We start from the raw sequence: 56531 nt of genomic DNA, 5'->3' as shown, positions 1-56531 counted from the left end.
TGACCACGAGCGGGCCGCCGGAGTCGCCGTTGCACGGGGAGACCGTACCGGCGTCCTGGCCGGAGGCCGCGTCGCCGGCGCAGGCCATCTGCCCGGGCACGAAGTCGGAGCCCCAGTACGAGGTGCAGGAGGCGTCCGAGCGCATCGGCACGGTCGCCTTCTTCAGCGTCGGCGAGATGTCCTGGCTGGTGGAGCTGGTGCGCCCCCAGCCGTAGACCGTCGCCGGGGTCCCGTTGGCGTAGGAGGCGGTGTCGCCGCTCGTCGTCGGCCGCAGCGTCTTGTACGGCAGCGCCTCGGTCAGCGTGAGCACCGCCAGGTCGCCGCCCGAGGTGGTGCTCGGCCGGTAGGTGGGGTTGACCCACTGGCGCCATACGCCGGCCACCCGGCCGCCGTGCAGGTCGTCGCCGTCGGGCAGCTGGGCGGTGCCCGCGAGGACGGCTCCGTTCGCCGACCAGTCCAGGCCGTACACGCAGTGGGCGGCGGTGAGGACCTTCGCCGGGGCGACCAGGGTTCCGCCGCAGAAGTAGCCCTCGTCGTCGGCGGGGTCGTCGGTGCCCTTGTCGTCGTAGTAGTGCAGCTGCACCATCCACGGCGCCTCGGAGATCGACGCGTCCTTGCCGCCGATGATCTTCGGGTCGATCCTGCCGGAGGGGGCCTCGGCGCTCTCGGTGGCCTTCGGCTGCGCGCCGGGAGCGGTGTCGCCGTCCTGGAGGGCGGCCCCGGAGTCCTCGACCCGCTGCGCCAGCTCGGCCGGGGACGCGGTGGCGGGCCGTTCCGTGACGGCCGGCCGGGGCGGGACGGGGGTCCCGCCGGACGCATGGGCGGGGGCGGCCGCGAGGACCGCGCCCGACAGGGCGAGTGCGGCGGTGGCCGCGGGAAGAGCCAGCCGGGCTCTGCGAGGGGTAGATGTCACTCAGGTCTCCTGTCGCTGTAGGCGCAGGCAGGAGAGAAGCGCCCGGCGGGCGGCAGGGTCCGTGAAGGCAGCACGGACCGCCGGTTGCCCCGTGGGCGTATCCGAAAATACGTTCCCCCCCACTGCGGTGTGCTGATCCTACAAGCCGAAGGTCCCGCCCCGTCACCGGTGTGACGAAGCGGGACCTCGGGCTGCGATCCGGAGGACCGGCGGTGGCTCAGTCGCCGTTGCCGGGCGTCGGGGTCGTCTTCTGGATCTGCATCAGGAACTCGGCGTTCGACTTGGTCTGCTTCATCTTGTCGAGGAGCAGTTCGATCGCCTGCTGCTGGTCGAGCGCGTGCAGCACGCGGCGCAGCTTCCAGGTGATGGCGAGCTCGTCGCTGCCGAGCAGGATCTCCTCCTTGCGGGTGCCGGACGCGTCGACGTCCACCGCAGGGAAGATGCGCTTGTCGGCGAGCTTCCGGTCGAGCTTGAGCTCGGCGTTGCCGGTGCCCTTGAACTCCTCGAAGATGACCTCGTCCATGCGGGAGCCGGTGTCCACCAGGGCGGTGGCGAGGATGGTCAGCGAGCCGCCGTCCTCGATGTTGCGGGCCGCACCGAAGAAGCGCTTCGGCGGGTACAGGGCGGTCGAGTCGACACCACCGGACAGGATGCGGCCGGAGGCCGGGGCGGCGAGGTTGTACGCACGGCCCAGACGCGTGATCGAGTCGAGCAGCACGACGACGTCGTGACCCAGCTCCACCAGACGCTTGGCGCGCTCGATGGCCAGCTCGGCGACCGTGGTGTGGTCCTCGGCCGGGCGGTCGAAGGTCGAGGAGATGACCTCGCCCTTCACCGACCGCTGCATGTCGGTGACCTCTTCCGGACGCTCGTCGACCAGGACGACCATCAGGTGGCACTCGGGGTTGTTGTGCGTGATCGCGTTGGCGATCGCCTGCATGATCATGGTCTTGCCGGTCTTCGGCGGGGCCACGATCAGACCGCGCTGGCCCTTACCGATCGGCGCGACGAGGTCGATGATGCGGGTGGTGAGGACGCCGGGGTCCGTCTCCAGACGGAGGCGGTCCTGCGGGTACAGGGGGGTGAGCTTGTTGAACTCCGGGCGGCCGCGGCCGTGTTCGGGGGCCATGCCGTTGACCGAGTCCAGGCGCACCAGCGCGTTGAACTTCTCGCGGCGCTCGCCCTCCTTGGGCTGGCGCACGGCACCGGTGAGGTGGTCGCCCTTGCGCAGGCCGTTCTTGCGGACCTGGGCGAGGGAGACGTACACGTCGTTGGGGCCGGGCAGGTAGCCGGAGGTCCGGATGAACGCGTAGTTGTCGAGGATGTCGAGGATGCCGGCGACCGGGATGAGGACGTCGTCCTCGTTGATCTGCGGCTCCTGGATCTCGTCGCGGCCGCGACGGCCCCGGCGGTCCCGGTAACGGCCCCGGCGCCCGCGGCGGCCGCCGCCGTCGTCGTCGTAGCCGTCGTCGTGCTGCTGACGGTCCTGGCGCCCGCCACCCTGCTGCTGGCGGTCCTGACGGCCGCCGCCCTGGTTCTGGTCATCGCCCTTGTTGCGCCGGTCGCGGCCGCCGCGGTCACCGCGGTCACCGCGGTCGCCCCGGTCACGGCGGTCGCGACGGCGGCCCTCGCCGCCCTCGCCGTCGGAACGGGCGTCGCCCTGGCCCTGCTGCTGCGACTGCTGCTGGCCCGAGGCGTCGGTCTTCTGCTCGGCGCGGGCCTCGACGGCCACCGTGTCGGTGCCGCCGGACGGGCTGCCCGCGTCGGCGGTGGCCCGGCGACGACGGCGCTCGGAGGGGGCGTCGTCGGCGGGGGCGGCCTGCTCGGCGGCGTTGACCTTGGGGGACGGCTGACCGGGGATCTCGATCTGCTGCTGGGCGGCGGCCTTGTCGGCGTCCGCCTTGTCAGCCTTCTTGTCGGCCTTGCCGGCCTTCTCCGCCCGCTCCGCCTTCTCGGCGGGGGCCGCGTCGCCCGTACGGGCCCGGGAGGTGCTGCGGCGCTTCGGCTTGGTCTCGCCGGCGGTGTCCGCGGCGGCGGGCGCGGCCTTGGCGGGGGCTCCCCCCGCGGCCTGCGCCTCCTTGATGACCTCGATCAGCTGGCTCTTGCGCATCCGCGCGGTGCCCCTGATGCCGAGGCCGGATGCGACCTGCTGCAGCTCGGCCAGCACCATGCCCTCGAGGCCGGTACCGCGGCGCCGCCGGGAGCCGGCACCGGTGGCAGGCGCGGAGGCGTCCGTGGCGGGCGCGGCAGCGGTCTCCTCGACACGTGCGCCCATCAGATCGGTGGTGTCGCTCACGAAGGGTCCTTCCCTGGAGCGGACGTCGGCCTGTCTGGCTCGGCGACCGGTTGTGCTGTCCGGCTTCGGTCCTTGCTGTGCGAACCGTGCCGGGGCGGTGGTCCGCCTGAACGGCGGAAGAGATATCTGGTGATGGCGCTTCCCCTAGCCGTGGCACCCGGTGTCTGTGTCCTGCGGCGTGGTCGCACCGGTTCCGAAACTCCCCCAGAGGGGGTGACCCCCACTGGTGGGCCGCTCAATGCCCGTGTCGGCCGTACTGATCACGTACGACATCCACTGCACGATGCGGCTTGGGGGGCTCCCGGAAGAATGTCTGTCCCGGACGGGGACACGAGGCACCTCGCCATGGTGGGGTCGGGTGCAGACTTGAGGTTAACACTACCGGATCCAACAAACATTCCCCCTCTCGAAATCCGGCAACCGCTTGCGCGTCTAAATGTCGCCGGATGTCGCCAGCGGCAGGACACTCGCGCCCTGCCCGTCCAGGCTGAGCCGGTTGGCCGCCCAGTCCGTTCCGGCCAGCGCCTCGACCTTGTCGGCCGTGTCGGCGTCGGCCAGGGCCATCACCGTGGGTCCCGCGCCCGAGATCACCGCGGGGATGCCGTCGCCGCGCAGCCGCTCCACCAGCGCCGCGCTCTCCGGCATGGCCGGTGCGCGGTACTCCTGGTGCAGGCGGTCCTCGGTGGCCGGCAGCAGCAGCTCGGGGCGCCTGGTGAGGGCCTCGACGAGCAGCGCGGCGCGGCCGGCGTTGGCGGCGGCGTCGACGTGCGGGACGCTGCGCGGGAGCAGTCCGCGCGCCGTCTGGGTCAGTACCGGCTTTCCGGGCACGAAAACCACCGGAACGATGGAATCGGCCGGCTCCATCCTGATCGCCCGGGCGGCGCCGGACTCCATCCAGGACAGGGTGAAACCGCCGAGCAGACAGGCCGCCACGTTGTCCGGGTGGCCCTCGATCTCGGTGGCGAGGTCGAGCAGCGCGGCGTCGTCGAGGCGGGCCTCGCCGCCTATGGTCACCGCGCGCGCGGCGACGATGCCGGCGCAGATGGCGGCGGAGGAGGAGCCGAGGCCGCGGCCGTGCGGGATGCGGTTGGCGCAGACGATCTCCAGGCCGCGCGGCTGTCCGCCGAGCAGGTCGAAGGCGGTGCGCAGGGAGCGGACGAGGAGGTGCTTCTCGTCGCGCGGGAGGGTCTCGCTGCCCTCACCCGCGATGTCGATGTGCAGCCCGGAGTCGGCCACCCGGACGACCACGTCGTCGTACAGACCCAGCGCGAGGCCCAGGGCGTCGAAGCCCGGACCGAGATTGGCGCTGGTGGCGGGGACGCGCACCCTGACGGCGGCGGCGCGGAACGCTGGACCGGCCATCGCTAGATGACTCTCCTTGAGCTGCGGGACTGTCGAATGACATTCGATGACGTACGGGACCCTGGGCTCGCCGCTCCTTGTCGAACGGCCGGCCCGTACCGACCGCGGAGACAGCGCGGCACCGCGGCATATGCGGCAGGCGGGTTAGGTACAGCCTATCGAAGGAAGGTTCTGTGGCGACATAGGGCGCACAGGAGGCGCACGATGCGTGTCGTAAGCCCCTTGTGCACCCCCCGTATGTGGCTTTCCCGGCTGAGCGTCGCTTACGCCCTCATACGCCGGTCGCGTGTCACACGAGGCCGAGCCGCTCGGCCGCCGTCGCCGCGTCGACCGGGACGGTGACCGGCTGCGGGGCGCCCGCGACGGCCCAGTCCGGGTCCTTGAGCCCGTTGCCGGTGACGGTGCACACGATGCGCTGCCCCGGGTCGACCTTGCCCTGCTCGGCGGCCTTCAGCAGACCGGCCACCGACGCGGCGGACGCGGGCTCCACGAAGACGCCCTCCTGGGAGGCCAACAGCCGGTAGGCGCGCAGGATCTCACGGTCCGTCACCTCGTCGATGGCGCCGCCCGACTCGTCCCGCGCGGCAAGCGCGAAGTCCCAGGAGGCGGGGTTGCCGATCCGGATGGCGGTGGCGATGGTCGAGGGGTCCTTGACGACCTCGCCGCGCACGATCGGGGCGGAGCCGGAGGCCTGGAACCCCCACATGCGGGGCCGCTTCGTGCTGACCCCGTCGGCGGCGTACTCCTGGTACCCCTTCCAGTACGCGGTGATGTTGCCCGCGTTGCCCACCGGGAGGACGTGGATGTCGGGCGCGTCGCCGAGCATGTCGACGATCTCGAAGGCGGCCGTCTTCTGCCCCTCGATACGCACCGGGTTGACCGAATTGACCAGGGCCACGGGGTAGTTGTCGCTGAGCGCGCGGGCCAGCGTGAGGCAGTCGTCGAAGTTGCCGTCGACCTGGAGGATCTTGGCGCCGTGTACGAGGGCCTGGCCCATCTTGCCGAGCGCGATCTTGCCCTGCGGCACGAGCACCGCGGAGACCATGCCGGCGCGCACACCGTAGGCGGCGGCGGAGGCGGAGGTGTTCCCGGTGGACGCGCAGATGACGGCCTGCGCGCCCTCCTCCTTCGCCCTGCTGATGGCCATGGTCATGCCGCGGTCCTTGAAGGACCCGGTGGGGTTCGCCCCTTCGACCTTGAGGTGGACCTCGCAGCCCGTGCGCTCGGAGAGCACCTGCGCGGGCACGAGCGGGGTGCCGCCCTCGCGGAGCGTCACGACGGGCGTGCTGTCGGAGACGGGCAGCCGGTCCCGGTACTCCTCGATGATTCCGCGCCACTGGTGGGTCATTGCTGGTTACTCTCCTTCAACCCGCATGATGCTGGCGACACCCCGCACGGTGTCGAGCTTGCGCAGCGCCTCGACCGTACCGCCGAGGGCGGCGTCGGACGCGCGGTGGGTGACGACGACGAGGGAGGCCTCGCCGTCCTTGCCGGACTGCCGCACGGTGTCGATGGAGACACCGTGCTCCGCGAACACGGTCGCCACCTGGGCGAGAACGCCCGGTTTGTCGGCCACGTCGAGGCTGATGTGGTAGCGCGTGACGACGTCGCCCATCGGGGAGACGGGCAGCGCGGCGTACGCGGACTCACCGGGTCCGGTGGCGCCGCCGATCCGGTTGCGGCACACGGCCACCAGGTCACCGAGGACGGCGGACGCGGTCGGTGAACCGCCGGCCCCGGGCCCGTAGAACATGAGCTGGCCGGCGGCCTCGGACTCCACGAACACGGCGTTGTACGCCTCGCGCACGTTGGCCAGCGGATGACTGAGCGGGATCATCGCGGGGTGCACGCGCGCTGTGACCGATCCCCCGTCCGCCGCCCGCTCGCAGATGGCGAGCAGCTTGATGGTGCAGCCCATCTCCTTGGCGGAGGCGAAGTCGGCGGCGGTGACCTCGGTCATGCCCTCGCGGTAGACGTCGTCGAGGCGCACGCGCGTGTGGAAGGCGATCCCGGCGAGGATGGCGGCCTTGGCGGCGGCGTCGAAGGCCTCCACGTCGGCGGTCGGGTCGGCCTCGGCGTACCCGAGGGCGGTGGCCTCGTCGAGCGCCTCCTGATAGCCGGCCCCGGTCGAGTCCATGGCATCGAGGATGAAGTTGGTCGTCCCGTTGACGATGCCGAGCACCCGGTTGACCTTGTCGCCGGCGAGGGACTCGCGCAGCGGCCGGATCAGCGGGATGGCACCGGCGACGGCGGCCTCGTAGTAGAGGTCCTTGCCGTGCTCGTCGGCGGCGGCGTGCAGGGCGGCGCCGTCCTGGGCGATGAGCGCCTTGTTGGCGGAGACGACGGAGGCGCCGTGCGCGAAGGCGGTGGTGATGAGCGTACGGGCGGGCTCGATCCCGCCGATCACCTCGACGACGACGTCGATGTCCCCGCGCTTGACGAGCGCGGTGGCGTCCGTGGTCACCAGGGCCGGGTCGATCCCTTCCCGCACCTTGTCAGGCCGCCGTACGGCCACGCCCGCGAGCTCCACGGGGGCCCCGATCCGGGCGGCGAGGTCGGCGGCGTGCGTCGTCATGATGCGCGCCACCTCTGAGCCGACCACTCCACAGCCCAGCAGCGCCACCTTCAGCGGACGCGTACGCATCATCCGACCTCGTTTCCTCTTACCGTCTACGGTTGGACCAGTCTCACGCACCGGACGGGATTTTCTGCCTTTCGTCCGGATCGTGAGACGTTTATTTCATTTTCGGACGGGGTACGGGCCGAAGGATCTTCACGAAGGATCTCCGCCCGCCCCCCTTCCTCCCCCGGGGTGCGTCACCCGACGTCGAGACGGAGCAGATCCTCCTCGGTCTCCCGCCGCACGATCACCCGCGCCTCGCCGTCCCGCACGGCGACGACCGGCGGACGCAGCACGTGGTTGTAGTTGCTGGCCATGGAACGGCAGTACGCCCCCGTCGCCGGTACGGCGATGAGGTCCCCGGGTGCCAGGTCCCCCGGCAGGAAGGCGTCCTTGACCACGATGTCCCCGCTCTCGCAGTGCTTGCCCACGACGCGCACGAGCATCGGCTCGGCGTCGGAGGTGCGGGAGGCGAGGGCGACGCTGTACTCGGCGTCGTACAGCGCGGTCCGGATGTTGTCCGACATCCCGCCGTCGACGGAGACGTAGGTCCGCAGCCCGTCGAGCGGCTTGACGGTGCCGACCTCGTACAGGGTGAAGGCGGTCGGCCCCACGATGGCCCGCCCGGGCTCGACGGAGATGCGCGGGGTGGCGAGGCGGGCGGCCTCGCACTCCCGCGTCACGATCTCGGTCAGCGCCTTGGCGATCTCGTGCGGCTCGCGGGGGTCGTCGTCACTGGTGTACGCGATTCCGAGCCCGCCGCCGAGGTCGATCTCGGGCAGCTCGACCCCGTGCTCGTCCCGGATGTCCTTGAGCAGCCCCACCACGCGGTGCGCGGCGACCTCGAAGCCCGACATGTCGAAGATCTGCGAGCCGATGTGGGAGTGGATCCCGATGACCTCGAGCCCGTCGAGCTGCAGCGCCCGCCGCACGGCCTCGGCGGCCTGCCCGCCGGCCAGCGGAATGCCGAACTTCTGGTCCTCGTGCGCGGTGGCGATGAACTCGTGCGTGTGGGCCTCGACGCCGACGGTGATCCGGATCTGCACCCGCTGCCGCTTGCCGAGGGTCTGGGCGATGTGGGCGACCCGCACGATCTCCTGGAAGGAGTCGAGCACGATCCGCCCCACCCCGGCCCGGACGGCGCGCTCGATCTCCTCCGGCGACTTGTTGTTCCCGTGGAAGGCGATCCGCTCGGCGGGCATCCCGGCGGAGAGCGCGGTGGCCAGCTCGCCCCCGGAACACACGTCGAGGTTGAGCCCCTCCTCGTGCAGCCACCGCACGACGGCGCGCGACAGGAAGGCCTTCCCGGCGTAGAACACGTCGGCGTCGTTGCCGAAGGCGGTGCGCCAGGCGCGCGCCCGGTCCCGGAAGTCGGCCTCGTCGAGGACGTAGGCGGGGGTGCCGTACTCCTCGGCGAGCTGCGTGACGGCGATCCCGCCGACGGTGACGACACCGTCCGCGTCCCGTCCGACGGTGTGGGCCCAGACCTTGGGGTCGAGGGCGTTCAGGTCCTCGGCCGGGGCGGCGTAGTGCCCCTCGGGCAGGACATCGGCGTGACGGGGCCCGGCGGGGTGTGCGGAACGGCTCATGGCGTCTTCTGCGCTCTCTCAGAGGTGGTCGGGTGCGTCGATGCCGAGGAGGTCCAGGCCGCCGGCCAGCACCGCCCCGACGGCTTCGGCAAGCGCCAGCCGGGCTCGGTGGGCGGCCGAGGGTTTCTCCCCACCGCGCGGCAGCACGGTGAGCAGGAAGGGCAGCGCGGCGTCGGCGACGGCCACGAGATGCCGGGCGAGCCGGTCGGGTGCGCGGTGCTCCGCGGCGGCGGCGAGGACGCGGGGGTGGTCGGCGAGGGCGGCGAGGAGTACCGGCGCGGCGTCTGCGAGGGGGGTGGTGCCGGTGGGGGTGCCGGGGGCGCTGCCGGTGAGGGGTCCGGTGACCGGGCCGGTCGGGGTGCCGGTGTCGCCGCCGGTGACGGGGCCGGTCTGGTTGCCTGAGCCGCCGCTGCCGGTGACAGAGCCGGCCAGGGTGCCGGAGCCGGCGCTACCGGCGACGGGGCCGGTGGGGGTGCCAGAGCCGCTGCCGGTGCCGGTCGGGATGCCGGAGCCGTCGCTACCAGTGCAGGTGACGGGGCCGGGGTCGGCGGTGAAGCCGAGGTCGGCGGCGTTGCGCGTGGCGGCGCGGGCGCGGGCGTGGGCGTACCGCACGCGGAAGAGGGGGTTGCTCTCCCGCTGGACGAGGTGCTCGTCGCCGGTACGGGGGCGGTCGTGGGCCGCGGGATGGAGGAGGGCCCAGCGTCCGGCGTCGCGGCCGAGGGACATCAGGTCGGCGGTCTCGGAGGCGGGGACGGGCACGGGCCGGACATCGACGGGCAGCTCGGCGGGGGCGCGCCCGACGGCGTCGACCGTCACCTCGAGGACGGAGGCCCAGACGTCCTCGAACCCCTCGGCGGTCACGCGGACGAGGGCGCCCTGGGAGCGGAGCAACCGCGCCGACACCTCGGCGACGACGACGGCACGCAGGTCGTGGGGGCAGTGAAGCTGCAGGACACGTCCGTCCGACTGGTCGGCATACCCGTACCGGACCCCACGGCGCAGGATCTCGCCGACGAGCCCGACGCCTGCGGCGGCCCGGTCGAGACTGATGTTGAGGAATCCCGGCCCGGTGAGGACGACGTCGGTGATCCCGTCCGTGCCGACCAGGTAGGGGCGCAGCACCTCGGCGACCCGGAACGGCGTCTGCCCGGCCGGCCGGGCCAGCTGGAGGGCGATGCTGGTGGCGTAGTCCCCGCACCCTCCGGGCCCCGGCGGCGCGACCACGGCCCGCGTCGGCACGGCCACGCTCAGCTCCCCCGCGTCAACGGCGCGACGCACGGCGTGCAGCACGGTGCGGGAGAGCTCGACGGGGGTCACGGGACAAGCGTATGGGAGGAGGGGGGTGGCCAGGCGAACCGTTTCCCGGGAGTCCCGGGATATGGACGGAACCGGGGAACGGCTGTGCACTCACGCCTGAGCGGGCGTCTCACTCTCCCCGGCGAGCCCACGCACCCGCGGCAAGGAGTCGGCGGCGGCCCCGGCCCCGGACGCACCACGAGTTTCCCGCTCGGCCAACTGCCGTACGAGCCCGATGAGCTCGGCAGGCTCGAACGGCTTGGACAGGAAGGCGTCGACCCCCACGGCGAACCCGGCGTCGACCTCGTACTGCGTCGAGGCACTGACGATCGCGATCGGAAGGTCCCGGGTACGCGGATCGGCACGCAGGCGAGCAGCGGTCCTCAGCCCGTCCAACCGAGGCATGACCACGTCCAGCGTGACGACGTCGGGCCGCACCTGATGGACGACTTCCAGACACTCGGCACCATCGCCCGCGGTCACGACCTCGAAGCCCTCCAGCTCGAGGTTGACCCTGATCAGCTGCCGGATGACCTTGTTGTCGTCCACAACAAGAATCCGGCCGGACGCCCTAGGCACAACTCGAGAGTAGGTCGCCCCCGGCCACCGCGTCCGGGTTTTCCCCACTTCCACCCCGCCCGAGGGGCAACGCCCCGCGGGAGCCGCCCCCACGGCCCGCCAAAACCCGTTCATGACCACCCCGGGCGAGCTGGTAGTGTTCTACCCGTCGCCGCGAGCAACACCGACCGCGACGGACACGCCCCCGTAGCTCAGGGGATAGAGCAACGGCCTCCGGAGCCGTGTGCGCAGGTTCGAATCCTGCCGGGGGCACCCTTTATGAGGTGCCCAAAGACCCCGTCACCAGCGGAAACGCTGAGGCCGGGGTCTTCGCGTATGTGCAGCCGTGTGCCGCTCGAAGCGGGCGTATGTCGACCTCTGTGGGCTGGTCGTGGACAGGATCTTGGACTGTCTCCCCGGGGCAGCCCCCAGAGTCTCCGGACGAGCCATCAGCCGGCGTCCGGCCACTGCTCATGGGGCGAAGGCGGCTCCGGATCGTTCTGCCGCTCCACTCGCCGCGCGTTCTCCCCTCGCAGGGACGTCAACCACGGCCACAGATCCGGCAGAGGTTGTGCCGAGCAGGCGAGGCGGTGCTCGACGCGGCACCGCTGGAACTGATCCGGCGGGCACACCCCGTAGACCGTCACCCGCCCGTCGGACAGTTCGATCCACCGGTGCTCCGCCGGCACCGCATGGGCCAGGGGATGCATGTCCGGCTCCAGCAGCACCCACTCTTGCTCAAGCGTCGGCACTCGGTCCTGCAACAGACCGCAGTCAGGACAAGGGGACTGCCCACCACTCAGCCGCCGCGGTTCCCTCTCCAAAAGCCCCATACCGTGAGGGTCGCCAGTCCGTCAGCCTCCGCGTAGAGCGCGAACCGGACGGGACCCCTGGGGCAGTAGTCCACCAGCGGAGCCAAAATCGACGCGGCAGGTGCAGCCGGCAACCAACGACCGACGGCTCACGGCCGAGAGACGGCGAAGCCTTCACTCCTCTCGATCGGAGCATGCGAGGTAGGATGAGTAGCATGAGTGAGCCTACCGGCAAGTACTCGATCACTATGCCGCGCGACATCGCTGAAGCCGCCAAGGCCCGCAGCGGGCCGTCCGGCCTGTCCGCCTACGTGGCCGCGGCCGTTGCCCGCCAGGTCGAACGAGACAACCTCAACGAAGTGATCCAGGTGGCCGAGGCCGAGCACGGTCCGATCTCGGACGAAGAGATCCAGGCGCTGCGGGACCAGCTTCACCAGGCGCGTGACCAGCAGGCACAGGGTGGGGCGAGCGCTGCGTGAACCGTTCCCCCGCCGTACCCGGCGGCACCCTGGTCCTTGACAGCGAGGGGCTGGCCAAGGCCGTCGCGCGGGACCGTACAGTGACCGCCTGGCTCGCCTTGGCCCGCGCCGACGATCTGCGTGTGGTCACCTCGGCAGCCGCCCTCGTGGAGGTGGTCCATCCCCGGATCAACCGTCCGGCGTTGGAGTGGACCCTCTCCCGCATCATCGTCGAACCGGTCACCGAGTCGATCGCCCGGCACGCCGCCGCTCTCCTCGCCGACGCCGGCCTTCACGGTCACAAGTACGCCATCGACGCCATGCTCAGCGCCACCGCCCTCGTCGCGCCCGGCCCGGTCACGATCCTCACCTCCGATCCCGAGGACCTCGCGGCTCTGAGCGGTGGGCGATTCACCGTTGTCAAGGTCTGACGGCGTGGGTCGAGCGCCCCAGGGCGTTGCGGGGTGCGTGCCGTCCGGAGGAACACACCGCAAGAGCGGGTAGCGGCCCGTCCAGTCGGCGGTGACGCCCCAGTAGCCGATCCGTGCGGGCTTGCCGTCGTGGTAGAGCACCGTGCGGTCGCCCTGGGCGTGGGCCGTCCCGTTGCTCGGAATGGAGAGCGGCGTCCCGCTTCTCGTGGGCGGGGCGGCCGTGAGGGCCCGGCGCTCCGGCCGGGGCCGGGTCAGCTCGGGGGCGGCACGGTCGTGCTTGCCTCCGTCAGGGGTTTCCGGGTCAGGTCCGGGACCTCGCAGTCGGGGGATGCGTAGCCGACGGGGAAGAGGATGTACGGGCGTTCGTTGGTGGGGCGTTCGCAGATTCTGGTGAGGAAGGCCATGGGATTCGGGGTGTGGGTGAGGGTGCTCAGGCCCATCGCGTGCAGGGCCGTGATGAAGAGGCCGCAGGCGATGCCGACGCTTTCGTTCACGTAGTAGTTCTTGCGCAGCGAGCCGTCCGGCATCGCGGTGCTCTTCTCGGCGAAGCAGACCACGATCCACGGCACGACGTCGAGGAAGCTCTTGTCGGAGTCGGTTTCCAGGCGGGCGAGTGCGGCACGCCACTCGGGCGGGATCCGGCCGCCCTCGTAGTTCACCCGTTCCTCCGCCTCCGCGGCGACCCGGATGCGGTGCTTGGTCTCGGCGTCGCCGATCACGGCGAACCTCCAGGGCTGGAAGTGGGCGCCGGAGGGTGCGGTGTTCGCCGCGGCGATCGCCAGGTCGACGCACTCGCGCGGGACCGGTTCGTCGCTGAAGAAACGCACGCTGCGTCGGCGGTCGACGAAGGAGACGAAGTCCCTGCCGCGGCGGAGCATCTCGGCTTCGTCGTAGCGCTTCGGCCGGTACGGGATGAACGGGTGCGTGTGCTGCCTCACGGGTCTCACCGATTTCATGGGTCTCACGGGTCTCCTCGTGGACTGGAGCACTTAGGGTGAGGCAGCGTGTGCCGGATAGGCAACAGGGGCCTCGGTCAGATGCTTATGTGGCAGGAGAAGACGCGTTCGAGTGCCTCTTGGGTGGCAGATCGGCAGGTTCTACGGTGGTGGCACGGCGCGGGCTCGACCTGCTCGACGGGCGGATGCTGCGGCTGCTGCGGGAGCGTCCGCGGGACGGGCTGCTGGAGATCGCGCGGCAACTCGGCGTCGCCCGCGGTACGTTGCAGGCGCGGCTCGATCGGCTGGCCGGTGCCGGTGTGGTGACCGGGTACGGGCCGGACGTGGACGTCGCCGCGCTCGGGCACGGGGTGCAGGCGTTCACGACGTTCGAGGTGGACCAGCCGGCCCGTGCGGCCATCACGGCGCGGCTGCGGGCGGTTCCGCAGATTCTCGAGGCCCATGTCGTGACGGGGCCCGGTGACATCTGGTGCCGTATCGCCGGGACCATCAACCAGCACGTCCAGCAAGTGATCGACCATGTGCTCGCGGTGCCTGGTGTGCGGCGCAGTACGACGGTCGTCGCGCTGAGTGCGGTCGTTCCGTATCGGGTGCAGCCTCTCGTCGACGAGGTGTCCGGTCTGTCGGAGTCCCAAGGATGACTCACGGCCCCGCTGTCGGTGGCCGGTGGCAGCATGCGGGTATGAGCGGTATTTCTTCCAACGGGTCCTTCGACTGGCGTGTTTTTCTCGGGCGTTGGCAGGAGGAGTGGATGCCCCGGCCCGACCAGGAGGATGACGGCGGGCCCGGGTCCGTCGTCTTGGGTCGGGAGACGGCCGGTGAGGCGGCGGTCGTCGCGGCGGAGAAGCGGCTGGGGCGGCGGTTGCCGCCGTCGTACCGGGAGTTCCTGGCCGTGAGCGACGGGTGGTACGTGGATCAGATGGCCGGCGTGTACCGGCTCGGCGGCGTCGCGGAGATCGACTGGTTCGGGGATCCGCACGACATGACGTCCGTGTACGAGGGGTTCCTCGACGACGACCCGTCGCGGGAGGCGGTCCTGCTGGCCGGGATGTGGCGGCGGGCGCTGCGGCTGGAGACGGACTCCGACGCGTCGTACGCGCTGCTCGACCCGGGGGACCGGGACGACGACGGTGAGTGGGCGCTCTCCGTGTACAAGGGATGGAGCGGTGAGTCCCCGGACCGGTACTCGTCGTTCCGGGCGTACATGGAGGCCATGTACCGCCACTTCCACGCCACCCGCGCCGAGCGGTCCGACTTCGTCAACGCGACCACGCGTGAGCAGGATGCCCGGGTGGAGCGGGCGCGGGTGCTGGCCCTGCGCGGGCGGTACGAGGAGGCCGTGCCGCTGCTGGAGGAGGCGGCCGAGTTCGGGCGGCCGCACGGTGCCGACCTGTTGAGCCAGATACGGCACTTCCTGGCTCCGGGCCACTCCCGGAGCTACGGCGGTCTGGTGGCCGACCGGCGCTACCTGCCGGAGGTGCTGCCCGTGGAGGCCATAGGACCGGCTCAGGAGCAGCGGCGGGTGGGCGGTGACGCCCACTGGCTGGGGACGATGGCCGCCCGTGGCGCCGGACGGGAGGCGTCCGAGGCGGTGCTGGGCGCGGTGCGGGACGGGACCTACCGCTACGCGCCCGCCGGTGCCTGGGGACGGGCCGTCGGCGAGGCTCGGGAGGCCGCCCGGTGGGGTGCGTGCGACGCGGCCTGGCGGGTACTGCGGGACGCGCTGCCGCGGTGGGAACAGCCCGGGCCGCTGCTGGTCGTGCCGCTCGGACTGCTCGCCGATCCGGTGCTGGGGCCGCTGGTCACTCCGGAGCGGGGGCGGGAGCTGCTGGCGACGCCTCGGGACGGGCAGCCGGGGCCGGCCCCGGAACCGGTGGCGGATCTCGATCCGCCGGGGCTCGCGTGGCTGGCGGAGCCCGGGGGGTTCCGTGGGTCGTTCGGCGGTGCGTATCGCTGTGTCTGGGTCGAGGGCGTCGGACCCGGGCGGCTGCCCGAGCTGATCGGGGAGGAGGGTGCGCTGCTGAGCGGTCCCGTACGGCCGTCCGACGTGGCCCGGTCGGCGCGCAGGCCGCACGAGCGGGAGGACGAGGGCGTCGAACTGTGGGAGGACCGGGCCGTGGTCGCCGTCGGGCGGGCCGACGGGGCGTGGTCCTTCGCCTTCGACGGATACAGCCCGCACCACATGAGTCAGCTGTTCCGGTCGCCGGTCGCGGACGCCTCCGCCGGCGGGCGCGCCGTGGTGGTGTGGTACGAGCCGGGGCAGGCGTCCGCCGGGGGCCGGCCGGACGCGTTTCATCTGTCGGTGGCCGACGGGGGCGAGGAGCTGTACGGGTTCACCCTGTGGGGCGCGAAGGTCGAGCGATCCGGGACGATACCCGAGGCCCTGGATCCGGACCGGCTGTTCCGCCCGGAGGACGCCGGGCAGGAGGGCCATCTGCGGGCGCTGAAGGCCCTGCACGGCGAACTCGGGCTCTCCCTGCCCCGCTTCGCGCTCGCCCACGGCCGACTCCCCACCTTCACCACCCGGTCCTGGACGCGGGCGCCCCGGGAGGGCGAGGGGTTCGCGTACCTCGCCTTCCACCGGACGCGGGGGTGACGGTGGGGGATGTCGTGGTCAGGCCGGCCGACTGAGGTGTCGGCCGGCCGAGGCGTCGCCCGATCCGCGACCGTGCGGACCTCAGGTGCGCGCCAGTACCGTCGCCACCACCTGGCGCAGCATCGCCTCCGGGTCGGGGGCGGGGCCCGGGGAGCGCCAGGCCACGAAGCCGTCGGGGCGGATCAGGACCGCGCCGCCCCGGGTCACTCCGTGGGCCCGGGCCCAGTCGGTCTCCTCGTCGTCCGGGACCAGGTCGGCTCCGGGGGTGCCGCCCACGCGGTACGGCTTCAGCGGGACGCGCAGCGCCGCGGCCACCTCGGTCGCCGCCTCGTGCCAGCCGGTGGGCTGGGCCGCGTCGCTGAGCAGGACGAGGGAGTCCTCGTACAGGTCCAGGGTGGACAGGCGCTCCTCGCCCCGGCGGAGCCAGAGGTGGGGTGCCCTGCTGCCGGGGGCGCCGGTGAGGTCGAGGCCCTCGGGGACCACCGGGGTCGCCGGGTCGGCGCCGACCACCGCGCCCTGGGGGTAGCGGTAGCCGAGGGCGACGTTGAGGATGCCGCGCTGCGGGCCGCCGGGAGGACCGGCCGGGGCGCCACCGGGGGCACCGCCGGGACCGCCACCCCCGGGTGCGCCACCAGGCATACCGGCGGCACCGCCACCCCCGGGAGCACCGCCCGGACCACCCCGAGAGGCACCGCCGGGACCGCCACCCCCGGGTGCGCCACCAGGCATACCGGCGCCGGGCGCGCCGCCGGGCCCGCCCGGCCCTCCGCCCCCCATCCCCGGCGGCGGTGCGAAGCCCGGGTGGCTGTGCTCGACCGAGCGGTGGGCGGCGCGGGCGCTGGTGGCCTCCGCGACCGGGCGGCGTTCCGTGTCGTAGGTGTCCAGGAGGGGTTCGCCCGCCCAGCCCTCCAGTACCGCCGCCAGCTTCCAGGCGAGGTTGTGGGCGTCCTGGATGCCGGTGTTGGAGCCGAAGGCGCCGGTGGGGGACATCTCGTGGGCCGAGTCGCCGGCGAGCAGGACGCGGCCGGATCGGTAGCTGCGGGCGACGCGCTGGGCGGCGTGCCAGGGGGCTTTGCCGGTGATCTCGACGTCGAGGTCGGGGTCGCCGATGGCGCGGCGGATGTGTGCGGCGCAGCGCTCGTCGGTGAAGTCCTCCACCGTTTCGCCCTGTTCGGGGTGCCAGGGGGCGTGGAAGACCCAGTTCTCGCGGTTGTCGACGGGCAGGAGGGCGCCGTCGGCGTTCTCGTCGGTCAGGTAGCAGACGATGAAGCGGCGGTCGCCCACGACGTCGGCGAGGCGGCGGGAGCGGAAGGTGATGCTGACGTTGTGGAAGAGGTCGCCGGGGCCGCTCTGGCCGATGCCGAGCTGTTCGCGGACCGGGCTGCGGGGGCCGTCGGCGGCGACCAGGTAGTCGGCGCGGATGGTGGTGTGCTCGCCGGTCTCCCGGCTCTTCACGATCGCCGTCACGCCGTCGGCGTCCGTCTCGAAGGAGAGCAGCTCCGTGCCGAAGCGGAGGTCGCCGCCCAGGTTGACGGCGTGGGTGAGGAGTTCGGGTTCCAGGTCGTTCTGACTGCACAGGCACCAGGAGCTGGGGCTGAAGCGGGCCAGTCCGTTGCCGGGGTCGATCTGCTTGAACAGCCACTCGCCCGCGTCGCCGACCAGGGTGGGCGTCTGCAGGATGCCGTGGTTGTCGGCCAGGGTGGCGGCGGCCCGACGGATGTCGGGCTCGGTGCCGGCCACCCGGAAGATCTCCATCGTGCGGACGTTGTTGCCGCGCCCCCGGGGGTGGATGGAGGTGCCGGCGTGACGTTCGACCAGGGTGTGCCGGACGCCCAGCCGCCCCAGGAACACCGACATCGACAGGCCCACCAGGGACCCGCCGACGACGAGGACCGGGACGCGGTGGGTTTGGCCGGCCCCGGGGGCGGCGGCTTCGGGAGCGGTTCCGCCGGAGCGGTCGGCTCTTTCGTTCATGGTTGCTCGTCCTCCGTTGCGACAGACGTGAGTGACATACGTGGATGAGGGACGTGGGTGACGGACGCGCCCCTGACGGCCGCGCCCCGCGACGGACACGCCCCGCGACGGACACGCCCCGCGACGGGCACGGCCCGCGACAGGTGTGCGCCGGGGCCTTCATGCATGCCCCGTACGCCGCGTCGGGGCCCGCCGCGGCGCAGGCTTCACCCGCTTAACCCTCCTGGTTCGCGGACCCCGCGGGCACGGCTCACGATCGTGCTTACGCGGCCGTCGCGCCCCGCCTGCCCGGTGGGCGCCGCCGACGTTCGCCCCAGTCCAGGAGGAAGACCCCGAGAAGAGGTGGGCCGGATGACGGTCTCTCCCGTCGTTGCGACGGATGCCCCGACCGCGGATGCCACGAACGCGACGGACGCCATACGCACCAGCACCGTGGCGGCGGACGCGGGCGGCGTGTCGATATCCGCGTTCGACGGTTCCCGCGTACGGGTCGTCCTGATGCTGGACGTCCACGACGGCATGCAGCAGGAGTTCCTGGACGCCTACGAGCGCATCCGCGACCGGGTCGCCGCCGTTCCGGGACACGTCAGCGACCAGCTGTGCCAGTCCCTGGAGAACCCGACCCAGTGGCTGCTGACCAGCGAGTGGGAGAGCGCCGCGCCCTTCCTGGCCTGGGTCAACAGCGACGAGCACCTGGACACCGTCGAGCCGCTGGCGACCTGCGTCCGGGACACCCACTCGCTGCGCTACAGCGTCCTGCGGGAGACCGAGGGCGGGCAGCCGGCACCCGGCGAGCCGCGTTCGGCGCCCCGGATCGGCGGCAACGTCGTACGGCACGCGCTGACCTTCACCGTGCGGCCCGGCAGCGAGGCGGAGACCGCCCGGCTGCTGTCCGAGTACGTGTCGCCCGACGCCCACGTGGACGGTTCCACGCGGCTGCTGCGCACCTCGCTGTTCATGCAGGGCAACCGGATCGTGCGCGCGGTGGAGGTGCGGGGCGACCTGCAGACCGCGCTGCGCCATGTCGCCCGGCAGCCCGGGGTGCGGGCGGTCGAGGAGGCCCTCAACCCGTATCTGGAGCAGGACCGGGACCTCGCCGACCCGCAGTCCGCCCGGCGGTTCTTCACCCGGGCCGCCATGCCGGCCGTCCACCACGCGACGTCCGCCCACCACGCCGCGTCCGGCGACCGGGCCGCGTCCGGCGACCGGGCCGATACGCGCACCGAGCGGCTCGCGCTGCTCTACCCGGTGCACGCCGGTGCCGGCGGGGAGCTGGCCCGGCTGCTGGCCCGCCAGGACGCGTCCGCCGCGCAGGACCCGGACGGCCCGGTGCTGGCGTCCACCGTCTTCCACCGCGACGACCTCGTCGTACGGCTCGTCGACGTGGCCGGTGACCCGCAGGCCGCGCCCGCCGCCGTCCTGGGCCTGCACGGGCCCGAGGGCGCCGCGGCGGCCGATCGGCTGCTGGACACCGCCGCGGTCGGCGTCGACGGGTCGCCGGGCGAGGCGGCCACGTTGTCCCGGCTGCTGACCCGGGTCCGTATGACGCCGCTGACCGACCGGCGTTCCGCCGGTTCCTGAACCACTCCCCCGACCGCGCGGCCGGCGGGCCCGACGCCGTGCCCGCCGGTGCGCGGATCCACCCGACCCGGCTCCTTCCGGCCCCGCCCGGCTTCTCCTCCCCACTTCCTCCCGTCACCCCGGAGTGAACGACATGACAGACCAGCAGGTACGCATCGTCTCCCTCGGCGACATCGCGCCGAACCGCCGCCGCGGCGGAGACCTCCGCGCCCTTCTCACGCCCACCACCGCCGGGTCGACCAGCGGCTTCATGGGCGTGGCCATCGTGCAGCCCGGCGACCGCATCGCCGAGCACTACCACCCGTACTCCGAGGAGTTCGTGTACGTCACGGAGGGCGCCCTCGAAGTGGACCTGAACGGGGTGCCGCACTCACTCGCCACCGGGCAGGGGCTGCTGATCCCGCAGGACATGCGCCACCGCTTCCGCAACGCGGGGGACGTCGAGGCGCGGCTCGTGTTCCACCTGGGCCCGCTGGCCCCGCGTCCGGAGCTGGGCCACGTCGACACGGAGGACGCGGAGGGCAACGCGCTCCCGTGCGACGGGGCGCACGCGCACGCGGGCGGCGCCGGGCACGAGCGGCCCGCCCCGGCGGCCGAGGTGGTGTCGTGACCCGGCGCCGGGTCGCCGTCACGGGCATAGGCGTCGTCGCCCCGGGCGGAATCGGCGTCCCCCAGTTCTGGGGGCTGCTGTCCGAAGGCCGTACGGCGACGCGCCGCATCTCCCTCTTCGACCCGGCCGGGCTGCGCTCGCAGATCGCCGCCGAGTGCGACTTCGAGCCGTCCGACCACGGGCTCGGCCTCGCCACCGTCCAACGGTGCGACCGGTACGTGCAGTTCGCGCTCGTCGCCGCCTCCGAGGCGGTCCGGGACGCGAACCTGGACATGAACCGCGAGGACCCCTGGCGGGCCGGTGCCACCCTCGGCACGGCGGTCGGCGGTACCACCCGGCTCGAACACGACTACGTCCTGGTCAGCGAGCGCGGCTCGCGCTGGGACGTCGACGACCGGCGGGCCGAGCCGCACCTGGAGCGCGCGTTCACGCCCGCCACCCTCTCCTCCGCGGTGGCGGAGGAGTTCGGGGTGCGCGGGCCGGTGCAGACCGTGTCCACCGGGTGCACGTCCGGTCTCGACGCGGTCGGGTACGCCTATCACGCGGTCGCCGAGGGGCGGGTCGACGTGTGCCTGGCGGGCGCGGCGGACTCGCCGATATCGCCGATCACCATGGCCTGCTTCGACGCCATCAAGGCGACCTCGCCGAACAACGACGACCCCGCGCACGCCTCCCGGCCCTTCGACGCCGACCGCAACGGCTTCGTGATGGGCGAGGGCGCGGCGGTGCTGGTCCTGGAGGACCTGGAACACGCCCGGGCCCGGGGTGCGGACGTGTACTGCGAGATATCCGGCTACGCCACGTTCGGCAACGCGTATCACATGACCGGGCTCACCAAGGAGGGCCTGGAGATGGCGCGGGCCATCGACACGGCGCTGGACATGGCCGGACTCGACGGCTCGTCGATCGACTACGTCAACGCGCACGGCTCCGGCACCCAGCAGAACGACCGGCACGAGACCGCGGCCGTCAAGCGCTCGCTGGGCGCGCACGCCTACCAGACGCCCATGAGCTCGATCAAGTCGATGGTGGGCCACTCGCTCGGCGCGATCGGCTCCATCGAACTGGCCGCGTGCGTCCTGGCGATGGCCCACCAGGTGGTGCCGCCCACGGCCAACTACACGACCCCCGACCCCGAGTGCGACCTGGACTACGTGCCGCGCGAGGCACGGGAGCGGAGGCTGCGGCACGTGCTGTCGGTGGGCAGCGGCTTCGGCGGCTTCCAGTCCGCGGTCGTACTGAGCGGAAGTGAAGGAGGGCTGCGATGAGCGGAGCAGGACGGACCAAGGGCGGACCCAGGCGCGCGGTGGTCACCGGTCTCGGCGTGGTGTCGCCGCACGGCACCGGTGTCGAGGCGCACTGGAAGGCGGTCGCCGACGGCACCAACAGCCTCGGGCCCGTCACCCGGGAGGGCTGCGACCACCTTCCGCTGCGGGTCGCGGGCGAGGTGCACGGCTTCGACGCGGCCGACACGGTCGAGGACCGCTTCCTCGTCCAGACCGACCGGTTCACGCACTTCGCGCTGGCCGCCACCCAGCACGCGCTGGCCGACGCCCGGTTCGGCCGGGCCGACGTCGACTCGCCGTTCTCGGTCGGCGTGGTCACCGCGGCCGGTTCGGGCGGCGGTGAGTTCGGGCAGCGGGAGCTGCAGAACCTGTGGGGCCGGGGCTCGCGCCACGTCGGCCCGTACCAGTCGATCGCCTGGTTCTACGCGGCCAGCACCGGCCAGGTCTCCATCCGCAACGACTTCAAGGGTCCCTGCGGGGTCGTGGCCGCCGACGAGGCGGGCGGCCTGGACGCCCTGGCGCACGCGGCGCTGGCGGTGCGGGGCGGCACCGACACGGTGGTCTGCGGCGCGACGGAGGCGCCGCTGGCCCCGTACTCGATCGTCTGCCAGCTGGGGTACCCCGAGCTGAGCGCGGCCGCCGAACCCGACCGTGCCTACCGCCCGTTCACCGACGCCGCCTGCGGGTTCGCGCCGGCCGAGGGCGGGGCCGTACTCCTCGTGGAGGAGGAGGGCGCGGCCCGGGAGCGGGGCGCGGACGTGCGGGCGACGGTGGCCGGGCACGCGGCGACCTTCACCGGCCCCGGCCGCTGGGAGCGGTCCCGGGAGGGGCTGGCCCGCGCGATCGAGGGCGCCCTGGCCGAGGCGGGCTGCCGGCCCGAGGACGTGGACGTGGTCTTCGCGGACGCCCTCGGGGTCCCGGAGGCCGACCGGGCCGAGGCGCTGGCCCTGGCCGACGCGCTGGGCCCGCACCTCGCGCGAGTGCCGGTCACCGCGCCCAAGACCGGGACCGGGCGGGCGTACTGCGCCGCGCCGGTGCTGGACGTGGCGACGGCGGTGCTCGCGATGGAGCACGGGCTGATCCCGCCCACCCCGCACGTGGTCGACGTCTGCCACGACCTGGACGTGGTGACCGGCCGGGCCCGCCCCGCCGAGCCGCGCACGGCCCTGGTGCTGGCGCGCGGGCTCATGGGGTCCAACTCGGCGCTCGTCCTGCGCCTGGGCGCCGTGCCCCCCACCGGCGGCTGACCGACGGACCGGCCGACGGACCGCCCCCGGACCACCGGCAGCCCGCACCGGCACCCCACCACCGACCACCGACCACCGACGGTCACGGAGAACACCGTGACCGTGCCAACCCGAGTCAAGGAGGACACCATGACCGACCAGCCGGACTACCAGGTGACCGTCGAGGAACTGTCGGCGCTGATGAAGCGCACCGCCGGCGTGCACGTCGACCCGGTCACCCTCCAGCAGCAGGCCGACGACGGTTTCGACACCTTCGGCCTGGACTCCCTCGGCCTGCTGGGCATCGTGGCCGAGCTGGAGAAGCGGTACGGCCTGGGCCTGCCCGAGCAGGCCGAGCGCTGCAAGACGCCCGCCGATTTCCTCGCGCTGGTCAACGGCGCCCTGAAGACGGGAGTGTGACATGGCAGGGCACACCAACAACGAGATCACCATCGCCGCCCCGATGGAGCTGGTCTGGAAGATGACCAACGACATCGAGAACTGGCCCCGGCTGTTCAGCGAGTACGCCTCCGTGGAGGTCCTGGACCGCGACGACGACAAGGTCACCTTCCGGCTCACCATGCACCCGGACGCCGACGGCAAGGTGTGGAGCTGGGTCTCCGAGCGGGTCGCAGACCCGGTCACCCGCACCGTCCGCGCCCAGCGGGTCGAGACCGGCCCCTTCCAGTACATGAACATCGTCTGGGAGTACGCGGAGACCGCCGAGGGCACCGTCATGCGCTGGACGCAGGACTTCGCGATGAAGCCGGACGCGCCCGTGGACGACGCCTGGATGACGGACAACATCAACCGCAACTCCCGTACGCAGATGGCGCTGATCCGGGACCGGATCGAGCAGGCGGCGGGTGAGCGGCGCACCGCGTCGGTGCTCGCCGACTGACCCGTACGAACCCGGCGAAGGGCAGCACCCTCATGCACCACACACTGATCGTCGCCCGGATGGCGCCGGGCGCGGCACCGGACATCGCGAAGGTGTTCGCGGAGTCCGACAGCGGCGAACTCCCGCACCTGGTGGGCGTCAACCGGCGCAGCCTCTTCGAGTTCGGTGACGGCGTGTACCTGCACCTCATCGAGAGCGACGAGGACCCGGCACCCACCATCGGCAGGCTGACCGGGCACCCGGAGTTCCGCCAGGTCAGCGAGCGGCTGGAGCCGTACGTCTCGGCGTACGACCCGGCGACCTGGCGCGGTCCGAAGGACGCGATGGCGCGCTGCTTCTACCGCTGGGAGCGAACGCCCGCCGGCTGACGGCGCCGCCGGCCGACGGCGCTCCTCCCGCACATGTCGGGGTCACCGGGCGGAAACCGGGTGACCCCGACGAAGACGTTCCGGAAGGCCGATCGGTTGCCCTCAGCAATCGCATCCCGGCGTGAGAAGGGACACGGCGGAAACCGTGACGTTTTCGCACGTGCGTCCGCTTGGATCTTGGGGGTACAACAGCACACCGGAGTCCGCCGTGCGTGCCCCGACGACCAGAAGAGAGGACGCACACCGTGGGCCGATCCACCGCCCGCCGAGCCGGCCGAAGATCCGGGCAGGACGGTGCCGGGCACAGCTCCCCCGCCGGCAGACGCAGACGCCGCGGCCCCGCCCGCGCGGTCCTTGCCTTCGTCGCCCTGGGGGCCGTTCTGCTCACGGCGGGAGCCGCCGTCGCGTACTGGCGGGACACCCGGCCACCGGTGACGGACGACCAGGTGGCCGACGTCACGGACGCCCTGGACGCGTCGACGGGAAGGCCGTCCGCTTCCTCCTCGCCCTCTGCGTCCGCCTCTCCGGAGGCCTCCGCGTCGCCCTCGGCCTCGCCCTCCGCCTCCCCTTCCCCCTCCACCATCGCCATTCCGGCGACCGGGCCCGGCACCTTCGTGACCGCCCAGGCCGACGGCACGACCGTGGGCACCGGCAGTCGCGTGCGCCGCTACAAGGTCCTGGTCGAGGAAGGCATCGACGTCCGGCCGAGCGCCGCCGCCGCCGAGATATCCGACGTGCTCGCCGACAACCGCGGCTGGACCCGGGACGGGACCAACTCCTTCCGGCTGGTCAGCAGCGGTTCGTACGACTTCGTGGTGAAGATCGCCACGCCGGGCACCGTGGACCGGATCTGCGGCGCGGCGGGCCTGCTCACCCGGGGCGAGGTCAACTGCAGCGTCGGTACGGACGTGGTGGTGAACCTCAAGCGCTGGGTGCTGGGTTCGCCGGAGTTCGACGGCCCGATCCACGAGTACCGGGCACTGATCGTCAACCACGAGGTCGGTCACCGCATCGGCCACGGCCACGAGACGTGCCCCGGCGCCGGCCGGCCCGCGCCGGCGATGATGCAGCAGATCAAGGGCCTCAAGGGGTGTGTGGCCAACGCCTGGCCGTACGACGAGGACGGCGACTACCTGGGCGGCCCGTCGGTGCCCTGAGCCGTCGGCGGGGGCCCCTCGGTGCCCTGAGCCGTCGGCGGGGGCCCCTCGGTGCCCTGAGCCGTCGACGGTGGGCCTGTTCGGCGGACGGTTCGCGGGACAGGCCGCGGGGCCCGGGGTGATGATCGCTCCATGACCACCACACCGCGCTTCGATCCCCGTACCCTGCTGGCCGAGAGCCGGCTCGGCGTCCTGGCGACGATCAAGTCGGACGGCCGCCCGCAGCTCTCCCCCGTGATGCCCGCCTACGACCCGGAGGCCGGCGTCATCCGGGTGTCGACGCGCGAGGGGCTCGCCAAGACGGCGAACCTGCGCCGGGACCCGCGGGCCACGCTGGAGGTGACCGCCCCGGACGGCAGGTCCTGGGCCACCGCCGAGGGCGTCGCCACCCTCACCGGGCCGGGCACCGACCCGCACGGACCGGAGGTCGAGGCGCTGGTGGAGTACTACCGCGCCGCCTCCGGGGAGCACCCGGACTGGAACGAGTACCGGGCGACGATGGTGTCCGACCGCCGGGTGCTGCTCACCATCACGGTCGAGCGCGTGTACGGCGCCGACATCGGCTGACCGGAGGCGCGCCGGGGCCGGGACGGGGACGGGCGTGACGGCGGGGCCCCTCTCGCGTTCCGCAAGATTTGTGCCGGAGCGGTGATAGATCCGCCCGCCGCTTCCGTACCTCCTGGCGTACCGCCACGCGCGCGAGCACGAACACGAGCACGCGCGCGTCCCCGTGTTCCTCGCGTCGCCCCTGGAGGCACCATGCGCCTGTCCCGCAGCAGGATCGGAGTCGTCGTCCTGTTCGGTGCGATGACCCTGACCCTCACCGCGCTGGCCTTCCCGGCCGTGCTCGGCCTGGACAAGCCCGACGGCAACCAGAACCGGGTGGTGGCCAGTACGAAGTTCGGTCCGCTCACCGAGGCGGACCGCGACTTCGTGGTCAAGGTCCGCGCCGCCGGGCTGTGGGAGTACCCGCTGGGCGAGATGGTGAGGGAGCGCGGTACGACGAAGGCGATGAAGACGGCCGGTGAGCACCTGGTCGTCGGGCACGCCGGTCTCGACGCGATGTGCCGCGAGATCTCCCCCGAGTTGGGCATCACCCTGCCCAACCGGGCCTCCCCGCAGCAGGAGGGGTTCGTGACGACGGTGGACGCCAAGAGCGGCAAGGAGTTCGACTCGGCGGCGGTGAACATCATGCGGGTGACGCACGGCCAGATCTTCCCGGCGATCGCCAAGATCCGGGCGTCCACCAAGAACACCCTCGTGCGTCAGCTGGCGGACCTCGCCAACGACACCGTGCTGGACCACATCACGGTGCTGGAGAAGACCGGGCTGGTCGAGTACGACCAGGTCACCTTCAACCAGACCGGTCCGGCGAAGCTGCCCCGGGAGAAGGTCACCCCGCCCCCGCCGCAGCCGGGCGAGCAGGTGCTGGTGCTCAAGCCGCGCCCCGACCTGAACGTGAACACCGCCTCCCCGACGCCCACGCCGTCCCCGGCTGCCTCCTGAAGCCGGGGCCCCGCGCGCACGATCGGCCTCCCGAGTCCGGCGTCCCGCACCGGCACCATCACGACCGCGTCACGACCGGCGGCGCGGGGAACGGGCCCCGGGCCCCGCGCGTTCTTAGGGGTTGGCGGCCGACGGAGTCCGCCGGGCCATGACCATCCGGCGCCGGGACCGGTGGTGGGCGGGCCGTCCCTCCTCCTGCCCCCGCCCGCCCGGGGGCCGACGACAGGAAGAGCGGGACCATGACCGCTTCCGGACCGGGCGGCGGCGACACCCCGGACCAGCCGGACGGTACGCCGTCCGTGCCCGAGTACGTCTGGCGGCTGTTCCTGGAGGACGACGAACGCGCCATCCGTGCCTCCGCCCCCAGGGAGCCCGCCGCACGGGACCGGTTCCCCGGCCGGCAGCCGGAGCCCCCCGCCGACCGGCCGGCCCGCCCGGTCCGCTCCCCCTCCCTCCACACGTCCGACACGGTCGGCGAGGCGTGGCGTCCGGAGGACCGGTGGGCGGGTCCTGCCTGGCGCGAGCTGGACGGCCGGGCCCGGGTGCGGCGGGTCGGCCGGGTGCTCGGCACGGCCGCCGCGGTCGCCCTCGCCCTGACCGCGTGGTCGCAGCTGTCCACCGGCCCGGTCACCCCGGGCAGCGACCCCGCCGAAACGATCGGGCAGCGGCTGGAGGAAAGTCCCGCCCTGCCCTCGGTGAACGCGGGGACGGACTCGGGCACGGGCCCCGGCGCCGGCTCCCCCGCCGACTCCTCCCTCGCGGAGTCCCTCGCTCCGACCGAGTCCGCCGCCGCGAGCCCCGCCGTCTTCGACCCCGCACCCTCCGCGATACCCCGGGCCTCCGCGTCCTCCTGGACGAACGACTCCTGGACAACCGGCTGAACCACTGCTTGACCTGCTGTACATGCGTCCAATCCGGGAGGACGGAACCGCCGCACGGGAAGGCCCGGGCGACCGCGCATGGACCGACCCCGCCCCCGTACCGACGCCGCGCTGTTAGGGCGCCTCGGGCCGGGACTGATCCGGGCGGCCGGGTAAGCGCGGTGGGGCTGGCCATCTTCCGGTTCCGGACGCACGACCGCACCCGGTGTGCGTGCCCGCGGGCGTCAGGCGCTGCGCCTGCGGGACGCCGTCTTCTTGGCGGTGCTCCTACCGGTGCTCTTGGCGGTCTCCTTGGCCGCACTGCGGCCCGCGGCCTTCTTGGCGGTGCCCTTGGCCGCAGTCTTCTTCGCGGAGGCGGACCCGGACGTGGACGTGGACCTGGACGTGGACGTGCCGGACTTGGCCGTCGACTTCTTCGGCTCCGCCTTCTTCGCCGCCGTCTTCTTGGCCGCCGTGGAGGTCGACTTCTTGCCGCCGGTCTCCTTGGGGGCCCGGCGGGACGAGGTCTTGCGCTGCGGCAGCGATCTGACCTCGGCCTCCTCGGCCGGCCCGGCCTCCTCGCCGTCCCGCGACTCGCGGGCCGCCCGCACGCTGTTCTCCAGCGCGGCCATCAGGTCCAGCACCTTTCCGGGGGCCGCCTCCTCGCGGGCCTCCGGGGGGCGCTCGCCGGCGGCCTTGGCGGCGACGACCTCCTCGACGGCCTCGCGGTACTCGTCGTGCAGGTCGTCCAGGTCGATCTCGCCGAGGGTGTCCATGAGGGCGTCCGCGAGGTCCAGTTCCTGGTCGCGGACGGTGACGCCGCCCTCCGGGGCGACGCCCTCGGGGGCCCGTACCTCGTCCGGCCACAGCAGGCCGTGCATCGCGATGGCGTCGCCGACGACCCGGAGCATGCCGAGGCGCTCCCGGCCGCGCAGCGCGAACTTGGCGATCGCGACCCGGTTGCTGCGCTTGAGCGCCTCGCGCAACAGCGTGTACGGCTTGGCGGCGGGGGCGCCGCTCGCCGCGAGGTAGTAGGCCGAGCCCATCTGGAGCGGGTCGATGCGGTCCTCGGGCACGAAGGCCACGATCTCGATCGTGCGGGCCGTCGGGATCGGCAGCTGGGACAGGTCCTCGTCGGTGATCGGGATCATCGAGCCGTCGGCGTCCTCGTAGGCCTTGCCGATCTCGGCCTGGGTGACCTCGCGGTCCTCCAGTTCGCACACCTTGCGGTAGCGGATCCGGCCGCCGTCCTCCGTGTGGATCTGGCGGAAGGAGACCGCGTGGCTCTCGGTCGCGTTCACGAGTTTGATCGGGATGCTGACCAGGCCGAAGGAGATGGCGCCGTTCCAGATGGATCGCACGTGCAGCACCGTTCCTTTCAGGCGCTTCCAGGCGTTTTGTCCATGTTCTATGAGATTCTCATGGTATGGCGCCGATGACGGAAGTGGAGGGGCGGCGGGTGGCCCTCAGCAACCTGGACAAGGTGCTGTATCCCGCGGCCGGCCTCACCAAGGGCGAGCTGCTGCACTACTACGCGACGACCGCCCCGGTGCTGCTGCCGCACCTGCGGGACCGTCCGGTCTCCTTCCTGCGGTACCCGGACGGACCGGACGGCCAGGTGTTCTTCACCAAGAACGTGCCGCCGGGTACGCCCGACTGGGTCACCACGGCCGAGGTGCCCCGCTCGGAGGGCCCGGCGCGGATGGTGCTGGTGCAGGACCTCGCGAGCCTGATGTGGGCGGCGAACCTGGTGACCGAGTTCCACACCCACCAGTGGACCGCGGACGACCCCGGGGAGGCCGACCGGCTGGTGTTCGACCTGGACCCCGGAGCTCCCGCGACCGTGGTGCAGTGCTGCGAGGTGGCGCTGTGGCTGCGGGAGCGGCTGGCGGCGGACGGCGTCGAGGCGTACGCCAAGACCTCGGGGGCCAAGGGGCTGCACCTGCTGGCGGGGGTGCGGGGGTCGTCCTCGGAGCGGGTGTCCGAGTACGCGAAGGCGCTGGCGGTGGAGGCCGAGCGGGCGCTGCCGAAGCTGGTGGTGCACCGGATGACGCGCAGCCTGCGGCCGGGGAAGGTGTTCGTGGACTGGAGCCAGAACGCCGCCCGCAAGACCACGGCCGCCCCCTACACCGTGCGGGCCCGCGACGTGCCGGCCGTCTCCACCCCGGTGACGTGGGACGAGGTCGCCGGGTGCGGGCGCGCGGAGCAGTTCGTCTTCCGGCCCGGCGACGTCGGGCCACGGGTGGCGGACTACGGGGACCTGCTGGCGCCGCTGTTCGACCGGCGGCGGGCGGCTGCCCTGCCCTGACGCCCGGCGTCGGTCACAGGCGGGCCCAGGTGGCACGGTCCCGGGCCACGGCGTGCAGGGCCTCCACGTCGGCCGGTTTCCAGCATCCCGCCCGTCCGGGCCGGCTCCGGCAGCTCCCGCTCGGGGAGGACGCGCACGGAGCGGGGCGGAACGCCGACGCTCACGTTGGCCGGCTCGACGAGGACGGGACGGGGGCCGCGGCGCCGAGGACGCGATCCGGCTGATCCGTTCCCGGCGCTCGCCGTGGGCGCTGCCCAACGACCTGTTCGTGGCGTATCCGCTGGCGGGTCTGCTCACCGTGCGGCAGCTGGAGGAACCGGCCGAGTAGCCCCGCGGGCCCGTGCGCACGCAAAATGGCCTTCCGTACGAGAACGCGTACGGCGACGCCCGCGGCCGCGCGGTCGAGCCGACGCCGATCGCCGTTCACCGATCGCCGGTCCCTGACCCCAGGAGTGCAGTGCTCCCGAGCCGCCGCGGGCACCCCGCCCGCGTCCCCGCCGCCCTCGCGCTGCTCCTGGCGACCGCGGCCGCCGCCGGTGCGCTGGCCGCCTGCGGGGACACCGGCGGTCTGCGCGCCGCCGGGGCCACGCCCGCCGCGCGGAATCCGGCCCGGCTCTGGCCCGGGCTGACACCGGCGTCCAGTCCGGCGTACGACATCGGCGAGGTGGAGCACGCGGTGGTCGAGGGCGTCGCCGTGCCCGGCGGCGACATCCGCAGGGCGGACCCGGTGGCCGCGGTGCGGGCCGAGATCACCGCGCACCCGGACGACTACGCGGGCGCGAAGGCGCCGTACCACGAGACGTCCGTGCGGATGGCGGACTGCGGCACGGACGGGGCCGGGGAGGGCCGCTGCCCGGTGCTGCGGCCGTACTACCGCGACCTGACGGGCGACGGGCGCCCCGAGATGACGCTGGGGTTCCGGCTGCTGCCGGAGAAGCTGACCGCCGTACGCGTCTACACCGTCGAGAAGGACCGGCTCATGCGGGTCATGTCCTACGAGGACGCCGTGAGCGCGGTCGAGCTGGCCGGGCGGACGGTGATCGTGCGTTCGCCCTCGGAGGTGGCCGGCTACGAGTACCGCCTGCAGTGGACCTGGGACGCCGATCAGCGGGCCATGCTGCTGACGAGCGACGAGATGCTGCGCACCGACGACGACGGACGGCACACGAAGCGTCCGTCCACGTCGCCGTCCCCCTCACCCTCCACCTCGCCCTCACCCCCCACCTCGTCGGCCTCCGTCTCTGCGCCCTCCGGTTCGTCGTCCCCGGCGGGCGCCCGGTGAGGATCGCCCTTCCCCGGTGGGCCGGGCCGCTCGCAGTGCGGGCGGCCGTGTTCATCACCGTGATGTGCTGCGCGCTCGCCGCGCTGCTCGGCGTCCTGGTGCACGTCTCGGTGGCCGACCGGACCGTCGGGCAGGCGCGTGACGTGGCCCTGTCCCGGCTGCGGGACGCCACGGAGGCCTACGAGGCGGGCGACCCGCTGGGGCGCGGGGCCGGCATCGATCCGCCGGGGCTGCCGCGCCGACTGCGCGAGCTGGCCGTGTCGGGCCGGCGCGGCACGATGGTCGCCGAGTACAAGGGGCGTCCCACGATGTGGGCGGCGGGCCCCGCCGACGGCGGCCGGGCGCTGGCGGTGCGGGTCGACCACTCCCAGGGCCAGGCCACCGTCGACGGCCTGGACGGCACGCTGGTGTGGGCGTCGGCGCTGGCGATCGGGGCGACGCTGCTGGTCGGCGCGTTCGCGGTGACGCGGGTGACGCGCCGGCTGCACACGACCGCGCGGGTGGCGCGGCGGATCAGCGCCGGGGACCTCGACGCCCGGGTCGGCGATCCGCGCGCGCAGGATCCGACGCGCCCGCAGGACGAGGTGGCGTCGGTCGCCGCCGCGCTGGACTCCATGGCGGCGTCGCTGCAGGGCAAGCTGCTGGCCGAGCAGCGCTTCACCGCCGACGTGGCGCACGAGCTGCGCACCCCGCTCACCGGCCTGCACGCGGCGGCCGAGCTGCTGCCGCCGTCCCGCCCCACCGAGCTGGTGCGGGACCGGGTGGCGGCGCTGCGCACGCTGACCGAGGACCTGCTGGAGATCTCCCGGCTGGAGAGCGGGCGGGAACGGCCGGCGACGGAGCCGGAGGAGCTGGGCGCGCTGGCCCGGCGGGTGGTGCGGGGCTCGGGCACGGACACCCGGGTGGACGTCGTACGGGACGCGCGGGTGGAGACCGACCGGCGCCGCCTGGAGCGGGTGCTGGGCAACCTGGTCGCGAACGCGCACCGGCACGGGCGGACGCCGGTGGTGCTGACCGTGGACGGTGCGGTGATCACCGTGCGGGACCAAGGGGACGGCTATCCCGAGTACCTCCTCGCACACGGGCCGCAGCGCTTTCGCACCGAGGGCGGGACCAAGGGGCACGGTCTGGGGCTGACCATCGCCCTGGGGCAGGCCGAGGTGCTGGGGGCGCGGCTGGAGTTCACCAACCCGCCGGACGGCGGGGCGCTGGCCCGGCTGACGCTGCCTCAGTAGCCCTGACCACGGCACCTTCCCCGATGGCTCAGTGCGGCGGGCGATGCGTCCGGGGCGCTCCTAATGTGGCGGTTAGTCATCTGAAGACGCCAGAAGACGCCTGAAATCGACTCAAGGCGAACCAAGACGACTCAAGACATCTGAAAACCCGTTCGCTTCCGGGAGGTACTCCCATGTCGCTCCTGTCCGCACCGGCCTCGCGCTCTCCCCTGGTCCGGGGCCTCGCCACCGCCCTCGCGGCCGGCGCGCTCGCCACCGCCGTCGCCGTCACACCCGCCGTCGCGAACGACGACTGGGGCGGCGGCGACACGAACTCCACGTCCGGCGTCACCGGCGGCGGGAACGGCGGCGACGCGTGGGGCGGGGGCGACGGCCGCCAGGAGCAGGGCCGCTACCGGGGCGTCGTGACGGCGAACCGGCTCGCGCTGCACACCTCGCCGGCCCGCGGTTCGGACGTCATCCGCTACGCCCGCCGGGGCGAGGTCGTCTCCATCTACTGCAAGACGCCCGGCAGCAAGGTGCAGGGCAACCCCCTCTGGTACCTCCTCACGGACGGCACCTGGGCCTGGGGCGCGGCCCGCTACATCGACAACATCGGCCCCGCGCCGCGCTGGTGCTGACCAAGACGGCGCGCAGACCACACCGTTTGGGTAAGTTCCGGACATGACCAAGGCCGGAACCGGAACCGGACTCACCGTGGCACAGGCGGACACCCCCGCTCCCGTCGCCCGACTCCCCCGGCGCCGGGGCGTCGAACTCGCGCTGATCCTGATGGCCGTCCTGCTGTCGGTGTTCGGCTACTGCAACGTCGGTCTCGCGCAGCACGACGCCCTCCCGCCCGGTGCCGCCGGTTACGGCGCCGGGCTCGGGGTGCTCGCGCTCCTCGCCCATCTGGCGGTACGGCTGCGCGCCCCGTACGCGGACCCGCTGCTGCTGCCCATCGGCGTCCTGCTCAACGGCCTCGGCCTGGTGCTGATCTACCGGCTCGACCTGGAGACGCCGGGCGACCGGGCGGCCCCGACCCAGCTGGTGTGGTCGACGCTGGGCGTCGCCCTGTTCATCGTGGTCGTCCTGCTCCTGCGCGACCACCGCGTCCTGCAGCGCTACGCCTACGTGTGCGTCGCCGCCGCGCTCGCCCTGCTCACCGTGCCGATCTTCTTCCCGGCGGTGAACGGCGCCCGCATCTGGATCCGGATCGAGGGCTTCTCCATCCAGCCGGGCGAGTTCGCCAAGGTGCTGCTCGCGGTGTTCTTCGCCGCGTACCTGGCCGCCAACCGCAGCGCGCTGGCGTACGCGGGCCGCCGGGTGTGGCGGCTGCAGCTGCCCACCGGCCGGGTCCTCGGCCCCATCGTGGCGGTGTGGCTGGTCAGCGTCGGCGTTCTGGTCCTGGAACGGGATCTGGGCACCTCGCTCCTCTTCTTCGGCCTGTTCGTGGTCCTGCTCTACGTCGCCACCGGCCGCACCGGCTGGATCGCCGTCGGCCTGGTGCTGGCCTCGCTGGGCGCGGTGGCCGTGGGCTGGCTGGAGCCGCACGTGCACAGCCGGGTGGAGGACTGGCTGCACCCTTTCGCGTCCATCGAGGCGGGCGATGGCCCGAACCAACTGGCCCAGTCCCTCTTCGCCTTCGCGGCGGGCGGGGTGACCGGCACGGGTCTCGGCCTCGGGCACTCCGTGCTGATCGGCTTCGCCGTCAAGTCGGACTTCATCCTGGCGACGGCCGGGGAGGAGCTGGGCTTCCTCGGGCTGACCGCCGTGTTCCTGCTGTACGGGCTGCTGGTGGAGCGCGGCTACCGGGCCGGGCTCGGCGCCCGCGACCCCTTCGGGCGGCTGCTGGCGGTCGGGCTCTCCTCGATCGTGGCCCTCCAGGTGTTCGTCATCGCGGGCGGGGTGACCGGGCTGATCCCGCTGACCGGGATGGCGATGCCGTTCCTGGCGCAGGGCGGGTCCTCGGTCGTCACCAACTGGGCGATCGTGGCACTGCTGATCCGGGTGAGCCACGCGGCCCGGCGCGGGACGCCCTCGTGACCCGCAACATCCGGCACGCGGCCGCCTTCTGCGCGCTGCTGCTGGTCGCGCTGGTGGTCAACGCGGCCCGGGTGCAGATCGTGCAGAAGCCGGAGTACGACGACAACCCGGCCAACCGCCGCCCCGACATCGCCCGCTACCAGCAGCCGCGCGGCGACATCCTGGTCGGCGCCAAGGCCGTCACCGGCTCCCGGGACACCGGCGAGCACCTGCGCTTCGAGCGGACCTACGCGAACGGGCCGATGTACGCGCCGATCACCGGCTTCGCCTCGCAGGCGTACGGGACGACGTTCCTCGAGCACGCCGAGGACGGTCTGCTGTCCGGCGCCGACCCGATGCTCGCGCCGCTGCCCCTGTGGAACGACGTCACGGGCGCCCACAACCCGGGCGGCGACGTCGTGACGACGATCGACGGGGCCGCGCAGCGGGCGGCCTACGAGGGGCTCGGCGGGCGCAAGGGGGCGGTGGCCGCGATCGAGCCGGCCACGGGCCGCGTCCTGGCCCTGGTCTCCACGCCCTCCTACGACCCGCAGTTGCTGTCCGGCAACAGCGCGGCCGCCACCCGCGCCTGGAACCGGCTGAACGCCGACCCGGACAAGCCGATGCTCAACCGGGCGGTGAGCCGGACCTATCCGCCGGGTTCCACGTTCAAGGTGGTCACCGCGGCGGCGGCGCTGGACACGGGGGTGATCCGCGACTTGGACGCGCCGACCCGCTCCCCCGACCCGTACACCCTGCCCGGGACGCGGACGAAGCTCACCAACGAGGCCGACGGGTGCCTCGACGCCTCGCTGCGGGAGGCGTTCGAGTGGTCCTGCAACACGGTGTTCGCCAAGCTCGGCGTGGACGTGGGCGTGCGCGGCATGACGGCGATGGCCGAGGCCTTCGGCTTCAACGACGACGGGCTGCGGGTCCCGTTCCCGGTGGCGCGGAGCACCTTCGACACGACGGTGGACCGGGCGCAGCTGGGCCTGTCGTCGATCGGCCAGTACAACACCCGGGCGACGCCGCTGCAGATGGCGATGGTGGCTGCGGCGGTGGCGGACGGCGGCCAGGTGCGCTCGCCGTATCTCGTGGAGCGGACGCTGCGGGCGGGCGGCAGCCTGGTGGCGGCGGCCGGGTCGCGTCCCTCCCGGGAGGTGATGCGGCCCTCGACGGCGGCCCTGCTCAAGGAGCTGATGACGGGCGTCGTGGCCAACGGCACCGGCGCGAAGGCCGCGATCCCGGGGGCCACCGTGGGCGGCAAGACCGGCACCGCCCAGCACGGCGTCGGCAACTCGGGCACGCCGTACGCGTGGTTCATCTCCTGGGCGCGGGGCGACGGGGACGTGGAGCCGAAGGTCGCGGTGGCGGTGGTGGTCGAGGGCTCGGCGGCGGACCGGGAGGGCATCAGCGGGGGCGGGCTGGCGGCGCCGATCGCCCGGGGGGTGATGGAGGCGGTGCTCGCTGGATGAGACGGGGGTACCGCCTCCCGAGCGGCCCGACCTAACGTTCGGTCCATGACTGACAACGCCGCCTACGAACTCGCCCAGGTCAACATCGCCCGCCTCAAGGCCCCGCTGGAATCACCGCAGTTGAAGGACTTCGTGGACGCGCTCGACCCGGTGAACGCGTCCGCCGACGCCGCGGACGGTTTCGTCTGGCGCCTGCAGAGCGAGGGCGGGGACGCGACCGACATCCCCGTCTTCGGCGACTCCCGGCTGATCGTCAACCTGACGGTCTGGCGGGACGCGAGCGCGCTGACGGCATTCATGTACCAGGGGCGGCACCGGGAGATGCTGACACGACGGCGGGACTGGTTCGAGCGGCCGGCGGAGGCCGTCACCACCCTGTGGTGGGTGCCGGCGGGCCACCGCCCGACGGTCGCGGAGGCCGAGTCCCGGCTGCTCCACCTGCGCACCCACGGACCGACGCCGTACGCCTTCACGCTGCGGACGTCCTATCCGGCGGGGGCGTCGGAGCCCGTGCTCGGCGAGGTGCCGGAGGGGCTGGGCTGCTCGCTCTGAGAACCTGAACACGTCTCACTTCTTTACTCGCGGTCAACAAGTTCCGCGCAGGGGATTGACGAGCTTACTGACACGCAGTCTCATAAGACGCAGCACGCTGGAGTGACCGCGGGTAACACGATCCGTTCGACGAGGTGGGACACAGCCATGACGACCCTGACGGAAGCCGACGCGCTCGAGGGCCTGCGCGACGCGCTCGGCCTGCTCAAGGACCGGGAGCAGGTGGCCGAAAGGCTGCTCGACTCGTCCGCCAAGCACTCCTTCGACCCGGACAAGGAGCTGGACTGGGACGCACCGTTCGAGGACGGCAAGTGGTTCTGGCCGCCGGAGCTGGTGTCGCTGTACGACACCCCGATGTGGCAGCGGATGAGCGAGGAGCAGCGCATCCTGCTCTCCCAGCACGAGGCCGCCGCGCTCGCCTCGCTCGGCATCTGGTTCGAGCTGATCCTGATGCAGCTCCTGGTCCGGCACGTCTACGACAAGGCGGCGACGAGCGCACACGTGCGCTACGCGCTGACCGAGATCGAGGACGAGTGCCGGCACTCGAAGATGTTCGCCCGGCTGATATCGCGCGGTGAGACCCCGTGGTACCCGGTGAGCCCGGTCCACCAGCACCTCGGCCGCCTCTTCAAGACGATCTCCACCACGCCCGGCTCCTTCACCGCCACGCTGCTCGGCGAGGAGGTCCTGGACTGGATGCAGCGGCTGACCTTCCCGGACGAGCGGGTCCAGCCGCTGATCCGGGGCGTCACGCGCATCCACGTCGTGGAGGAGGCCCGGCACGTGCGCTACGCCCGTGAGGAGCTGCGCCGGCAGATGGTGACGGCCCCGAAGTGGTCGCAGGAGTTCACCCGGGTCACCTCCGGCGAGTTCGCCCGTGTCTTCTCCAAGGCCTTCGTCAACCCCGAGGTCTACACGAACGTCGGCCTGGACAAGCGGGAGGCCCTGGCTCAGGTCCAGGCCAGCGGCCACCGCAAGGAGATCATGCAGACCGGCGCGAAGCGCCTGACCGACTTCCTGGACGACATCGGCGTCCTGCGCGGCGCCGGCCGGAAGCTGTGGCGGTCGTCGGGGCTGCTGGCGTAAGTGCTGCCGCTGAGCGGACCGGCCTTCTCCTTGACACGCAGAATGCGCGGCACCGACGCGTCGAGGTCGTCCTCGGTGATCCCTCCGCTGCGGACGGTGGCCAGGAAACCGCCGTAGGCCACGCCGATGTTCGAGGGGAAGGGCAGTTGACGGAGAGGCCGACAGTTCATGATCAGCAGCTTTTGTCAGAGCCAGTCAGCGGTGCACGACTGAAGTCGTACGTCTACCGCAGGCCCAGCTTGCCCGCTGCTGGGCCTGCCTCCGCGGTTTCGGCCAACCGGGGGCCAGGCTCCGATCCCGGCGCCGGCCGAGGGCCGGCGCCGGGAGACGGCCGGTGCGCGCAGCCCACGTTCCGGACCATGAACACCTGGCGGACACCGGCCCCCGCGGGAAGACCGGCCGCCGCCTGCCACTGCCCGTGCCCGGCCAGCGGCTCGGTAACCCGCCCTCGGGGCGGGTAGACGCTTCCCAGCCCACAAGAGGGCACCAGAAGCGCAAACCACACGACTGAGAGTGACGATCTTCATGTCTCAACCGCTTATGAAGCAGGCGGAGGGGCAGGGACCGCACGACAGTCTGCGTCGGCACCTGGTCTGGAGCGGCCCCCCGCCCACGGCCGCCCGGGCACGGGCCGAAGCCGACGCACTGCTGTCCGCCCTGCAGCACGTCTACCAGGTGCCGGTGACGCCCCATGTCGCCGACGACGTCCGGCTCGTGGTCAGCGAACTGATCACCAACGCCGCACGGCACGCCCCCGGACCCGGCCGCTTGGACATCCAGGAGGCCGACAGCGGTCGTGCAGTGCGGATCACCGTCTGGGACACCTCTCCCGCCACGCCACAGCCCCGGCCGGCCGACCCCCGCCGCGCAGAAGGCCACGGTCTGGAGATCGTCAAGGCGCTGAGCAGCCGCCTCACCGTCCAGCGCACCCGCGAAGGCAAACACGTCACAGCCGTGCTGGCCCTCCACGAACACCGCCCCGCCGCCGAGCCCGCCCGATACCACATGGACGGGTCGCCCGGCAGCACCCTGGGTTAGGGCAGGCAACCGGGACACCGGCAGGACACGGCCGCCCCAGCGCACCTCCACGTCGGTCAGGGGCGGTCGTGTTCGGCGCGGAACTTCTGCGCGACCTCCCGCAGCTTGATGTTGTGATTCTGGGAGAGGCGGCGCAGCACGCTGAAGGCGTCGTCTTCGCTCATGCGGTGGCGTTCCATGAGGATGCCCATGGCTTCGCCGATGGCGTGACGGGTTTCCATGGCGTGTTCGAGCTGGTCGATGGTGCGGGCGCTGGCCAGGGCGACGGCGGCGTGGGAGGCGAGCATCCAGCCGGCGGTCTCGATGTCCTTGGTGAAGGTGCCGGGACGGCGGGCGTAGAGGTTGAGGGCGCCGAAGTCTTCCTTGTCCGTGTAGAGAAGGATGCCGGTCATGCTGCCGATCCCCAGGTCGCGGGCCGCGTCCGCGTACGCGGGCCAGTGCGGCTGAGGCAGGGTCATATCCTCGATGCGGTAGGTGCGCTCACCGTCCCTACGGCGGGCCAGGTCGTAGCACGGGCCCTCGCCCAGCTCGCCCTGGAAGCGGTCGGAGGCTTCGACCATGTCCCCGCACGAGGACAGCGTGATCGCCCGGCCCTTGCGCACCGCCAGGATCCCGGCCGCGTCACACCCCTCCACCAGATCCACCGCCGCCGCCGAAATCGCGTCCAGTGTCTCTTCGACCGACTCCTTGGCCAACAGATCCCGCGCCAGCACAGCCATCTGCTCAGCGAATCTCTGCCACTGCATTGCGCCACCACCCGCCCCTGCACACCCGTCGAGCCATACACAAACCCTATCTGGCTCTCACGCAAGCCGCTGATGCTCCGACCGTGCGGCATACCCATCTTGACGAGGTTGGTGTCGCGCGAGTCGGAGACCCTTGTCCGCGGGACTGCAAATCGTTCGGTGCAGCTCCCGATCATGGAAGATGCATCGCTGACCCGTGAGAACGTGGCTGAGCAGAACGCTGTCGAGTGGGCAGCGGCTGTGTCGGCGAAGGCCGTGGACGACCGGCTGATCAACAAGCTGGTGAGCCGCGCCCAGCCCGAGGGCCTGCAGTTGACCGGCGAGGGAGGACTGTTGCAGCAGCGGACCAAGCGGCTGCCGGAGTCCGCCCCGGAGGGCGAGATCACCGACCACCCCGGCTGTGACACGCACGATCCGGCGGGGAACCTGACAAGCCTCCAGCCGTTCGACAAGACCGTCATAGGGTGCGTCTGGTGGCGTCGTATCCGGGCTCACGGCCGGCTTGCCGAAGCCCGCAGAGGCACCTTTCGGAGTGGGTGGGCGCGCTTCACTGCGGCTGTGGAGGGACACCTCGGGTGGTCAGACCGGCGCTGGTCAGCCAGATGTGTGCGCATGTCGCCGACGCATCGCGGAGCTTGTCGCGGGATTCCTGTGAGGCGTGGTAGAAGGTCCGCTCGATCATCCAGCACAGGGCGCGTGCCATTGCGGGGGCCTGGTCCGGTGCGGTGCCGGCTTGTACGCCGGCGCGTTCCAGGACGGCGGTGATGGCCGCGATGAAGAGGTCGGCCGTGTGGTTCCACAGCTCGCCGATCTCCGGCACCGTGAGCGACAGGTCGATCGCCGTGCGCATGACCAGGCCGTGCTCGTTCCACAGCTCGACCGTGCGCTGCATGGCCGCCGCGATGGCCTGGCGCGGCTCGTCGGCCTCCGCGGTGGCCCTCGACCGTTCCCACAGGTGCTCGACGGTCCGGGCGACGAGTGCCGTGACCACTTCTTGCTTGGAGCCGAAGTAGAAGTAGAGTGCGCCGCGGGTGATGCCGGCGCCCTGGGCGATGTCGCCGACGGTCATGGCGTCGTATCCCTTGTCCGCCAGCAGGGCCTCGCAGGTGTCGAGGATGGCCCGCTCCCGGACGTCGCCCTTGCGTTCGGCGGCGCGACGGCTCCGTGCGGGGTGGTGGCCGGGCGTCACAGCTGCGCGCCGTCGGCGAAGTCGGTCGTACGCGAGAGCGTCTCCCAGGCGCGGATGTCCTCGTCCACGGCCGTGCGGGCGGCGGTGACCAGTCGCAGCGCGTCGGAGCCCAGGACGAGGTGGGCCGGCGGGCGCTCGAGCGAGGCGATGTGCACGAGGGCGTTCCCCGCCTTGGCCGGATTGCCGAGCTGGTTGCCGCTGGCCTTCTGCCGTGCTTCGCGGATGGGGGCGAAGAGCTCGTCGTAGTCGTCGATGGTCCGCGCGGCGCGTGTCATGGACCGTCCGGCCCAGTCGGTGCGGAAGGAGCCGGGCTCGATCGCGGTCACGTGGATGCCGAACTGCGCGACTTCCTTGCCCAGCGCCTCGAGGATGCCTTCCAGGGCGAACTTGCTGCCGCAGTAGGCGGACATGCCGGGCACGGCCATGAGTCCGCCCATGGAGGTGACGGCCATCAGGTGTCCGCGACGGCGTCGGCGCAGGTGGGGCAGCGCCGCCTGCAGGGTGGCCACCGCGCCGAACACGTTGACCTCGAACTGCCGCCGCACCTCGGCCAGCGGGGTTTCCTCGAAGGTTCCCTCCAGGCCGTAGCCGGCGTTGGCGACGACGACGTCCAGCGGGCCGACGTTCTGCTCCACCTCCGCGACCACACCGCGGACGGCGTCGTCGTCCGTCACGTCCAGCAGCCGACCGTGAGCGCTACCGGGCCCGAGTTCCTCGAAGGCCCGCAGGTCCGCCTCGGAGCGGACGGTGCCGACGACGGTATGACCTGCGGCCAGGGCGGCTTCGGCGAAGGCACGTCCGAGGCCCGTACTGACGCCGGTGATGAGCCAGTTCTGCTTCTGCACTGTTCCTCCAGAGGTCTTGCCAGGAGCCGGACCGCTCCCTCCAGCAAGAAGTCTACACAGTGTCGATTTTTATCGTTACCGCGTCGATTAAGAGGTGGGGCGCGGTCCCCGAGTTCAGCCACCTGCCGCGCACCGCCCGGTGCGGTGCCGTCAAGGTCAGCGCTCGGGCTGCCAACCGGCTTTGGCGCCGGACAGGGGCCGATCCCCCGCACGGGAGGTGACGCGAAGTGGCTCTTTGGAGTGACGAAGGCCGGTGTGCGAGGTCGTAGTGTCGGACGGATGAGAGTGAGGGACGGCAGGTGGCCCGGGTGGGGTGCCGATGCCGGGCTGGTCGTGCTGACGTTTGTGCCGGCGCTGCTGTCGCAGCCGTATGTGGACAGTTCCGGGCCGGCGTGGGTGTCGCTCATGGCGTACGAGGCGGTGGGTGCGGTGGTCCTGCTGTCGCGGCGGCGGATGCCGGCCACCGCCTTCGTCGTGGTTTTCGCGGCCCTTCTGGCGGCGCTGGTGGGCAGTGCGGGCGAGGGGGCCAAGCTCTCGCCCCTGGTCTTCCTGCCACTGGCGGTGCTGCTCTACAACCTGGGCCACCACGGCGTGAGCCGGCGGCGGACCGTGTCGGCAGTTCTCGGCGTCGGCGTGCTGAGCGTGGCCGGTCTGTGGCTGAACCGGATGACGACCGACTCCGGCGACTTCCAGGGCGGCCTGGACGTCCTCGCCGCGCTGGCCCCGATGCCGCTGGCCTGGGTGATGGGGTTCGCCGCGCGCACCCGGCAGGAACTGCTGGCCGCGGCCGAGGGGCGGGCGGCCGACGCGCGCCGGGCACAGACCCTGGAGGCGGCACAGGCCACGCAACGCGAGCGGACAAGGATCGCGGGTGAGATGCACGACGTGGTCGCCCACTCGCTGACGCTGCTCGTCGTGCACGCGGAGACGCTGCGGGCCCGCGGCGGCGAGCTGCCCGACTGGGCCCGTGCCCAGATCGACGGCCTTGCGGCGGCGGGCCGGCAGAGCAGCGGCGAGCTGCGTGACCTGCTGCGGATGCTGCGCGACCCCGCGGACGCCGTCCCGCTGCAGCCCGTGCCGGACCTCGGTGAGCTGGACACGTTGCTGGACAGCCACCGTGGCGCAGGCGGATCGGTCGAGCTGACGATGGTTCTCGCACCGGAGGCGGTTCCGGCGCCGGTCCAGCTGGCGGTGTACCGCGTCGTGCAGGAGGCACTGGTCAACGCCCGTCGGCACGCGCCCGGAGCGCCCGTCCAGGTGACGGTCCACGGCGAAGATGACGGAGGGCTGCGGTGTGAGGTCGTGAACGGTCGCGGGGTGCGGCGGGCCGCGGCCGGCGCGGGCATCGGGCTCGGCCTGGTCAGCATGGAGGAGCGGATGAGCGCGCTGGGCGGAAAACTCACTGCGGGCCCGACCGGTGACGGCGGCTTCCGCGTCACGGCCACGATGCCGTGGGAGCATGCGGATGCCTGAGCAGATCAGCGTGCTCGTCGTGGACGACGAGCCGGTCATCCGCGCCGGACTGAGCGCGATCCTGGACAGCCAGGCGGACATCACCGTGGCGGGCACCGCGAACGACGGTGAGCAAGCCGTCGAGGCGTGCGCGTGGCTGCGCCCCGACGTGCTGCTGATGGACATCCGGATGCCGCGCCGCGACGGCCTGTGGGCGCTGGCCGAGCTGGGTCGCCGGAGACTGCTCGGGCCGGAGCGCAGCCGGGTGCTCATGCTGACCACGTTCGACCTGGACGCCTACGTCGACGACGCGCTGGCGGCCGGGGCATCCGGCTTCCTGCTGAAGAACAGCTCGTACGAAGAGCTGGGTGCGGCCGTGCGTGCCGCGGCAGCCGGGCACAGCGCCCTCAGCCCCGCGGTGACCCGGCGCATCATCGAGGGCCATCTCAGCGGCCGGCGCCGGCCCAGCGACCTGGATCTGGCCCGGCTGCGGGACCTCACCCAGCGGGAGATCGACGTGCTGCGTCTGATCCGGGACGGGCTGAGCAACGCCGAGATCGCAGAACGGCTCGTGGTGAGCCTGCACACGGTCAAGACGCACGTCAGCCGCGTGCTCACGAAAACCGGCTCTCAGAGCCGCGCACAGGCGGCGGTGCTGGCCAGGAACACCCTGACCTGACCCGACCTCGGCGGGCGGGCCGGCGGGGCGCCGTACCCCGCGGGGTCATTCCTTGGAGTGACCCCGCGGGGTCGGGAAGCCCGCCATCGAGCGATGTATCAGGGGAGCGCCACTGACTGAATGGACGGTGTGCGCGGGACCCGCCGAACGGCCGCCGGTCAGGCGATTCTCCGGTCCCTCGACGCACGCAGCACATCGTCACGCGCCGAAGGGAACCGCCATGTCCGCACCCACACCGTCCCGCCGCCACCGAATCCGCCGCGGAGCGCTGACCGTCGCCTTGACGACCTGCCTGGGCGCGGCGCTCGTGAGCTGCTCGGACGAGGCCGAACCGGCGGCCGGGCAGAGCGCGGCGAGCCCGGCGGCCGACGCGCGGCTGGCCCGCCTCGCGCAGCAGGCGGCGGACACCGGCTCCCTGGGCGTCATCGTCCGGGTCGACTCCGGCGACGGGAAGCCCGTCGAGATCGCCAGGCAGGCCGCCTGGACCGAGGACGACCACCGCCTCGCCGCCGGCGACCGGTTCCGGGTCGGGTCCAACACCAAGACGGTCACCGCGACCCTCGTCCTGCAGCAGGTCGCGCAGCAGAGGATCAGCCTCGACGACACGGTCGAGACGTGGCTGCCCGGCCTGGTCGAGGGCGGTGAGCACATCACCGTACGCATGCTGCTCAACCACACCAGCGGCCTGGGCGACTTCCTGCTGACCCCGCAATTCCTGCCTACCCTCACCGGCCAGGAGAAGCGCACCTGGACGCCGCGGGAACTGCTCGCCATCACCCACGAGCAGGACCCGCCGACCGAGCCCGGCACGACGTACTCCTACAGCAACGCCAACTACGAGGCGCTGGGGCTGATCCTCGAGAAGGCCACCGGGAGCAGTCTGGCCGAGCTGATCGAGCAGAAGATCACCAAGCCGCTCGGCATGAAGGACTCGTTCCTGGCCACGGACGCGGCCTGGCCCGCCGGGAAACGCCACGCGACCGGCTACGAGCCGGATGCCGCGCGACTGAAGAAGATCCTCTCCGCAACCGTGGACCTGCCCGACGGCGTCGGGTTCGCCGGGCCCGGCCGTCCCGACGACAACGTCGACACCGCCGCCATCGACCCGAGCTGGTCGTGGGGGGCGGGCGGTATGGTCTCCACCGCTGAGGACTGGCAGCGTTTCCTCACCGCGCTCATGTCCGGCCGGTTGCTGCCCGAGGCCCAGATGAAGCAGATGCGCACCACCGTGGACGCCCCCGAGGAAGGCGGAGCCTACGGTCTGGGCCTGATGAAGGCGGACACGCCCTGCGGCACGGTCTGGGGTCACACCGGCGGCCTGCCCGGCTACTCCAGCGAGATCTACACCGACGCCACCGGCACCCGCAGCGTCGCGGTCTTCACCAGCACGAACTTCGGAATCAAGGAGAGGAAGGCCGCCAGCACGAACAAGGCCCTCGTCGACGCCGCCACCTGCCACATGCTCGGCAAGCCCCAGCCCTCGGACAGCCCGGCCGGTTGACGGCCGCGGGCATCGGCCACCTCCGCCGGCGGCGACCGCCGCGCCGCCGACCTGTACCCTCACTCGGCGGCCACCGTCGCCTGCCACGCGCCCGGGCGCATGCCTGTGGCCTTGCGGAAGAACACCGAGAAGTTGGATGCGTCGGGGAAGCCGAGTATGTCGGCGCAGCGGGCGGCGGTGAGGCGGTCGTGTGCGAGGAGCCGTTTGGCCTCCAGGACGATCCGTTCGACGATGTACGCCTTCGCGGTGCGGCCGGTGGCCTGCTGCACCGCTCGTGAAAGGGTGCGGGGCGCGTATCCCAGCGCACGGGCGTAGTAGCCGGCGTCGTGGTGCTGCCGGAAGTGCGCTTCGACGCTGGAGCGGAACAATCGGAACACCTGAGGGGTGAGTCGTGCTTCGGCGTGCGGCGGGTGCAGCCGGGTGATGAGCGCGGAGAGCAGGATCTCGGGCAGCTCCGTCCGGGAGTCACAGGGCGGGGCGGATGCCTCGAGGAGGAGGTGGCTGCGCGCCGTGTCGACGAAGGGCCAGTCGGCGTCGGGGACGCTCCAGTGCGCGGCCGGGTCGGGGGAGGCGGCCAGTTCTCGGGTGGCGTGGGTGACCGGCGCGGTCGGCACGAACAGTACGAGGTGCCCTGCCACGTCGGCGATGTCGTCCCACCGGTGCACCGCGCCGGGCGGAATCCACACCGCGGACCGGTCTCGGAGCGGGTGGCGGCGGAAGTCGACGGTGACCGAGCCGGGTCCGGCGTCGACGACGGCAAGGACGTGGAAGTCGGCGCGCTGCGTGCCGCCGTCGTTCAGCTCGCGAAGGCGGCCGAACGTCATCGTCTCGACCGAGGCGGCGGGGCGTCCCGCGGGCTGGTAGGTCATCTGCCGGATCACGCTCACGTCTCCAGTTTTCACCATCGGGCGACCAGTCAGGCCGATGCCCCGTCCGGGTGCTGAAGCTTCAATGGATGCACGGGTCAATCGCCCGGAGCATCGACCGGAAGAGCCATCATGGACACGACGCAGCAGACGCTACTGCCCACTTACGACCATCGACCGGGTACCGGACCGACTCTGGTGTTCCTGCACTACTGGGGTGGCTCCGCCCGCACCTGGGACCTCGTCGTCGACCGCCTGGCGGGCCGTGACGTGCTCACGGTCGACTTCCGCGGGTGGAGCCGGTCGAGCGCTCTGCCCGGCCCCTACACGCTCGGCCGGCTCGCCGACGACACACTCGCCGTGCTCGCGGACGCGGGGGTCACCGACTACGTCCTCGTAGGACATTCGATGGGCGGCAAGGTCGCCCAGCTGGTCGCGGCCACCCGGCCCGCCGGCCTCCGCAGCATGGTCCTCGTCGGCTCCGGCCCGGCGAAGCCTGCCGCACAGGTCACTCCCGAGTACCAGCAGGCCCTGTCGCACGCCTACGACTCCGCCGAGTCCGTGGCCGGGGCACTAGATCACGTCCTCACCGCGACCGAGCTGCCCGAGCCGGTCAAGGCGCAGATCGTGACCGACTCGCGGGCCGTCGCCGACGCAGCCCGCACCGAGTGGCCGCTGCACGGCATCGCGCAGGACATCACCGAGCACACGCGCATGGTCAGCGTGCCCGTTCTCGTCGTCGCCGGAGAACACGACCAGGTGGAGCCCGTCGGCGTACTCCGCGACAACCTGGTGCCCTACCTCTCCGACCCCGACTTCGTGGTGATCCCCCACACCGGTCACCTGATCCCGCTGGAATCCCCCGCCGACCTCGTCGACGCCATCACCGCATTCGCACCCGCAGCCTGACCGTCCCCACGGTTGCCGGGCAGGCCGCGCCTGTGGGAAGCCTGCTGCAACAGCGGAGCCCGCGCCGCGCCACTACCGCTGCCGGGCGATCCCGGAGGCGGCCGGACGCAGCCCCTCATCGCCCTGGTCCTGATCGCCCGCCCGCACGATCGCGAGCAGCCCGGGCGGGACCGGCTGGACCTGGTCCTGCTCCACAACCTGGACCTCGTCCTGCTCCACAACCCCGAGCCCTCCCACCTTGGCGTCGGTCTTGATCAGGTTCATCGTCAGGTGGGAGTCGACCCGCAGGACGCCGGGGAGGCCGGTGGGTTTGCTGGTGAGGAAGGCGTTGTAGGCGCGTGATCGGCGACGGCCATACGGACGAAGTAGTCGGGGCGGCCGACCATGCGGCGGAACTCGATGACCTCCTCATGTGCGGGGGTCGGCGGATGTGGACGGCTGGCCCCTGCCCTCCGGCCGCTGCTGCTGGGCGCGGATCTGCCCGCGCCCCGGCCCTGTGCGCAACCGCCTCACCCACCCCCGCGGCCACGCCCTGCTGCCCCTCGGCCGCACCGGGCTCTGGAACGCCTACGAGTCGGAGCCCGGTCGGGAGGACTGGTGGCCGCGCGGCGCCCCCCGCCCTCGACCCCGTGGGAGCCCTCACCGGGCTCGGCGCGTCCGGCGACCTCTGAAGCGGCCGCGGGCGCTCACACCTCGGCGTCCCGGACCAGGAGGGCGATCTGCACCCGGTTCTCAACCGCCAGCTTGGCGAACAGGCTGCCCGTGTGCGCCTTCACGGTCGCCACGCTGATGTGCAGCCGCCGGGCGATCTCCGGGTTGCCCAGGCCGTCCGCGATGGCGCGGGCGGTGTCGAGTTCCCGTTCGGTCAGCATGGCGAGCTGCTTGCGGGCGACGTCACGCGAGGAGTCGCGGGCGTGCGAGGACCGCGGACCGGTGGCCGCGGCGATCACCCGGGTGGTGGCCGCCGGGGACAGCACCGGGTTGCCGTCCGCCACGGACCTCACCGCCTCCAGGAGTTGCGGGGGCTGGGTGTCCTTGAGGACGAACCCGAGCGCTCCCGTGCGCAGGGCGTCGAGCACGAGGTCGTCGGAGTCGAACGTGGTGAGGATGAGCACCCGCGGCGGTGACGGCCTGCTCAGCAGCTCGCGCGTCGCGCTGAGCCCGTCGCGGCCCGGCATCCGCACGTCCATCAGCACCACGTCGGGACGGTGTTCGTCCACCACGGAGATCGCCGCGTCCCCGTCGGCCGCCTCGGCGACCACGGACAGGTCCGGTTCGCCGTCGATGACCAGCCGCAGCGCCATGCGCACCAGTTGTTCGTCGTCGACGATGACGACGCGCACCGGCTCCCGCTCGCTGTCCACTCATGCTCTCTTTTCGTGCGTCGGATTGGGCCAGGGCAGTCGAGCGGTGAGGAGGTAGCCGCCGTCCGGTGTGCGGTGGTGGCACAGTTCTCCACCGGCGAGGCCGACCCGCTCGCCAAGGCCCAGCAGGCCGAACCCCGAAGACGGCGGCTTCGGGGCCCGCGCGACCGTCGGGGAGTTGCGGATGCTCACCTGGAGCCCGCCGCCCGCAGCTCCTTCGAGGCCGACGCGGATGCGGGCGTCCGGGGCGTGCTTGGCGGCATTGGTCAGCCCCTCCTGGACGACCCGGTAGCAGGTGCGGCCGACCACGTCCGGCGGCACTCCCGTGACGGCGCTGCTGAGCGACACGTCCAGACCGGAGGCGCGGACGTCGGCCACCAGCTCGGGCACGCCGTCCAGGGAGGGCTGCGGCGGTTCAGGGAGACCGGGGTCGGCCCGGAGCACGCCGAGGACGTCCCGCAGTTCCTCCAGGGCCAGGTGGGACCCCTCCGCGATGCCGCGGACCAGGACGCGCTTCTCCTCGGCCTTGAGATCCTTGCGATGGTCCAGCACCCCGGCCTGCATGGCGACCAGGGAGATCCGGTGCGCGAGGACGTCGTGCATCTCGCGGGCGATGCGGTTGCGTTCCAGCGCCCGTGCCTGCGCCGCCCGCGCGGACTGCTCCCGTTCAGCGCTCTCCGCGCGCTCCCGCAGCGACCGGACCTCCACACGCCGCGCCCCCACGGCCATGCCCACGGCGACCGCGATGCCCCCGGTCAGAAACGGCGTGGCGAGCTGGTACCAGAAGGCGCCCGGAGGACTGTCGACCGCGTAGAGCTCCGCGCCGAACTGCGAGGCGGCGACGTGGCCCACCACGACGATCCCGATCTCGACCGGACGGCGACGGGTGGCCACCGACGCCAATGCCAGCAGCACGGCCCCGGTGGACATGACCGACACGGTCGCGACCACCGTGACGCCCAGCGCGACGGGGAGCGGAAAACGTCGTCGCCACACGAGCGCGGTCAGGCACCCGAGGGCCACCAGCGGATCGCCGATGAAGAACCAGGGACCGGGCCCGCCCGCGGGTCCGTTCGACACCGCCACGCCGGTGGTTCCCCAGAGCACCAGGCCGATGGCCGCGGCGGCCGCGAGCCGCCAGGTCTGTTGCCACCACCCGAGCCGTGGCGCGATGTCCGTGTTCACCTGCTCATTATCGCGAGCCCGCGCGGCCGGCGGGTCGGTCGAAGGACCGAGATGCCTTAGACCCAAGTCGAATCCCGGCCTCTCCCACGGACCAGTGCGAGCCGGTCCGCCTGGCCGATGTGCCGGGCGCGGCGCGCCGGGAGACTGCTTCTCGTACCGGACGAACGCGAAGCGAGAAGGCAGAGCGAGCCGAGGGGCAGAGGGAGTGGGAGGCATGTTCGACGACGCGCGCCGCCGGCGGGCCGTGCGGCGGGTCAAGCCCGGGGACGGTCGGGAACTGAAGCGCTTCCGGTGGTGGCAGATGCCATTCCGGGCCCTGCTCTACCTCAGGCTGCCCGACGACGACGGCGGCTCGAGCGTCTACGCCGTCGACGTCAGGCACGGCAAGAGCGACGACAACGGCAGGGTCTGGGCCCAGTTGTACCTCGACGGCAGGCAGCACGCCACGTCGAGGCTTCCCGCCGCCTTCCCCGTCCCCGGCGGTGTCGTGGAGGTACGCAGGAGCGAGTTCGGGCTCAAGCGCTGCCACTACGTCTCCGACGCCGGAGCCGAGTACCAGCTCGTCCCGGACCGCGACTCCGCCGAGGGGCGCCGGGCCCACTTCGACCGCAAGCACCCGGCGGTCAGCCGCCTCGTGGGCGTCCTGACGGCGGCGGTGCTCGTGGCCGGGCTGTTCCTCGTCGTCACACAACTCGCCGAACAGGTCACCCGGCCCCAGGAGGTCGCCCGGTACGTCGGCGGGACCTTCACCGCGCCCGTCGACCTGCCCGCCTGGGCCAACACCGCGGTCGGCCTCGTCACGGTGGCCGCCAGCACGGAGCGCGCCCTGCGGCTGCGCTACAACCGGCTCCTCGACGGCGCGGCGGGCTGAGCGCCCCTTCCCGGAGAGCGACGCCACCGCCCACCGCCCCCGAGGGGCACCCGGCCCCCAGGGGAGCACCGGGCTCGTTCGCCCCGGCGCGCCGGGCGTCGGTGGTCGTACGACAGGCCGTGCCCGATGCGGAAGAGGACCTCGTTCCCCCGTCGCGCGCAGCCGGGACACCAGGGTGCGCGGTTACCCTGCGGACATGAATCCGCAGGCCTCCACCCCCGCCTACCGCCGCCTCAGCGTCGAAGAGCGCCGCCTCCAGTTGCTGGACGCGGCGCTCGCCCTCTTCGCGCACCGGCCCCCGGAGGAGGTCTCCCTGGACGACGTGGCCGAGCAGGCCGGGGTCTCCCGGCCGCTGGTGTACCGGTACTTCCCCGGCGGCAAGCAGCAGCTGTACGAGGCCGCGCTCGGCTCCGCCGCCGACGAGCTGCGCCTGTGCTTCGACGAGCCCCGCGTGGGCCCGCTGCTGGCCCGTCTCTCCCGCGCCCTGGACCGCTACCTGGCCTTCGTCGACGAGCACGACACCGGCTTCAGCGCCCTGCTGCGCGGCGGCAGCGTGGTCGAGACCTCGCAGACCTCGGGCATCGTCGACGGCGTACGCCGGGCCGCCGCCGACCACATCATGAGCCACCTGGACGTCGCCGAGCCCGGCCCCCGGCTGCGGATGACGGTCCGGATGTGGATCACGGCGGTGGAGGCGGCCTCGCTGATCTGGCTGGACGAGGGCAAGCAGCCGCCCCTCGACGAGCTGCGGGAGTGGCTGGTGGAGCAGTTCCTGGCCGTGCTGACGGTCACCGCCCGCCGCGACCCGCAGACCGCGACCCTGGTCGAGGCACTGTCGGCGGACCTCTGACACCGGGCGCCGATCACCGACACTGGTCCCGTGAAGAGCGAAGACACCCCCTTCGAGGGCGGCCCCATGGACGGACGCGTGCTGCCCGTCCTGGTCGGGATGACCGGGCACCCGCCGAAGACGTACCGCATCCCCGTACCGGACCCGGACGGCGGCCCGCCCACCGTGCTCGTGTACCGCAGGGAGCCCCGGGACCCCCGCGGCGGGCTGCGGTTCGCCCGGTGGAAGTACACGTACGACCCCTCGGGCCGGAAGGGCTCCGACCGGAAGTGGCCCTGGTCGAAACCGGACCGCCCGGCGGCAGCCGATCCAGACGCCACGCCGCACGGCAAGCCGGACGACGCGGACGGGTGACCCCGTTGCGCCGATCCGCGCACACTCGGCGCGCGAAGCCCGCGCACCCGCCACATGCTCGCCGTGCGAGGCGGACCCACCGCCTCGCACGGGAGGTGATGATGTGTCAGGACGGCTTACGCGTCTGGCGTGTACGGCTGCGCTCGCGGCCGGGATCGTCCTCGCGCCCGTGCCCGCCGCCGCCGATCCGGCGCCCACAACGACCGACGACCACACCGTGGCGGGTCTGCTGACGGACCTTCAGCGGCTGTACCGGGAGGCGGAGCGGGCCACCGAGACCTACAACGGCACCGAGGAACGCCTGCGCAAGCAACGCGCCGAGGTGCGGCGGCTGGACGCCGAGCTGGCGCGGGCCCGCACGTCCCTGCACGACAGCCGCGGCGCGGCCGGACGGCTGGCCCGGCAGCAGTACCAGAACCGCAGCGACCTCTCCCCCTACCTGCGGCTGCTGCTGGCCCGCGACCCGCAGCACGCGATCGACCAGGGTCATGTGATCGGCCGGCTGGCCCGGGAACGGGTCGAGACGGTGGGCCGCCTGGCGGGCGACGAGAAGAAGGCCGAGGAGCTGGCCCGGCGCTCGCGCGAGGCGCTGGCCCGGCAGGCCACCCTCGCCGAACGCCAGGAGAGGGAACGGGACGACGTGCGCGAACGGCTGCGCGCCGTCGAGGAGCTGCTCGCCTCGCTCACCCCCGAGCAACTGGCCGCGCTGGCGGAGCTGGAGCAGAGCGGGATCGCCGAGCAGCAGGAGCGTTTCCTGGCCTCCGGCGCGCTCGGCGACGACGCCAAACCGTCCGCCGAGGGCGACCGGGCGGTGCGCTTCGCCGTGGAGCAGCTCGGCAAGCCGTACGAGTGGGGCGCCGAGGGCCCGGCGTCGTACGACTGCTCCGGGCTGACCTCGGTGGCCTGGGAGCGGGCGGGGACGCCGATCCCCCGGACCAGCCAGGAGCAGTGGGCGCGGCTGGAGCACGTGCCGCTGGACCGGCTGCGCCCCGGCGACCTGGTCGTGTACTTCCCGGAGGCCACCCACGTGGCGCTGTACCTCGGCGACGGCATGGTCGTCCAGGCACCCCGCCCGGGCGCCGACGTCAAGGTGTCGCCGATCGCCGCCAACCCGGTGCTGGGCGCCGTACGCCCCGACCCCGGCGGGGAGCCCGTACGGCGCTACACGCCACCGAGGCTCCCCACGGGGGCGACGGACGGGTCGGACCGGGGGTACGCGGCCACGGGGCCCGCCCGGTGACTTCGGGCCCCGCGCACGGCGGACGCCGAAACGGCAGCCGTGCCCATTGCGCTCCGCGGGCGTGTCCGCGTCCGCGAGAGACGGCGGACCCGTGCGCCGGTGTCGCCGCGCCGCACGTCGTCCGCCCGGCCCGGCGGGAGCGGAGTCAGCGACGAACGCGGCGCGTGTCCGCCGGGTGACTGCCGGGTGGCCCCCGCCCGGCCGCCGGAGGCCTACGCGCCCGCGGCGCCCGAGACCTCGGCCAGGTAGCTCTCGGTCTTCGCCGGGTCGTAGAAGAAGTTCTCGAAGTCCGACGGGTCGTTGAAGCCGTTGGCGAAGCGGTCGGCGACGGGCTGGAGCTGCGTCGCCGCGCCGAACAGGTTGAGGATGTGCTCCGGCGGCGGGGCCAGCATGGTGTTGGTCCACTTGGTGACGTGCTGGGCGGTCTCCCAGTAGCGGTCGAAGGTCTGCTGCATCCAGGCCTCGTCGAACTCCTTGTCCCCGTGCTCGATGATCGACGCGAGGTAGGAGGCGGCGCACTTGGACGCAGAGTTGGAGCCCTGGCCGGTGATCGGGTCGTTGGCGACGACCACGTCGGCGACGCCGAGGACCGCGCCGCCGCCGGGCAGGCGGCCGACCGGGTTGCGGACGGTGGGGGCGTAGCGGCCGGCGAGGGTGCCGCCGGCGTCGGTCAGTTCGACCTTGGTGGCCCGCGCGTACTCCCAGGGGAGGAACTTCTCCATGAGTTCCAGGGTCAGGGAGAGGTGCTCCGAGGGGTCCTTGACGTCCTTGAAGGCGTCCAGCGGGCCGCCGGGTATGCCCTCCCAGAACAGGATGTCGGCGCGGCCCGAGGTGGTGAACGTCGGCATGATGAACATCTCGCCGACGCCGGGCACCAGGTTGCAGCGCACGGCCTCCGTCTCCGGGTGCTCCGGGCGCGGGCCCATCCCGTGGACGTAGGCGACGGCGAGGGCGCGCTGGGGCTCGCTGTAGGGCGACCGCTCCGCGTCGCGGCCGAACATCTGGACCAGTTCGCCCTTGCCCGCCGAGACCAGGACGAGGTCGTAGGCGCGGGAGAAGTAGTCCAGGTCGCCGACGGCCGCGCCGTGGATGACCAGCTGGCCGCCGCGCTGCGCGAAGGTCTCCATCCAGCCGGCCATCTTCACCCGCTGGTCGACCGACTGCGCGAAGCCGTCCAGACGGCCCAGCCAGTCGATCGCGCGCTGCGAGGGGCCCGGGTCGAAGGAGCCGGGGGCCGCCACCGAGACGCCGAGTCCCTCGATCTTCGGAGCCTGGGACTCCCAGAAGTTCAGCTGGAGGTCGCGCTCGTGCTGGAGCGCCGTGTGGAACATGCACTGCGTCGACATGACCCGGCCGGTGCGGATCTCGTCCGCGGTCCGGTTGGACATCAGGGTGACCTCGTAGCCGTGCGACTGCAGGCCGAGGGCGAGCTGGAGACCGGACTGGCCGGCTCCGACGACGAGTATCTTCCGCATGCGGTTTCCGTCTCCTGGTCGAGGGCGTCTGGACGAGCGTCCGTCTACTCGGGTGTTTCGTCGAGCGCGTGGCCCACGAGGGACAAGAGGGTCTCGATGGCCGAGATCCGACGGCGCGCATCCATGATCATTACAGGTATGTGCGCCGGGATCGTCAACGCCTCCCGCACGTCCTCCGCCTCGAACAGCTCGCTGCCGTCGAAGTGGTTGACCGCGACGACGTACGGCAGTCCGCAGCTCTCGAAGTAGTCGAGGGCCGGCCAGCAGTCCTTCAGACGCCGGGTGTCGGCCAGCACGACGGCGCCGATCGCGCCGCGCACCAGGTCGTCCCACATGAACCAGAACCGCTGCTGGCCCGGGGTGCCGAACAGGTAGAGCACCAGGTCGTCGTCGAGCGTGATGCGGCCGAAGTCCATGGCCACGGTGGTGGTGAGCTTGCCCGGGGTGGCGGTGAGGTCGTCGGTCTCCTCGCTCGCCTCGGTCATCAGCGCCTCGGTCTGCAGGGGCGTGATCTCCGAGACGGCGCTGACCAGCGTGGTCTTGCCGACGCCGAACCCTCCCGCGACGACGATCTTCGTGGCGACCGGAGCGCGGGCGGGATCCGTCTGCCAGGGCTGCACGGGCCCGTCGGTGTCGACGAGCGGGGGGACGCCGAACGCGGCGGCGTCAGAGACGACGGAGTCCACTGAGCACCCTTTCGAGCAGTGCGCGGTCCGGGCGGCCCGTGCCGTGGCCGGTCCCGGTGCCGTACACACGGATCTTTCCCTGGTCCGCCAGGTCGCTGATGAGCACGCGGACCACGCCGAGCGGCATCTTCAGCAGCGCGGCGATCTCGGCCACCGTACGCATCCGGCGGCACAGTTCGACGATGGCCCGCATCTCCGGCATCACGCGGGAGGTGAGGCCGCCGTTGGTCAGTTCCTTGCGCTCCTCGGCGGCTTCGAGCGCGGCGGTGCCGGCCGTGGCGCCGACGAACGTCTCGACGAGCAGAACGTGACCGAAGCGGGTGCGGCCGCCGGTGAGCGAGTAGGGGCGCACCCGGGCGGGCTTGCGGTCGGCGCCGCGCACGGGGAGGTGGCCCCGGCCGTTCCTGCCGGGTTTTCCGGGACTGCTGCTCATCGGGCGCTCCCCGTCGGCTGGGACGACTCGGACGACTCCGACTCCAGGGAGTTGCGCAGTTCGGTGCGGAGTTCGGGGGTCAGGACGTGGCCGGCGCGGCCGACGAAGAGCGCCATGTGGTACGCGACGACGCTCATGTCGCACTCCGCGGAGCCGTGCACGCCGAGCAGCGAGCCGTCGCTGATCGACATGACGAACAGGCTGCCCTCGTCCATGGCGACCATCGTGTGCTTCACCGTGCCGAAGTCCATCAGCCGGGCGGCGCCGACGGTCAGGCTGCCGACGCCGGAGACGACGGTGGCGAGGTCGGCGGCGGAGCCGCGCGGGCCCGCCCGGGGGGTCTCGCGGACCTGCCGGGCCTCCTCGTTGCGGCCGGGGTCGGAGGACAGGAGCAGGAGCCCGTCGGAGGAGACCACGGCGACCGACCGGATGCCGGGCACCTCCTCGACGAGGTTGGTCAGCAGCCAGTGGAGATTGCGGGCTTCACTGCTCAGTCCGAAGGTACTGGGCGCGGTCAACTGCTTGCCTCCTCGACAGTGCCCCCCGTGGCTTCTTCGGTTGTGTCCGCCGCGGCGTCCGGCGCCCGGTTCTGTCCGGTGCCGTCGGCGATCTCCGCCTCGACGTCCCGGCGGCCGGCCTCCGCCCCCCGGCGGAACCCGCCCAGGCGCCGGCGGAGCGCGTCGGCGTCGACGGAACCCGACGTGCGGGGGCGCGGCACCGCGGCGGGGGTGGTGAGTTTCGGGGTCCGCTTGGGCAGGCCCTTGTCGGTGACGGGGTCGGCGTGCGGTTCGGACCGGCCGGGCTCTGGTTCGGGGTCGGCCGCGTCCGGGGTGGCTGATCCGTGCGGGGTGACCGCTCCGTCCGGGGCGTCCGCCGCGTCCGGCGTTCGAGCCGCGGCTTCGTCCGGTGTGCGGTCGTGGGCGTCGGGTCCGATGGCATACGGGTCGGCGGCGGACTCCGGCCGTGCCTCCGGCTCCGCGAGGGCCGGGAGGAAGAGCGCCATCGTGGCGTCGTCGGGGAGGTCGCTGCCGGGGGCGGCCCCGTCCCCGGGGATGGCCGCTTCCCGCCGGGGCTGCTCGGGGGCAGACCCTTCCGCCGGTACCTCGTGCCGGTCCGGGGCGGGCTCGTCGGGGCGGCCGGGGGCCGTCGGGCGGGCGACGTCCTGGCCCTGGGCCTCGGCACGCGCGGGTCCGGGGGCCGAGGTCTCGCGGCCGTGGTGCTCCCGGCTCGCGGTGTCCGGACCGGCGGCGGACTGACTCGCGGTGCCCGGGCCGGTCGTCTCGCGGCTCGGGGCGGCCGAGTCGGTCGTCTCGCGGCTCGGGGTCTCCTGGGGCCCGGGCTCCGGGCTCGGGGCCGCCTGCCCCGGGGCCTGCCGGCTCGTCGTTGCCGAGTCCCCGGCCTCCCGGCTCCGGGGCTCGGGGCGCACCGGCACCGGTCCGGTGGCGCCGGGCACCTGCGGGTCCGAGCCCGGGTCCGTGGGCGACACGGGCGACGTGTCCGGGCCCGGTGCACCGAGCGACGCGTCCGTGTCCACCCCGGCGCGGCGTACG

At 72.6% G+C, this 56531-nt stretch carries 55 protein-coding genes, 1 tRNA gene and 4 pseudogenes (1 of these 60 cut by a window edge); 35 read left to right on the top strand and 25 right to left on the bottom strand.

Annotated features, from left to right (window positions below):
* From AB0P07_RS21480 to AB0P07_RS21445, 8 genes are all read right to left on the bottom strand, one after another.
* On the bottom strand, positions 1-913 hold the 5' portion of the coding sequence (locus AB0P07_RS21480) for a trypsin-like serine protease (protein WP_365552785.1). It extends 875 nt beyond the left edge of the window; only the first 913 of its 1788 coding nucleotides appear in the window; it begins with the start codon at positions 911-913; the stop codon falls past the left edge of the window.
* Positions 914-1130: 217 nt separating this feature from the next.
* Entirely contained in the window at positions 1131-3209 is a 2079-nt protein-coding gene (gene rho, locus AB0P07_RS21475; protein ID WP_365552783.1) for a transcription termination factor Rho, read from the bottom strand.
* 432 nt (positions 3210-3641) lie between these two features.
* On the bottom strand, positions 3642-4571 hold the full coding sequence (gene thrB, locus AB0P07_RS21470; protein ID WP_061442531.1) for a homoserine kinase: 930 nt from the start codon (positions 4569-4571) through the stop codon (positions 3642-3644).
* Between the two features lie 289 nt (positions 4572-4860).
* Positions 4861-5919, bottom strand: coding sequence for a threonine synthase (gene thrC / locus AB0P07_RS21465; RefSeq protein ID WP_365552781.1), 1059 nt, complete (start codon positions 5917-5919; stop codon positions 4861-4863).
* A 6-nt stretch (positions 5920-5925) separates the two neighbouring features.
* Complete coding sequence (locus AB0P07_RS21460) at positions 5926-7218, bottom strand: homoserine dehydrogenase (protein WP_167751864.1); 1293 nt, start codon at positions 7216-7218, stop codon at positions 5926-5928.
* Positions 7219-7388: 170 nt separating this feature from the next.
* Positions 7389-8780 carry a diaminopimelate decarboxylase gene (gene lysA / locus AB0P07_RS21455; protein ID WP_365552778.1) on the bottom strand — a complete coding sequence of 464 codons (1392 nt, stop codon included), beginning with the start codon at positions 8778-8780 and terminating at the stop codon, positions 7389-7391.
* 18 nt (positions 8781-8798) lie between these two features.
* Complete coding sequence (gene nrtL, locus AB0P07_RS21450) at positions 8799-10097, bottom strand: ArgS-related anticodon-binding protein NrtL (RefSeq protein WP_365552776.1); 1299 nt, start codon at positions 10095-10097, stop codon at positions 8799-8801.
* Between the two features lie 90 nt (positions 10098-10187).
* Positions 10188-10655, bottom strand: coding sequence for a response regulator (locus AB0P07_RS21445; RefSeq protein ID WP_365552774.1), 468 nt, complete (start codon positions 10653-10655; stop codon positions 10188-10190).
* A 180-nt stretch (positions 10656-10835) separates the two neighbouring features.
* On the opposite strand from AB0P07_RS21445, the gene AB0P07_RS21440 reads away from it, so the two are divergent.
* Positions 10836-10907 (top strand) — tRNA-Arg (locus AB0P07_RS21440).
* Between the two features lie 176 nt (positions 10908-11083).
* On the opposite strand, the gene AB0P07_RS21435 is transcribed toward AB0P07_RS21440, so the two are convergent.
* Positions 11084-11467: a DUF6083 domain-containing protein gene (locus AB0P07_RS21435; protein ID WP_365552772.1), complete on the bottom strand. Its 384-nt coding sequence runs from the start codon at positions 11465-11467 to the stop codon at positions 11084-11086.
* A 194-nt stretch (positions 11468-11661) separates the two neighbouring features.
* Here AB0P07_RS21435 and AB0P07_RS21430 point away from each other — a divergent pair, with 194 nt between their 5' ends.
* Positions 11662-11925, top strand: coding sequence for a CopG family transcriptional regulator (locus AB0P07_RS21430; protein ID WP_365552770.1), 264 nt, complete (start codon positions 11662-11664; stop codon positions 11923-11925).
* Positions 11922-12335, top strand: a complete 414-nt coding sequence (locus AB0P07_RS21425; protein WP_365552768.1) for a DNA-binding protein — start codon at positions 11922-11924, stop codon at positions 12333-12335. The genes AB0P07_RS21430 and AB0P07_RS21425 overlap by 4 nt, the downstream gene beginning before the upstream one ends.
* A gap of 251 nt (positions 12336-12586) precedes the next feature.
* Here AB0P07_RS21425 and AB0P07_RS21420 read toward each other — a convergent pair whose 3' ends face one another.
* Positions 12587-13273 (bottom strand): nitroreductase family protein, encoded by a 687-nt coding sequence (locus AB0P07_RS21420; protein ID WP_365552766.1) that lies wholly within the window; start codon positions 13271-13273, stop codon positions 12587-12589.
* Between the two features lie 167 nt (positions 13274-13440).
* Here AB0P07_RS21420 and AB0P07_RS21415 point away from each other — a divergent pair, with 167 nt between their 5' ends.
* Both AB0P07_RS21415 and AB0P07_RS21410 read left to right on the top strand, forming a co-directional pair.
* Positions 13441-13932: an Lrp/AsnC family transcriptional regulator gene (locus tag AB0P07_RS21415; RefSeq protein ID WP_365552934.1), complete on the top strand. Its 492-nt coding sequence runs from the start codon at positions 13441-13443 to the stop codon at positions 13930-13932.
* Between the two features lie 110 nt (positions 13933-14042).
* The gene (locus AB0P07_RS21410; protein ID WP_365552764.1) at positions 14043-15887 is read left to right on the top strand and encodes an SMI1/KNR4 family protein; all 1845 of its coding nucleotides are present in this window, start codon (positions 14043-14045) and stop codon (positions 15885-15887) included.
* A gap of 81 nt (positions 15888-15968) precedes the next feature.
* Here the strand turns inward: AB0P07_RS21410 and AB0P07_RS21405 are convergent, their stop codons facing one another.
* Positions 15969-17861: an FAD-dependent monooxygenase gene (locus AB0P07_RS21405; RefSeq protein ID WP_365552762.1), complete on the bottom strand. Its 1893-nt coding sequence runs from the start codon at positions 17859-17861 to the stop codon at positions 15969-15971.
* Between the two features lie 351 nt (positions 17862-18212).
* On the opposite strand from AB0P07_RS21405, the gene AB0P07_RS21400 reads away from it, so the two are divergent.
* The 11 genes from AB0P07_RS21400 to AB0P07_RS21350 all read left to right on the top strand — a co-directional run bounded on the left by AB0P07_RS21400 (position 18213) and on the right by AB0P07_RS21350 (position 27377).
* A complete protein-coding gene (locus AB0P07_RS21400) occupies positions 18213-19442 on the top strand; it encodes a SchA/CurD-like domain-containing protein (RefSeq protein WP_365552760.1) in 1230 nt (409 codons plus the stop codon).
* 133 nt (positions 19443-19575) lie between these two features.
* Entirely contained in the window at positions 19576-20052 is a 477-nt protein-coding gene (locus tag AB0P07_RS21395) for a cupin domain-containing protein (protein WP_102932865.1), read from the top strand.
* Complete coding sequence (locus tag AB0P07_RS21390; protein WP_365552757.1) at positions 20049-21320, top strand: beta-ketoacyl-[acyl-carrier-protein] synthase family protein; 1272 nt, start codon at positions 20049-20051, stop codon at positions 21318-21320. Before AB0P07_RS21395 ends, AB0P07_RS21390 begins: the two co-directional genes overlap by 4 nt.
* On the top strand, positions 21317-22585 hold the full coding sequence (locus AB0P07_RS21385; protein ID WP_365552755.1) for a ketosynthase chain-length factor: 1269 nt from the start codon (positions 21317-21319) through the stop codon (positions 22583-22585). Before AB0P07_RS21390 ends, AB0P07_RS21385 begins: the two co-directional genes overlap by 4 nt.
* Before the next feature lie 129 nt (positions 22586-22714).
* Positions 22715-22984 carry an acyl carrier protein gene (locus AB0P07_RS21380; RefSeq protein WP_365552753.1) on the top strand — a complete coding sequence of 90 codons (270 nt, stop codon included), beginning with the start codon at positions 22715-22717 and terminating at the stop codon, positions 22982-22984.
* Between the two features lies 1 nt (position 22985).
* Entirely contained in the window at positions 22986-23465 is a 480-nt protein-coding gene (locus AB0P07_RS21375) for an SRPBCC family protein (RefSeq protein WP_365552751.1), read from the top strand.
* 32 nt (positions 23466-23497) lie between these two features.
* Positions 23498-23833 (top strand): TcmI family type II polyketide cyclase, encoded by a 336-nt coding sequence (locus tag AB0P07_RS21370; protein ID WP_011030169.1) that lies wholly within the window; start codon positions 23498-23500, stop codon positions 23831-23833.
* Between the two features lie 245 nt (positions 23834-24078).
* Entirely contained in the window at positions 24079-24990 is a 912-nt protein-coding gene (locus tag AB0P07_RS21365; protein WP_365552748.1) for a DUF3152 domain-containing protein, read from the top strand.
* Positions 24991-25122: 132 nt separating this feature from the next.
* Entirely contained in the window at positions 25123-25557 is a 435-nt protein-coding gene (locus AB0P07_RS21360; RefSeq protein WP_365552746.1) for a PPOX class F420-dependent oxidoreductase, read from the top strand.
* Positions 25558-25749: 192 nt separating this feature from the next.
* On the top strand, positions 25750-26496 hold the full coding sequence (locus tag AB0P07_RS21355; protein WP_365552745.1) for a DUF4142 domain-containing protein: 747 nt from the start codon (positions 25750-25752) through the stop codon (positions 26494-26496).
* 239 nt (positions 26497-26735) lie between these two features.
* A complete protein-coding gene (locus AB0P07_RS21350) occupies positions 26736-27377 on the top strand; it encodes a hypothetical protein (protein WP_365552743.1) in 642 nt (213 codons plus the stop codon).
* 224 nt (positions 27378-27601) lie between these two features.
* On the opposite strand, the gene AB0P07_RS21345 is transcribed toward AB0P07_RS21350, so the two are convergent.
* On the bottom strand, positions 27602-28717 hold the full coding sequence (locus tag AB0P07_RS21345; protein ID WP_365552741.1) for a Ku protein: 1116 nt from the start codon (positions 28715-28717) through the stop codon (positions 27602-27604).
* A gap of 65 nt (positions 28718-28782) precedes the next feature.
* Here AB0P07_RS21345 and ligD point away from each other — a divergent pair, with 65 nt between their 5' ends.
* On the top strand, positions 28783-29664 hold the full coding sequence (gene ligD / locus AB0P07_RS21340; protein WP_365552740.1) for a non-homologous end-joining DNA ligase: 882 nt from the start codon (positions 28783-28785) through the stop codon (positions 29662-29664).
* 13 nt (positions 29665-29677) lie between these two features.
* Here ligD and AB0P07_RS21335 read toward each other — a convergent pair.
* Positions 29678-29852 (bottom strand): annotated as a pseudogene (locus tag AB0P07_RS21335) (NERD domain-containing protein); the annotation flags it as partial.
* Positions 29853-29857: 5 nt separating this feature from the next.
* On the opposite strand from AB0P07_RS21335, the pseudogene AB0P07_RS21330 reads away from it, so the two are divergent.
* The 9 genes and pseudogenes from AB0P07_RS21330 to AB0P07_RS21290 all read left to right on the top strand — a co-directional run.
* Positions 29858-29992: pseudogene (locus AB0P07_RS21330) on the top strand (protein phosphatase); the annotation flags it as partial.
* A 129-nt stretch (positions 29993-30121) separates the two neighbouring features.
* The gene (locus tag AB0P07_RS21325; RefSeq protein ID WP_365552738.1) at positions 30122-30946 is read left to right on the top strand and encodes a hypothetical protein; all 825 of its coding nucleotides are present in this window, start codon (positions 30122-30124) and stop codon (positions 30944-30946) included.
* Positions 30943-32181, top strand: coding sequence for an ATP-binding protein (locus tag AB0P07_RS21320; RefSeq protein WP_365552736.1), 1239 nt, complete (start codon positions 30943-30945; stop codon positions 32179-32181). Before AB0P07_RS21325 ends, AB0P07_RS21320 begins: the two co-directional genes overlap by 4 nt.
* A 173-nt stretch (positions 32182-32354) precedes the next feature.
* Positions 32355-32801 (top strand): SH3 domain-containing protein, encoded by a 447-nt coding sequence (locus AB0P07_RS21315; RefSeq protein WP_365552734.1) that lies wholly within the window; start codon positions 32355-32357, stop codon positions 32799-32801.
* A 43-nt stretch (positions 32802-32844) separates the two neighbouring features.
* Positions 32845-34206, top strand: coding sequence for an FtsW/RodA/SpoVE family cell cycle protein (locus tag AB0P07_RS21310; RefSeq protein WP_365552732.1), 1362 nt, complete (start codon positions 32845-32847; stop codon positions 34204-34206).
* Complete coding sequence (locus AB0P07_RS21305; protein ID WP_365552731.1) at positions 34203-35660, top strand: penicillin-binding transpeptidase domain-containing protein; 1458 nt, start codon at positions 34203-34205, stop codon at positions 35658-35660. Before AB0P07_RS21310 ends, AB0P07_RS21305 begins: the two co-directional genes overlap by 4 nt.
* A gap of 45 nt (positions 35661-35705) precedes the next feature.
* On the top strand, positions 35706-36212 hold the full coding sequence (locus AB0P07_RS21300) for a DUF3291 domain-containing protein (protein WP_365552729.1): 507 nt from the start codon (positions 35706-35708) through the stop codon (positions 36210-36212).
* 147 nt (positions 36213-36359) lie between these two features.
* Positions 36360-37298 (top strand): diiron oxygenase, encoded by a 939-nt coding sequence (locus tag AB0P07_RS21295; RefSeq protein ID WP_365552727.1) that lies wholly within the window; start codon positions 36360-36362, stop codon positions 37296-37298.
* A gap of 525 nt (positions 37299-37823) precedes the next feature.
* Entirely contained in the window at positions 37824-38336 is a 513-nt protein-coding gene (locus AB0P07_RS21290; protein WP_365552725.1) for an ATP-binding protein, read from the top strand.
* Positions 38337-38392: 56 nt separating this feature from the next.
* Here AB0P07_RS21290 and AB0P07_RS21285 read toward each other — a convergent pair whose 3' ends face one another.
* Positions 38393-39082, bottom strand: a complete 690-nt coding sequence (locus AB0P07_RS21285) for a GAF and ANTAR domain-containing protein (protein ID WP_365552723.1) — start codon at positions 39080-39082, stop codon at positions 38393-38395.
* A gap of 189 nt (positions 39083-39271) precedes the next feature.
* Here AB0P07_RS21285 and AB0P07_RS21280 point away from each other — a divergent pair.
* Positions 39272-39505, top strand: a pseudogene (locus AB0P07_RS21280) (IS256 family transposase); the annotation flags it as partial.
* Positions 39506-39629: 124 nt separating this feature from the next.
* Here the strand turns inward: AB0P07_RS21280 and AB0P07_RS21275 are convergent.
* Positions 39630-40271, bottom strand: coding sequence for a TetR/AcrR family transcriptional regulator (locus tag AB0P07_RS21275; RefSeq protein WP_365552721.1), 642 nt, complete (start codon positions 40269-40271; stop codon positions 39630-39632).
* Positions 40268-41116, bottom strand: a complete 849-nt coding sequence (locus AB0P07_RS21270) for an oxidoreductase (RefSeq protein ID WP_365552719.1) — start codon at positions 41114-41116, stop codon at positions 40268-40270. The genes AB0P07_RS21275 and AB0P07_RS21270 overlap by 4 nt, the downstream gene beginning before the upstream one ends.
* A gap of 279 nt (positions 41117-41395) precedes the next feature.
* Between AB0P07_RS21270 and AB0P07_RS21265 the strand changes: the two genes are divergently transcribed.
* The 3 genes from AB0P07_RS21265 to AB0P07_RS21255 all read left to right on the top strand — a co-directional run bounded on the left by AB0P07_RS21265 (position 41396) and on the right by AB0P07_RS21255 (position 44748).
* Positions 41396-42589 (top strand): histidine kinase, encoded by a 1194-nt coding sequence (locus tag AB0P07_RS21265; protein WP_365552717.1) that lies wholly within the window; start codon positions 41396-41398, stop codon positions 42587-42589.
* Positions 42582-43247 carry a response regulator transcription factor gene (locus AB0P07_RS21260; RefSeq protein ID WP_365552715.1) on the top strand — a complete coding sequence of 222 codons (666 nt, stop codon included), beginning with the start codon at positions 42582-42584 and terminating at the stop codon, positions 43245-43247. The genes AB0P07_RS21265 and AB0P07_RS21260 overlap by 8 nt, the downstream gene beginning before the upstream one ends.
* A gap of 220 nt (positions 43248-43467) precedes the next feature.
* Positions 43468-44748: a serine hydrolase domain-containing protein gene (locus tag AB0P07_RS21255; RefSeq protein ID WP_365552713.1), complete on the top strand. Its 1281-nt coding sequence runs from the start codon at positions 43468-43470 to the stop codon at positions 44746-44748.
* Positions 44749-44807: 59 nt separating this feature from the next.
* Here AB0P07_RS21255 and AB0P07_RS21250 read toward each other — a convergent pair whose 3' ends face one another.
* Entirely contained in the window at positions 44808-45635 is an 828-nt protein-coding gene (locus AB0P07_RS21250; RefSeq protein WP_365552712.1) for a helix-turn-helix transcriptional regulator, read from the bottom strand.
* A gap of 111 nt (positions 45636-45746) precedes the next feature.
* Between AB0P07_RS21250 and AB0P07_RS21245 the strand changes: the two genes are divergently transcribed.
* Positions 45747-46523 (top strand): alpha/beta hydrolase, encoded by a 777-nt coding sequence (locus tag AB0P07_RS21245; protein WP_365552710.1) that lies wholly within the window; start codon positions 45747-45749, stop codon positions 46521-46523.
* Between the two features lie 72 nt (positions 46524-46595).
* Here the strand turns inward: AB0P07_RS21245 and AB0P07_RS21240 are convergent, their stop codons facing one another.
* The 3 genes from AB0P07_RS21240 to AB0P07_RS21230 all read right to left on the bottom strand — a co-directional run bounded on the left by AB0P07_RS21240 (position 46596) and on the right by AB0P07_RS21230 (position 49072).
* Positions 46596-46787, bottom strand: a complete 192-nt coding sequence (locus AB0P07_RS21240; protein ID WP_365552709.1) for a hypothetical protein — start codon at positions 46785-46787, stop codon at positions 46596-46598.
* 422 nt (positions 46788-47209) lie between these two features.
* On the bottom strand, positions 47210-47887 hold the full coding sequence (locus AB0P07_RS21235) for a response regulator transcription factor (RefSeq protein WP_365552707.1): 678 nt from the start codon (positions 47885-47887) through the stop codon (positions 47210-47212).
* Entirely contained in the window at positions 47888-49072 is a 1185-nt protein-coding gene (locus AB0P07_RS21230; RefSeq protein WP_365552705.1) for a histidine kinase, read from the bottom strand.
* A gap of 214 nt (positions 49073-49286) precedes the next feature.
* On the opposite strand from AB0P07_RS21230, the gene AB0P07_RS21225 reads away from it, so the two are divergent.
* The 4 genes from AB0P07_RS21225 (at position 49287) to AB0P07_RS21210 (ending at position 52387) form a co-directional block, all read left to right on the top strand.
* Positions 49287-49943, top strand: a complete 657-nt coding sequence (locus tag AB0P07_RS21225) for a hypothetical protein (RefSeq protein ID WP_365552703.1) — start codon at positions 49287-49289, stop codon at positions 49941-49943.
* Positions 49944-50139: 196 nt separating this feature from the next.
* The gene (locus AB0P07_RS21220) at positions 50140-50793 is read left to right on the top strand and encodes a TetR/AcrR family transcriptional regulator (RefSeq protein WP_365552701.1); all 654 of its coding nucleotides are present in this window, start codon (positions 50140-50142) and stop codon (positions 50791-50793) included.
* A 30-nt stretch (positions 50794-50823) separates the two neighbouring features.
* Positions 50824-51147, top strand: a complete 324-nt coding sequence (locus tag AB0P07_RS21215) for a hypothetical protein (RefSeq protein ID WP_164419768.1) — start codon at positions 50824-50826, stop codon at positions 51145-51147.
* Between the two features lie 103 nt (positions 51148-51250).
* Positions 51251-52387 carry an NlpC/P60 family protein gene (locus tag AB0P07_RS21210; protein ID WP_365552700.1) on the top strand — a complete coding sequence of 379 codons (1137 nt, stop codon included), beginning with the start codon at positions 51251-51253 and terminating at the stop codon, positions 52385-52387.
* A gap of 212 nt (positions 52388-52599) precedes the next feature.
* Here AB0P07_RS21210 and AB0P07_RS21205 read toward each other — a convergent pair whose 3' ends face one another.
* The 5 genes and pseudogenes from AB0P07_RS21205 to AB0P07_RS21185 all read right to left on the bottom strand — a co-directional run.
* A complete protein-coding gene (locus AB0P07_RS21205) occupies positions 52600-53862 on the bottom strand; it encodes a styrene monooxygenase/indole monooxygenase family protein (protein WP_365552699.1) in 1263 nt (420 codons plus the stop codon).
* 44 nt (positions 53863-53906) lie between these two features.
* On the bottom strand, positions 53907-54548 hold the full coding sequence (locus AB0P07_RS21200) for an ATP/GTP-binding protein (protein ID WP_365552697.1): 642 nt from the start codon (positions 54546-54548) through the stop codon (positions 53907-53909).
* Positions 54529-54981, bottom strand: coding sequence for a DUF742 domain-containing protein (locus AB0P07_RS21195; RefSeq protein ID WP_365552695.1), 453 nt, complete (start codon positions 54979-54981; stop codon positions 54529-54531). Before AB0P07_RS21195 ends, AB0P07_RS21200 begins: the two co-directional genes overlap by 20 nt.
* Entirely contained in the window at positions 54978-55499 is a 522-nt protein-coding gene (locus tag AB0P07_RS21190) for a roadblock/LC7 domain-containing protein (protein WP_365552694.1), read from the bottom strand. Before AB0P07_RS21190 ends, AB0P07_RS21195 begins: the two co-directional genes overlap by 4 nt.
* Positions 55496-56531: pseudogene (locus tag AB0P07_RS21185) on the bottom strand (hypothetical protein); the annotation flags it as partial. The gene AB0P07_RS21190 and the pseudogene AB0P07_RS21185, both read right to left, overlap by 4 nt.

This window comes from Streptomyces sp. NPDC085944 (assembly GCF_040686295.1).
Classification (GTDB): domain Bacteria; phylum Actinomycetota; class Actinomycetes; order Streptomycetales; family Streptomycetaceae; genus Streptomyces; species Streptomyces salinarius.
The sequence above is the reverse complement of the archived record's forward strand: the minus strand, read 5'-3'. Positions and strand labels throughout refer to the sequence as shown.

Coding starts and splice junctions, on each gene's coding strand:
- AB0P07_RS21350 (WP_365552743.1), top strand. CDS start 26,736: ATGACCGCTTCCGGACCGGGCGGCGGCGACACCCCGGACCAGCCGGAC.
- AB0P07_RS21265 (WP_365552717.1), top strand. CDS start 41,396: ATGAGAGTGAGGGACGGCAGGTGGCCCGGGTGGGGTGCCGATGCCGGG.
- AB0P07_RS21380 (WP_365552753.1), top strand. CDS start 22,715: ATGACCGACCAGCCGGACTACCAGGTGACCGTCGAGGAACTGTCGGCG.
- AB0P07_RS21205 (WP_365552699.1), bottom strand. CDS start 53,862: ATGCGGAAGATACTCGTCGTCGGAGCCGGCCAGTCCGGTCTCCAGCTC.
- AB0P07_RS21430 (WP_365552770.1), top strand. CDS start 11,662: ATGAGTGAGCCTACCGGCAAGTACTCGATCACTATGCCGCGCGACATC.
- AB0P07_RS21370 (WP_011030169.1), top strand. CDS start 23,498: ATGCACCACACACTGATCGTCGCCCGGATGGCGCCGGGCGCGGCACCG.
- AB0P07_RS21295 (WP_365552727.1), top strand. CDS start 36,360: ATGACGACCCTGACGGAAGCCGACGCGCTCGAGGGCCTGCGCGACGCG.
- AB0P07_RS21460 (WP_167751864.1), bottom strand. CDS start 7,218: ATGATGCGTACGCGTCCGCTGAAGGTGGCGCTGCTGGGCTGTGGAGTG.
- AB0P07_RS21435 (WP_365552772.1), bottom strand. CDS start 11,467: ATGGGGCTTTTGGAGAGGGAACCGCGGCGGCTGAGTGGTGGGCAGTCC.
- AB0P07_RS21355 (WP_365552745.1), top strand. CDS start 25,750: ATGCGCCTGTCCCGCAGCAGGATCGGAGTCGTCGTCCTGTTCGGTGCG.
- AB0P07_RS21290 (WP_365552725.1), top strand. CDS start 37,824: ATGTCTCAACCGCTTATGAAGCAGGCGGAGGGGCAGGGACCGCACGAC.
- AB0P07_RS21285 (WP_365552723.1), bottom strand. CDS start 39,082: ATGCAGTGGCAGAGATTCGCTGAGCAGATGGCTGTGCTGGCGCGGGAT.
- thrB (WP_061442531.1), bottom strand. CDS start 4,571: ATGGCCGGTCCAGCGTTCCGCGCCGCCGCCGTCAGGGTGCGCGTCCCC.
- AB0P07_RS21315 (WP_365552734.1), top strand. CDS start 32,355: ATGTCGCTCCTGTCCGCACCGGCCTCGCGCTCTCCCCTGGTCCGGGGC.
- AB0P07_RS21395 (WP_102932865.1), top strand. CDS start 19,576: ATGACAGACCAGCAGGTACGCATCGTCTCCCTCGGCGACATCGCGCCG.
- ligD (WP_365552740.1), top strand. CDS start 28,783: ATGGCGCCGATGACGGAAGTGGAGGGGCGGCGGGTGGCCCTCAGCAAC.
- AB0P07_RS21195 (WP_365552695.1), bottom strand. CDS start 54,981: ATGAGCAGCAGTCCCGGAAAACCCGGCAGGAACGGCCGGGGCCACCTC.
- AB0P07_RS21300 (WP_365552729.1), top strand. CDS start 35,706: ATGACTGACAACGCCGCCTACGAACTCGCCCAGGTCAACATCGCCCGC.
- lysA (WP_365552778.1), bottom strand. CDS start 8,780: ATGAGCCGTTCCGCACACCCCGCCGGGCCCCGTCACGCCGATGTCCTG.
- AB0P07_RS21260 (WP_365552715.1), top strand. CDS start 42,582: ATGCCTGAGCAGATCAGCGTGCTCGTCGTGGACGACGAGCCGGTCATC.
- AB0P07_RS21310 (WP_365552732.1), top strand. CDS start 32,845: ATGACCAAGGCCGGAACCGGAACCGGACTCACCGTGGCACAGGCGGAC.
- AB0P07_RS21360 (WP_365552746.1), top strand. CDS start 25,123: ATGACCACCACACCGCGCTTCGATCCCCGTACCCTGCTGGCCGAGAGC.
- AB0P07_RS21405 (WP_365552762.1), bottom strand. CDS start 17,861: ATGAACGAAAGAGCCGACCGCTCCGGCGGAACCGCTCCCGAAGCCGCC.
- AB0P07_RS21375 (WP_365552751.1), top strand. CDS start 22,986: ATGGCAGGGCACACCAACAACGAGATCACCATCGCCGCCCCGATGGAG.
- AB0P07_RS21410 (WP_365552764.1), top strand. CDS start 14,043: ATGCCCCGGCCCGACCAGGAGGATGACGGCGGGCCCGGGTCCGTCGTC.
- AB0P07_RS21255 (WP_365552713.1), top strand. CDS start 43,468: ATGTCCGCACCCACACCGTCCCGCCGCCACCGAATCCGCCGCGGAGCG.
- AB0P07_RS21240 (WP_365552709.1), bottom strand. CDS start 46,787: ATGAACCTGATCAAGACCGACGCCAAGGTGGGAGGGCTCGGGGTTGTG.
- AB0P07_RS21245 (WP_365552710.1), top strand. CDS start 45,747: ATGGACACGACGCAGCAGACGCTACTGCCCACTTACGACCATCGACCG.
- AB0P07_RS21385 (WP_365552755.1), top strand. CDS start 21,317: ATGAGCGGAGCAGGACGGACCAAGGGCGGACCCAGGCGCGCGGTGGTC.
- AB0P07_RS21400 (WP_365552760.1), top strand. CDS start 18,213: ATGACGGTCTCTCCCGTCGTTGCGACGGATGCCCCGACCGCGGATGCC.
- thrC (WP_365552781.1), bottom strand. CDS start 5,919: ATGACCCACCAGTGGCGCGGAATCATCGAGGAGTACCGGGACCGGCTG.
- AB0P07_RS21225 (WP_365552703.1), top strand. CDS start 49,287: ATGTTCGACGACGCGCGCCGCCGGCGGGCCGTGCGGCGGGTCAAGCCC.
- AB0P07_RS21220 (WP_365552701.1), top strand. CDS start 50,140: ATGAATCCGCAGGCCTCCACCCCCGCCTACCGCCGCCTCAGCGTCGAA.